We start from the raw sequence: 57671 nt of genomic DNA on the forward strand, positions 1-57671 counted from the left end.
GCAAATTGCAAAGGAATTAATTGATACAGCCATTCATTATTTTCATGGCATTTATCTCGTCACACCTTTTATGGATTATCACTTAACGGTAGAACTAACAAAGTATATTCATGATCAAACGAAAAATCAATCGATGAGAAAGGAACATGTACATTATGACGACGTTTATTAGTTCAAATATAGGTTATCCGAGAATCGGAAAAGACAGAGAATGGAAACACGCGTTAGAAAGTTATTGGCGTGGGGATCAAACCGAAGAAGGATTACGAAAAGAGTTACAAACGATACGACTGAATCACCTACAGAAGCAAAAGGAACTCGGAATTGAACACATTCCCGTTGGTGACTTTTCCTTTTATGACCATATGCTTGATACAGCATTTATGTTTAACGTGATCCCGAAGCGGTTTCAATCCCAATCCCGATCGACGTTAGATACGTATTTTGCGATGGCACGCGGGACAGAAGATGCTGTTGCTGCTGAAATGACGAAATGGTTTAACACGAATTATCATTACATCGTTCCAGAATTAGATGATATAGAACCAAGCTTACGAGCAAATACGCCACTTAATGATTACCAGGAGGCCAAACGTGAATGTGGGATCGATGGCAAACCGGTTATCGTTGGTCCCATTACGTTTCTAAAACTATCGAAAGGAAAGCATGCAGATCTTTTACAAGAGTGGTTGTCCACGTTCATTCCGCTCTATCAGCAAGTATTTTCTGAGTTAGCCGAAGCAGGTGCTCGATGGATTCAAGTTGATGAACCGATTTTGGCAACGAACCTATCAACTGCTGAGTGGGAACTAATCGAAGCATGTTATACCAAGTTGACGGAAGCTGTGCCTGAAGCCAATCTATTATTGCAAACTTATTTTAGCGATATTCCAGATTATCAACGGTTGATTCAATTACCAGTCACAGGCATCGGATTAGATTTTGTCTATGGTGATAATCTGTCATCTATAAAGAAATATGGCTTTCCAAAAGATAAAACATTGGCTGCTGGAATCATTAATGGACGCAACGTATGGCAGGCAGACTTAGAAAGTAAACTAGCCATCATCGATGAACTTTCAAGCGAGATACCTGAGGGTAACATATGGATGCAGCCATCATGCTCCCTTTTACACGTTCCCGTCACGAAAACGAGTGAATCCAAATTAGATCAAACCATTTATGAGGCGCTTTGTTTTGCAGATGAGAAATTAAGTGAAATTACAACACTCGTTCAAGCGAGCAATCACGGCAAAGAGTCAGTTGAGGATACCATTCATGATCATAAACAGGCATTGCAAAATTTTCTCGCTACGCAGCAATTTGATGAACATACATCAGTGACTGCATCCATGCCGACACGTAACTTGCCTTTCACACAACGTAGACAAGAACAAGAGACTCATCTCTCACTGCCGATTCTACCGACAACAACCATCGGTAGCTTACCTCAAACCGATGAAGTACGAAGCACAAGAAGAAAATGGCGCAGAAAAGAAATCACAGATTCCGAATACCAATCGTTTATTCGAGATGAAATCGCTAAATGGATAAACATCCAGGAAGAATTAGAACTCGATGTGCTCGTTCACGGCGAATTTGAACGAACAGATATGGTCGAATATTTCGGTGAAAAGTTAAATGGTTTCACTGTCTCCGAATATGGCTGGGTACAATCATACGGTTCTCGTTGTGTAAAGCCACCGCTGATCGTTGGCAATGTCGAATGGACAAAAGAAATGACAGTAAGAGAAGTTGTGTACGCTCAGTCTCTAACTGAAAAACCGGTAAAAGGGATGCTCACTGGACCTGTCACCATCTATAATTGGTCTTTTGCACATGAGGCACTCTCACGTGATTCCGTACAAAATCAAATTGCGTTGGCATTGGAAAAAGAAGTATTAACGTTAGAAGAGGCAGGGATTTCTATCATACAAGTCGACGAACCAGCACTGCGAGAAGGATTGCCATTAGATCGAAACCGATGGAACGCTTATTTCGATGCAGCTGTTCGCGCTTTTCGATATGCGACATCCTCTGTTCAACCAGGCACACAAATTCATACGCACATGTGCTATTCAGAGTTTAGTGACATCTATGAGACCATTGACGCACTAGATGCAGATGTTATTTCAATTGAAACGTCACGTAGCCACGGTGAATTGATTCAAACATTTGAAGAAAATGATTATCAAAAAGAAATTGGCTTAGGCGTTTATGATATTCACAGCCACGTATACCAAGTGTGGAAGAAATTAGAACAAATATTGAACGTGCGCTTAATACGATTGATGTAGAGAAGTTTTGGATTAATCCCGATTGTGGTTTAAAAACCAGACAAGAAGAAGAAACCATTGCGGCCTTAGCAAACATGGTAAAAGCTGCTCATCACATTCGGAAACGCGATATCGTTTCGCAACGATAACTGACGATAAAGTACGAACACAGTTTACCCTTAGGAAATGTCAGACGCTGTTACAACAGAAATGTAACAGCGTCTGATCGTTTTTTACATCCGTTCTCTTTTGCTCCATAAACGGAAGCTAATACCAGCAATAATCATTAGGCTACCTGCAAGTAAGATGGTGAACATATTTGTGGCCGTATCTGGCAAGTCTTGTTCACCTGTGGCTGAGTTTTGTTGCTCAGTTTGTTCGGTATCATCTTGGGTTTTGTTTGATGTGTTCGCTTCATTTTGCTCAGTTTCTTCCTCGGTGTCAGTTTCTTGACCATTGGGATCATCAACTTGATCGCTTGTTGATGCAAATACTGCAAATGTACTGAAGTGGTTCGTATCTGCTGAAATAACCCCATTTTGATAGTCACCACCCATACGTTCCCATTTATTGTCGGATTCGTTATAATGATAAATCGCTAGCAAATTTGTGTTATCTCGATCCATTTCGTCTACTGAGAATCTAAGTGTTACTGGCGTTGTAAATGTATCAACTTCTCCTCCATTTATAGAAAAATCGTAAACATCACTTATGGCTTGATTGGCATCTCTTACATCATCTCGCTTCTGAATTTGAACATTCACTTCTTCTAATGGGAATTCACTAGATGAGATATCTACCGTAACATCAGACAGTTGAAAAGAAAGCAGAACAGATTTTTCTTTTAACATTTCAACTTGCTGTTTCGTTAATATAATATCAGCTACCGAATCTTCAATATCGACAATCACTGTTCCGTTCTCAGCAATTGTTTCCATTGAACCTTCTTCTACTCTAACCTGACCATTGGCATTTGATGTAGATACTTTTAAATGTTCTTTCTTTTCTGGATTTTCTTGTTCATTTTCATTGTCACCCTGCCCGGGGGTTGGATGCTCATCTTCGGCATCTTCCTCCTCAGCACCATCTACAGCGACAATTCTACCTTCGGGTCCCGCTTGCAGTGGGTTGTCCGCTGTTGTATTTAATTGTTTCATATAATCCACCAATGCATCGATATCTAATGGGCCTAATTGCGGACGACTTCCCAATTCACCAATTGGACGATACTTTTCTCCTTGAGACGTACCCATATAGTTGTTCACAACAAGTGTATACATTGCCTCACCATCAATCGGCTCACCATTAGGGAATGTAATATCGGTTACTTTATTTTCTGATTCATCCCATTTGTAATGCAAGCCAGAAACGCTATAATCCGGCCCATATGTTGGCGAAAGTTGCGCGTTTAATATCGGATACAAATCTTTCCCTTGAATCTCCAACTTCATTAACGTATTACCAAATGGCATGATGTTATATAAATCTCCCCAAGTAATGTCTCCTTGTAACAAATCATCACGTATACCGCCACCATTCATTAGCGCGAAATCGGCATCCCCCATTGTCCATCGCATACTATCAGCAATCACGTTTCCCAGTCCATGATCACCAGTATTCGAGTAATCACCCGTTAAATCTTGTCCATTGTAACCAATCACTTGATTCATTCTTGACTCAATTTTATCCGCATATCCTGATAGTATATCGGTAACAGCAGGATCGGGATCGACGGATGACTGATCGACAAAAACGATTTCTGCTTCTTTTTCAACAATGTCTCCACTATCTCGATTGATTCGTAGATCGACATCTGAGAATGCCTTCCCATATTCACTAGCTTGTACAATTAATTTATCGTCAACTTCTCCATTTATCACTTGATGATTGTGCGCTGCAAAAATGACATCAACCTCGTCATCAATTTGTTTTGCCAAATGCGCGGAATCGCCTGTGACAACATTGCCTTCTTGACTAGCTGGAAGGTGAGCAAGTACAACAATGGCTTCTACACCTTCTGCTTTTAAATCAGCTACGGATTCGTTTACAGCTGTTACTTCATCCGTAAATTCGATATCTTCAATTCCCGCTGGCATAACCATACCTGCAGATGCTTGCGTATTGACCCCTATGAATCCAATTTTTTCACCATCAATTGTTTCGATAGCATATGGCGGTAATATCGTTTCCCCCGAATCCTTATACACACAATTGGCACATAGATTCTGAAAATCCATACCATCATAGTGATCCGTTCCTAATTCTTCAGGGTGTTCTCCCCCATTCACCATGCGCAACAATTCGTCTGTCCCCTCATCAAACTCATGATTCCCAACTGTACCATAATCAAATCCGATTTCTTCTAAAATTTCTACCGTCGGTTCATCTTGAAATAAACCGGATACAGGTGAACTCCCTCCGATCATATCACCAGCATGAATAATTCTTGAATGAGGGTGTTGTTGGTCGCGTTCTTTCAAATATGCGGAGACATAATCCATTCTACCAAACGTCCCGTCAGTTTCTCCGTCTCCAGTGATGTCTAATTCGTATTCTTGATCAATTTTTCCATGCAAATCATTCATGCCTAATAGTTGCACATCGAGATAAGATTCATCAGATTCATTTTCTTCTAATGGTTGATACCCTGCCGATTCCGCTTCTTCTGCACTAGCAAAAAAGATTCGTTTAGCAACAGGAACATCTTCCCAATCTAATGGTTCTACATATGTCTTCGTTTCTGAATGACCAACATAGCGATGGAAATCTCCACCTTCAGTCATTGCTCGATATTCAAACGGTAATTGCTTTAGTCCATGAGTAGGGTTCCATATGCCTTTCTCAGACTCATATGCTTGTTGAACGGCAGATTGATATTGATCATACGTTTTTTCATCAGCAAATGGCCAAATAAAGTATGTGACGGCATACCCCTCTTCCACCATTTCTATATTCGTATTTACACCTTCTTCATTTATCACTTCAGCTAGTAACCGTCCATATTCATCAGTCGGTTGTTCTCCTAGTTTTAGCTTCACTTGTTCGCCTTCTTCTAATAATGACTGTAAATATTCCGTCGCTTTGTCACCATGTTGTTTTTGATTTTCCTCATCAACACCCTCACTACCACTAACGCTAGTTTCTGGAGTGTCAATATTGACAAAACGGACGCGGTCTGAGCCTAAAACTGGTTCTTCTAAACGAATCGTATCCCCATCGGTTACAGAAGCAACTGTTGCTGTATGTTCTTTACTTGGTGTGGGCGCTTCCGATTGTTCACTTGCTTTCTTTATATCCGCTTGATCCCTTGGAAGAAGCTGATAACGATCATATTGCCCCAGCACTGCTGTAACGTCATACCAAGCACCCTCCTGCAATGATTCGATATCGATTGTATCTTCCATAACTCTTAACGTTGTACTATGAAACTCGTCATCTATGAAAGTTATGTTATAACCCCCACCAGCAGGACTAGTTGGAATATTATCAATATAACCAGTCACTGATACGAGTTGACCTTCTAACGGTTCTGAACGTGCTTCATTTTGTAAACGCTTGATTGTTATTTGTTTTGGATTAGGTATCGGTTGATTAGAAGCGATCACCGTCACAGAATCCTTATGATTGGGTATAATTTCAGTTAGGCCATTATACACTTCGATTTTGCCTGTGATACGCACTTTATCTCCAGGTTGAAATGCCAAATCATTGGATAGATCATAGTGAAACACATTAATGCCAGCACCGTCATCCTGAATATATGTCGACAGCTGTGTACTATCAGGAGCTGCTAAATTGTCTGTCGTCACCACCCCTTCTATTGTAACGGTTTCACCAATCTTGCTCTTTGCATCTTGAATGCTAATCGAGTTTGTCGTGTCGATGTCAGCATCGCTTTCTGTCGTTTCTAGTGTCCCTTCGCTTGTCACCTGCTTATCTTCCATCTGATTCGTTTCTGCACTTAATGGAACAACTGGCACAAAACCATAACTGAAGGCAGAAAACAGTAAAACGATGGTTAAAGCGACACGAAAAAATCTGTTTTTGACAAAAGGTTTCATTAATTCCCCTCCTTAAAATATTTGTACGTAATAGATTCTACCATCTAAAATATGTAATTTTATTAATTATTTGTTAATATATTGTTGATTTTTGTTAATTCATTGTTTTTATTGATATATGGTTGTATTTTTACATCACATTTATTATACTATAGTTAATAAATTAAATTAATTAAGTTTAAAAGGAGACATAAATGTGGATAAACTTAAGTTGATCGATCATTTTAAAGAAACATTTCAAACCGATGTACATCCGCGCATTTTTTTTGCACCAGGGCGAATCAATTTAATTGGCGAACATACGGATTATAATGGTGGTCACGTCTTCCCTGCTGCGATATCTTTTGGCACATATGCTTGTGTGAAGCCTAGAAAAGATCGACACATACGATTTTATTCCGTTAACTTCCCAGAACACGGAATGACTGAATCTTCCTTAGACTCGTTAGCAGATCATCCAACCGATCATTGGACGAATTATCCAAAAGGAATGTTTTACTATTTACTTCAAAAAGGCTATTCGATCGATCATGGACTCGATATTCTTTTTTATGGCAATATCCCTAATGGAGCGGGATTATCGTCATCGGCATCGATCGAATTAGTCACTGGTGTCATCATTGAGGAAATGTTTTCGCTAAATATTGACCGAATGGAACTCGTGCGCATCGGTCAACAAGTGGAAAATGATTATATCGGTGTAAACACTGGCATTATGGACCAATTTGCTATTGGTATGGGGAAAAAAGATCACGCCATGTTGCTAGATTGTGATACGCTAGATTATGAGTATGCCCCCATTCAATTAGAAAAACATGATATCATTATTATTAATACGAATAAACGTCGCGAATTAGCTGATTCCAAATATAATGAGCGCCGACAACAGTGCGAAGAAGCTGTCTGCGATTTACAACAAGAATTAAACATCAAGCAACTTGGTGAACTCACACCGAAGCGATTCGAAGCATACCGTCATCTCATTCAAAATGAAATCAATCAACAACGCGCCAAACATGCGGTGTATGAAAATGCCCGTACGATTGATGCACTAAAGAAATTACGAGCAGGTGAACTGCAGGTATTTGGCGAACTGGTAAACCAATCACATATTTCATTAAGAGATGATTATGAAGTGACAGGACTTGAGCTCGATACAATCACCGAAGCTGCTTGGGCACAACCAGGTGTCATTGGTGCTCGAATGACTGGCGCGGGTTTCGGCGGTTGTGCGATTGCAATTGTGGCCAAAGAAAACACAGCACACGTCAAACAAGAAATCAAGCAACATTATCAAAAGACAATAGGTTACGAACCTAGCTTTTATGTCGCCGCTATTAGTGACGGTGCTAAAGAAATAAAATAAGAGGAGGATGTATATGCGTGTATTAGTATTAGGGGGAGCTGGATACATTGGGTCCCACGCTGTTTACCAGCTCATCGATCAAGGGTATGAAGTTGTCGTCATAGACAATTTAAAAACCGGTCATCAAGAGGCTATTCACCCACAAGCTCATTTTTATCAAGGTGATATTCGCGATCGGTCGTTTTTACGAGAAATATTTTCACAAGAATCAATTGATGGCGTTCTGCATTTTGCAGCCCATTCGCTCGTCGGTGAATCGATGGAAAAACCATTACAGTATTTTGACAACAATGTCTACGGCACACAAGCTTTATTACAAGTGATGACAGAGTTTGATATCAAGCATATTGTCTTCTCTTCAACTGCTGCTACTTATGGGGAACCAGAGCAAGTACCTATTACAGAAACAATGCCGACACACCCTACAAACACATACGGTGAAACCAAACTGACAATGGAAAAAATGATGAAATGGACACAAGCTGCACATGATATTGGTTATGTTTCACTGCGTTATTTTAATGTTGCTGGAGCTAGAAGTAACGGAGAAATTGGAGAAGATCACCGACCAGAAACCCATTTAATTCCGATCATCTTACAAGTTGCTCTTGGCCAACGCGATCATATCTCCATTTTTGGTGATGATTACGATACAGCAGATGGCACTTGTATTCGTGACTATATTCATGTTGAAGATTTAATTGACGCTCATATTTTGGCATTAAAGTACCTAAAAGAAGGTGGTAATAGTGACATTTTCAACCTCGGTAGTAATCAAGGATTTTCAGTCAAACAAATCATTGATGCCGCACGTGATGTGACGGGTCACGACATTTCTGCTAAAGTCGCCGAACGCCGCCCAGGGGACCCGAGCACCTTAATTGCTGCTTCCAATAAAGCCAAACGCATTCTCGGTTGGAATCCACATCGCACGGATATCCACCGCATTATTCGTGATGCGTGGGCATGGCATCAAGTACATCCTAAGGGTTATGACAATAAATGAGGAGGCATTACGATGACCAATCTGTCACAAACGGTTGAAGTGCTAGTTCAGCGTGCCATCGACAAGTCTATGATAACGAGGCAAGATGCTATTTATGCACGAAACCAAATCCTCAGTTACCTTCACGTGAATGAATTTATTGAGGAACAGTCGCTTGCACACGTCAATGACGATATCCCAGACCTACTTGAATCGTTAACGGACTATGCCGCTCGTCACAATATTATCGAGGACCTTCTTGACGAGAGGGAAAAATTATCAGCGCAAATGATGAATGTCTTCGTATCGAAACCTTCTGAAATTAATCGAACCTTCTATCAAAAATACGAGGAATCACCTGTATTGGCAACTGATTTCTTTTATCAATTCAGTAAGGATACGAACTATATTCAAACGAAACGCATTGCTAAAAATATTGAATTTGTCACACCTTCTGCTTATGGTGATTTAGACATTACCATTAATTTATCAAAACCAGAGAAAGACCCTGAACAAATCAAACGAGAACGCGAACTGAAACAAGAAATCGCCTATCCTCAATGTCTATTATGCAAAGAAAACGAGGGGTACGCTGGTCGAATTGGACACCCTGCTCGATCCAATCACCGCATTATTGAAATTCCATTAGAGGGCGAAACATGGTTTTTCCAATATTCGCCTTATGTTTACTACAATGAGCACAGTATCGTGTTTTCCAGTGAGCACCGCCCAATGACAATTACACGAGATACATTTTCCCGTTTAACGGCATTTGTTGAGCAATTTCCTCATTATTTTATCGGTTCCAACGCAGATTTACCAATCGTTGGCGGTAGCATCTTGTCACATGACCATTATCAGGCAGGACGTTATACATTTGCGATGACGAATGCTGAAGATGAGTTTCGTTTTTCAATCGATCCATTTCCGTCGATTGAAGCCTCTGTTGTCAAATGGCCGTTATCTGTCATTCGCCTGCGACACGAAGATCGCCATTATCTTGTCAATGCTGCTCATCACATCCTTACAAAATGGCGCGATTATAGCGATCCAGATGCTAATATTGTGGCGTACACTGAAAAAACACCACATAACACCATTACGCCGATCGCTCGAAAACGTGGCAATCAATTCGAACTAGATCTTGTTTTGCGTAACAATCGAACGACCAAGCAACATCCAGCGGGGCTATTCCACCCACATGAAGATGTCCATCATATTAAGAAAGAAAATATCGGTCTTATTGAAGTGATGGGGCTTGCGGTACTTCCGCCACGGTTAAAGGATGAGTTAGAAACGATAAAACAGGCTTTACTCGGTGAAAACGTAACCGTTGCAGACTACCACCAAAATTGGGTACAATCAATAAAGAAAAGGCATTCATTAATCACCGAAGAAACAGTCACCCAAATCGTTGAACAAGAACTTGGGGAAAAGTTTGCGCGTGTACTAGAAGACGCTGGTGTATATAAGAGAGACCGAGCGGGGCGACAAGCGTTTCAACGTTTTATTGACACAGTGAATGAAACATAAGTAGGAGGAGACGCAAATGGAAATACAAACAAATAACATCCACGTGAGGGACCAAGAATGGCAAGAATTCACCTTAACCAACGACAACGGCATGTCCGTTTCCATTTTAAATTTTGGCGGGATTATTACGAGAATTTTCGCACCAGACCGTGATGGAAATATTGAAAATTGTGTGATCGGTTTCAAAAATTATGAAGACTATCTCGATAATCCTGCCTTCTTTGGCGCATTAATCGGTCGTGTAGCGGGGCGAATTGAAAACGCTCAATTTGAATTAGACGGTAAAAGCTTCTCTTTACCTACGAACGAGGGAAATCATCATCTGCATGGTGGTGAACCAGGTTTCCACAAGTCCATTTGGGATGTCAAACCATTTGAGAATCAAGAATCAATCGGTTTAACACTGACATTGCACAGTCCAGACGGTGAAAATGGTTATCCGGGCAACCTAGATATGACCGTCACCTATACATTATCCAATGACAATGACTTTACGATTTCGTATGAAGGAACCGCTGATCAAAACACTGTACTTACAACTACGAATCATTCGTATTTCAATTTAAGCGGAGATTTAACGTCAGATATTAAAGACCACAACATTACGTTAGACAGTAGTCAATTTGTCGAGCTTGATGAAGAGTTGATTCCAACAGGTAAAAAACTTGCTGTGGATCAAACCGCTTATGATTTCCGTCAAGGCCGAAAAATGAAAGATGGCGTGACGTCAGATTTCCATCAAAACCTAGTCGCCAATCACGGCTATGACCACTACTTTATTTTTGACCAATCGAAAGAGGAACGTGCGATTGTGCGTGATGATAAAAGCGGTCGTGAACTTCGGGTAACGACAAATCAACCGGGTGTGGTTATGTATACGTCTAACAACCTCCCAGAAGGGCTACATTTACGCGAACGTGATTCTGTCAGATATTTAGGATTATGCTTGGAAACACAAGCTTCTCCTGCATCCATTCATCATGACGGATTTCCTTCCGTTTGGCTTGAAAAAGGAGAAACCTATTCGAAAGAAACAACTTTTCATTTTCGAACGTATGCATAATGGATGAAGACAGTTTTCGCTATGTTCAAATCGTTTTTTGGTTCTCATAATGCTTATGAGGACCATTTTTTGTGTTCTCTAACCATTTTTTTGTCTTCATCACGCTTATGATGACACTTTTTTCTGATTTCTTTTTCGATTTCTGTCATCATTGCACAAATGAAAACACATTTTTCAATTATCGGACCCATTTTTTGCCTTCATATCTTCAAGCTTTTAAGCTACGCGCTCACTAGGGCGTTCTGATCGGCAATAATTGTGACATTCGAATGATGGCGTAAAACAGAGGCAGGCATATGTTCATCCACTTCCTCATGAATCAATTTGCGTATGGCTTCTGCTTTATCTTCGCCAGAAGCTAACAATAAAATTTGTTTACTTTTCATAATCGTAGCAATTCCCATCGTAATCGCATGCGTTGGTACGTCATCCAAATGGTTAAAAAAACGTGCATTTGCTTTTCGAGTCGAATGCGCCAGTTCTACAACATGTGTCGTTGATTCAAACGCAGTTCCTGGTTCATTAAACCCGATGTGACCATTCTTTCCAATCCCTAATATTTGTAGATCGATACCATTCGTATCATCAATTTGCTTCTCATAACGCGCGCACTCTCTTGGTAAATCTTCAGCCATCCCATTGGGTATATGAATATTTTGTTCAGGTATATCCACTTCATCAAAAAAGTATTGATCCATATAATAGCGATAACTATTTGGATCTGTCGGTCGCATGCCAACATATTCATCCAAGTTAAATGTTGTGACGTGTTGATAAGACGTCTGGTTGAGTTGATGATCCTTCACTAATTGTTGATAGGTCCCCTTGGGCGTGCCACCTGTTGCAAGGCCAAGCGTTACATAGTCGTTATTTCTAACCGTATCAATGATCAGTTCTGCCGTTTGATTGCTCATATCTTGGTAGTTTGTTGCTTGGATGATGTTCATTTACGATCCTCCCTGTTGATAAGCTAGCTTTCCTCGACAAAATGTCATTTCTACTTCTAACGTGTCATCTAATAGTACAAGATCAGCATCTTTTCCAACAGCAATGCTTCCTTTCCGATCATCGACTCCTAGCTGTTTGGCAGGATTGGAGGCAGTCATTTGAATCATATCTTCCATCGAGCAGTCCGTAAAGGTGAACATATTGTGCATAGCGTCTTTCATTTTCAATATACTGCCTGCCAGTGTCCCATCTGATAATGTAGCCCTCGTCTCCCCTACTTGTACGTCTTGTCCGCCTAAATCATAGCTACCTTGTTTTAAGCATTTGGCCCGAATCGCATCCGAAATCAATAACACACGATCACTTGTTTTTTGTCTGTAAGCGATCTTTACGATTTCAGGTCGAATATGAATACCATCGGCGATCATTTCTACGAACAATTCATCGTGTAACAGCGCGGCTCCTGCAACGCCTGGCTCACGATGATGCAATCCCCGCATACCATTAAAAAGGTGTGTCACATGTGTCGCGCCTGCTTTTACTGCTTGTTCCACTTCTTCATACGTAGCATCCGAATGACCAACTGAGGCAACAACGCCCGAATCGTTCAAATGTTGGATCAAATGCATTCCGTTTTGTTCTTCTGGCGCTAACGTCACAAGGCGAATGTTATAATTGGCTAATTGTTGCCATCTTTGAAACATTTCAATATCTGGTTGTTTCATATGCTCTACAGGTTGAGCGCCAGCTCGTTTTTTAGAAAGAAATGGCCCTTCCAAATGAATGCCTAACACTTCTGCCGTTCCATTTGAAGATGCATCGCGCATATACGTGGACACATTAACTAGCGCCTCTTCAATGGCTGCTTCTTCTTGTGTCATGGTTGTTGCTAAAAAGCTCGTTGTTCCTTCTTTTGGTAGATGAGTGGCCATCGTTTGAATTGCTTCTTGTGTGGCATCCATTGTATCGGCTCCTGCCACCCCATGTATATGTACATCAATCATTCCCGGAATCAAGACACTTTTATACGACGGTTGAATCACTTGTAATGTGCGGCTTTTTTCTTGATCAAGTTGATTCACATCACCAATTGCCGTAATAATGCCATCCTCGACTTGAATATAGCCATGTTGATATATACCTGTCTCACTATAAATTGTTACATCTTTTATGATAAAGCCATACATATATCTCGCTCCTTTATGAATAGGGTGATACAAAACGGGAAAGTTATTCTCATCTAACACTGAAACAAACATTCTCAATCCAAATATGTTTGCTACTAAGGAGTATGATATCATGTTAAATTTTTTGCAACGAATTGGGAAGTCTTTAATGCTTCCAATTGCCGTACTTCCTGCGGCTGCTTTATTATTACGGTTAGGACAAGATGACCTCTTAAACATTCCGTTTATCGCGGAATCTGGTAATGCGATTTTTGATAATTTGGCACTTATCTTTGCCATTGGTGTCGCAATAGGTTTTTCAAAAGATAACAATGGGGCAGCTGGATTAGCGGGTGTGATTGGTTTCTTAGTGCTAACGAATGGTACACAAGCGATTAATGAAGATATTGATATGGGCGTCCTTGGTGGTATTCTTTCCGGTATTATTGCAGGGCTTCTCTATAATCGCTATCAAGGGATTCAATTGCCACAATGGCTTGGTTTCTTTAGCGGGAAACGATTTGTCCCGATTGTCACTGCTGCTGTCATGGTCATCGTCGCCTTTCTTTTTGGCTATATCTGGCCACCGGTTCAATCAGGAATCAATGGTATTGGGCAATGGATCATTGATGCTGGTGCACTCGGCGTTGGTGTATACGGATTTCTCAACCGTTTACTCATTCCAGTTGGCTTACACCATGTATTAAACAGTTTAGTTTGGTTTGTTTTCGGTGAATATAACGGGGCGACTGGAGACCTTGACCGATTCTTTGCCGGTGACCCAGAAGCTGGGATATTTATGGCTGGCTTCTTCCCTATCATGATGTTTGGTCTGCCCGCTGCGGCATTAGCATGATTCTTACAGCAAAAGAAAACCGGCGAAAAGAAGTGACAGGATTGCTCTTTGGGATTGCTTTTACTTCTTTCTTAACCGGGATTACCGAACCGATCGAATTTTCATTTATGTTCTTGTCACCTGTACTCTATTTCGTCCATGCGATCCTTACAGCCAGTTCATTCATTGTCGTCTACCTTATGGATATCCATCATGGGTTTGGTTTTTCTGCTGGTGCGATTGACTATGTTCTCAATTTCGGTATCGCTCAGCGGCCGCTATTTCTACTCGTGATCGGGCTGATTTACGGTGTCGTTTATTTCGCTGTCTTTTACTTCTTAATTAAGGGGCTTAACCTCAGCACACCAGGACGAGAGGATGAAGAAGACCTAGAAGAAGAAATCGACGAAGGGAACGATACGGTAACTGGCGACAAATATGATCACTTAGCCAATCAATACATCAAAGCACTCGGAGGCAAGGAAAATATTACGTCGCTAGATAATTGTGCGACAAGGTTGAGAATGCAGCTCGATCAACCATCCCAAGTTGACGAAAAAACATTAAAGCGTCATGGCGCAAAAGGGGTCATGAAAACAGGTAATAAGAATGTACAAGTCATTGTCGGTACCGATGTCGAATTTGTTGCATCCGCTATGCGTGAACGAATGAATCAGTCTACGCATGAGTCAGTTGCATCAAATGATAAGCAAGAAACAAAAGAAGCAGATTCGGAAAAGCCATCGCCAAAAGAACCTTTACAAGAAAAAGATTTTGTTGCGCCGATAACTGGTACGATTCTTGATTTAACGCAAGTACCCGATGACGTCTTCTCTCAAAAAATGATGGGAGATGGATTTGCGATCGAGCCTACGGACGGTTCTGTGGTATCGCCTGTTGATGGCGAAATCGTCAATGTCTTTCCAACGAAACACGCTATCGGTATTCGATCGAACAAAGGATATGAAATCTTGATTCATGTTGGTGTTGATACCGTTGAATTAAATGGAGAAGGATTTGAAACATTTGTGAAAGAAGGCGATACGGTACAAAAAGGCCAAGAAATCATGAAAGCTGATATCGATCAAATCAAAGAAAATGTACCATCACTTATTTCACCTATCGTATTGACAAATATGGCAGACGATGCGGAAATCACCATTAAAAAAGACGGCCAAATCGAACAAGGTGAAGCAGATCTCATCACCGTGCAACCGAATTAACGATTCGACGAGGCTTGGAGCAACATTATATCGTAATAAATTCAGTGAAATATCAAAAAGGATTAAAAATAGAGCAAATCATCTAGACTCCTGTTTAGATGATTTGCTCTTTTGAAACATGGCTTTCAAAAGCTGTTTAAGCATAGTAGATGCAAAATTGTTGAGTCTAATTAGCAGTTACATCAGAAGTGACTATAACGAAAATTGGTTTAATGTTTTAGTTGAGTTAGGCGCGGAGTATAGTAATGCGTGCTTTTATTGCTCTACAATTAGTTTCTTTAAATCCTTATGTTTATAGTCTACTACTTCGACAAAGGGTTTAAAACTATTTTCCGTAAAGTCTCCTGTAGTAAAGTCTGTGTTAAACGTTATTGTTTCTAATCCATATGGAGGATTGTGAGGTCCTGTGAATGTTTGAATTGAAATGGTTAAATGATAAGAGTCATCCTCTTTTTTTAGTTCTAAAATTTCCCCTCCATAATAATTCTTGTTTTTAAATGACTTCTTATAAAAGTTCTTAACTGCATTATCAATGTATGGGAACATAATCTGTAGAACGAATTCATCAATTACTGATTTGCTTTGTTCTTGCAACTTCTCTTCATATTTTTCCACTACCAGTAAACTCTTTTTTTGTAGTTTACATATTAGAGGTAAATAATGGACATACTGAATTCAGCCAGTTTTTTTGGGGGGAGTTTGGATGTCTATAGAACATATTATTATAATAATGGTGTGGATAGTATCTTTCTCTGTCCTTTTTATATTTATTCCGAAAGATAAAATCCTTCATGCCTTAGTAGCATCTCATATTAAGCAGGCTATAACATGGGTGTTTGGTCTTATTGTATCTAATTATAGGTTAATTGAATATCCTGTTAGGTTGTTTCCTTATACAAGCAAGGCAAGTTTTACTTTTGAATTTTTTGCTTATCCTGCAATCTGTGCCATCTTTAATGTTCATTATCCAGAGGGAAGAAGTAGAGTAGCTAAATTTGGTTACTATGCTCTATATTCCTCAATCATTACAATCATTGAAATAATACTTGAAAGAAATACTGATGTAATTAATTATATTCATTGGTCTTGGTATTGGACTTGGATAACGTTATTTATATCATTCTTTTTGTCACGTTCATATTATAAATGGTTCTTTAATAGAATATACTCACATTGTGGACATACAAAATAATCTGAGGGAAATTGTATTTCTTGATCAGATGTTGAATTTATACAGGGAAAATTCATTAAAGAAAGTTGTTGCATGATCTGAACTAACAAGATTTACATGAAACCCAGAAAACAATCCAAAAACTTTAATTTGTATTTTTGTGTTTAACATACAAACCTTCAACAAAGTTTCCACAAATTGCACCAATGAAACCAGTTAAAACGCCACTTAACACGGGACTAATTAAAAAATTGATACTTAAGCCTAAGACCATACCAATTACTAGCCCTAAAAATAACCCTGTGTAGTAAGTTCTTTCTTTAGACATAGTTGAATTGCCATTCTCTATATCATGGATATGATTAATGTCCTTTGCTCTATTGAAGGCATCCCACATTGAAAAGGCATATATAGAAGGGTAAAAAAGCCCCCATTCAATGTTAGCTACTGTTAATGCTTTATGTATCTCCAAATTAATAGTATAAATAAGAGACATGTTTATGTTAGACATGACATTAAAGTAAATTTCTAGTCCCATTAAAACTAGTCCTTTTATATATTCTTTATTATACAACTGCCCCAGACCTGGGAAAGCCATGGACCAAAATAATGCTGATATTGGGGATTTTTTCATGTTGCCACTCCATTCTTTTTACAATTATTGGCTTTATTGCAGTTTTTCACACTGATCTTTTCTAATACTCTTCCATATTTAGTTGAAATAGACACTCATTTCAGCTCTGTATATAAAAGCTATCTGTATTTAAAGAGTTTCTTTAGTTGGTTAGTTTCAGAAGAATATATTAAAAGTGAACTACGAAATAAAAGCTCCAAAAGATGGATATCTACTTCCAAAATTCTTATCAATCAAAGAATTGGAGATGTTAAGAAAACGTGCCTTTCTTGAAGTATTATATGCAACTAGTTGTCGTTTATCTAAGGTTCATGATTAAATAAAGCTGATAACAATCAACAGATCAAAAAGGGCAATCAAAGGGAAATAAAAATAATCTCTAAAATGGTGGCTTGCAGGCAAAGTTCGTCCCCATGTTTTAAGACATATTTTCGCAACATTAAATAATGGAGCTGAACTCGTAGCTATTCAAGAATTGTTAGGTCATGATTCACCAGATACCACACTTAGGTATGCAAAAATAACTCACGCAAGAAAGCGTGAGCAACATAAGAGATATCTAATTAAATAAAAGTGATTGTCATTAGACTACATACACAAATTTCTGTTTTAGATGACTTTGTGAAAACATGTACTTAAGCTAAAAAAGGTAAATTATTTTTCAATAAGAGGAACAATAGTATAAATCCTCCATCACTTACACAACCTAAAATTAATCATTTTTAGGGAAGGTTAATTATGCCAGAAAAAGAAATGGGTGTCGTATTGGGGCCAGTAATTTTACCTATACTAACATTAGTACCAGGTCTAACGATAGGATTTATCATTTATCACATTGTTCTAACAATTAAATAACAGAAGTCACTAAGTTACTTCTGTTATTTAAACTAATAGAGCTTTATTTGAAGAAGGAATGATTTTAAATGGCTTCCTTTGCTGCGCAGTACAACGATACCACGCATAGCTTTATTCACTAACTGTAAGGTTGTACTTAAATAATAGATATAATTGTTGAACACAACAATTTAAGTTTGCATTAAAATGCAATTTAATCATAGACCAGCACTAAATAGCAACCTCACATATCATGTGATGAACCATGTTTTTGCCGGGAATGGTTTTTATTTTTTACTTTATGTGATCCTGCTAATGGTTCACCATAAGGCTCTTGTACGCTTTTGGGTAGATTCGGTTGTTTCTGCTGTTTCGGTCCTTTACGATTTTTGGTCATCTTGATTCATCCTCCATGATTTAGTTATATTTTGGTTTGGCGCTGTTCACTTTTAGATTTGTATGTGTCATGTGACAAAACTTGATGATACGTATCCTTTATTTTCTCAGATTCCTGCTAAATTATACGAAGGCTTTAACCTGTTCGATAAAAGGTTTAGAGCTTGTTTATATGAACCAAAAAAAATGAGTATCTGACCTTTGATACTCATTTTACGTACACTCCAATACTGAACCATTGAAGTGGCTCTATTTATTTTTCAGTTGGTCGATTTTTTCTTCTAGTTGTTCTACTCTTTGTTCTAGCTCGGTAGTTGATTGGTTGCTACGCTTACTCCAGGATTGAACCATAGCGATAATAAACACGACAAACACAATCATAGCTAAAACAAACCAAATCATAATATCGATAGGAATCACCCTTTCCAGAAATCAGCGATTAACGTATCAATGACAGTTGATCATCAATGATTTATGTTACATCTGGCTCGAATAGTTCACTCAAAATTAAAGCAACTGCTCCTAGGGATGAGCCGTAATCAGCTAATTCAGATCTCATCACAGGTGTTTGCTGTGCCTTTGAAGAAATGACACGCTGTCGAATCGTTTTTCGTATCTGTGGCAAAAGATAGTCCTCTGCTTTACTCACACCACCACCGATAATAATTTTACTCGGATTACAGATGTGGATTAAATTCGTCAGTGCAATACCAAGATAGACACCAGCATCGTCTAATACTTGTTCCGCTAGTGCATCACCTTTTTTAGCTGCTCGGTGAACCATCTCAGCCGTCATATCTTGAGGACGGTGTAAGGTCCAATCTGCTAAGACACTCTTTCTTCCCTTTCGCAACAATTCTTGCGTTCTCTCCGCAATCGCTGGACCAGAAGCAACAGTTTGTAAACAGCCTACATTCCCACAAGAACACGCTTTGCCATTTAAGTCAATCGTCATATGGCCGATTTCTCCAGCTATCCCTGCTTCGCCATTATAAAGCTTACCATTGATCACAAGTCCAGCACCAATCCCTTGTCCCACATTGACTGCTATCATGCTGCATGCGCCACTTGATCTTGAAACCAAGCTTCACCAAGCGCCAAGGCTTTCGCATCATTTTCAACCCGAACATCAAGCGAAAAAGCTTCCTCCAAGCGCTTCTTAATCGGCATATTTCGTAATTGTAGATTCGGAGCAAATAAAGAAACTCCATCTCTGGCCTCAACTATGCCATGCATGGCTACACCAATCCCAATAAAACGTAACGCTTGATTACGACGTTGCAAGTCACCAATTGCATGTATTAACACATGCAAAAATTGTTCTTCATCTAACTTTTCAGGTAATGTGATGGTCAATTCATCACGAATGTCTCCCGCTAAATCTGACGCAATCAAACGAATATCAACGGGCCCTACATCAATGCCAATAATATGGAAGCCAGACGTATTAACCTCTAACATCGTCGGTTTTCTCCCGCCTTGCGATACACCGAGCTTACTTTCTTTAATCAATTCTTGCTCAATTAATTCTTTAACAATCGAGCCAACTGTCGGCGGTGTTAGTTGGGTCTCTTTCGCAATTTGAGCTCGCGAAATCGAACCAGACGTGCGAATTTTATTTAGTATCATTGATTTATTTAACGATTTCATCCATTGAAAACTACCACGTTGCATTGCCTTCGCCCCAAACTTCCTTAAGTTACTTCATTAAGTATAACATGAATCAACTGACGGTTCGAAGCAAAAGCTAATGCTGATTTGTCATTAAATGATTATCATAAATCACGTCATACAAATCTTTATACGCTACGTGCGCTTCCGTTAACTCTGTCGGGGATTCTAAGCCTGCAGCGGCCGCAATATTAAACAAACCCTCACGAATCGAAATAACATAGTTCGTCACACGATATGATTTTTCATCAATATCTAACGCTTTCTGTAGTTTGTCATCCGTTGTGGCTACACCAACTGGACATTGATTCGTATGGCAAACTTGCGCCATAATACAGCCAGTCGTCACCATGAACGCACGCGCTGCCTGAATCAAGTCAGCTCCTAAAGCAAGAGCAAAAGCCATCCGATCTGGTGTGAACAACTTACCTGATGCGATAATTTTCACTTGATCTCTCACGCCTACTTCTACAAGCGCACGATGTAAAATCGGAATCGCTGATTTAATCGGAAGGCCAACGCTATCGGTTAATTCCTGATAGGTCGCACCTGTACCACCTTCACCACCATCAATCGAAATAAAATCAGGCATCTTCCCGGTCTCTTTCATCGCCTGAGCGAGTGACCGTACATCTTGCTCTTGGCCAACAACTAATTTGATCCCGACCGGTATCCCACCTACATCACGAATGTGATCAACAAATTCTAACATCGAATAGACGTCATTAAACTCTCGAAAACGGTTTGGACTATCATTCGATTGATAAGCTGGAATATTGCGAATACGAGCAATTTCTTCGTTCACTTTTTCTGCTTCAAGGTGCCCACCTCGAGTTTTTGCACCTTGAGCTAGTTTTAATTCGAAAGCCTTCACTTGATCAATCGAGGCCTTATGCTTTACTTCTTCCCAAGACAACTCTCCAGATTCCGTGCGTACACCATATAAACCTGGACCTATTTGCATAATGATATCGACATTTCCTTTTAAATGATAATCAGAAACGCCACCTTCGCCCGTATTCATCCAAGTACCTTGCGCCCGTCCCAAGCCAACTGACAATGCCGTTATCGCACGGTCACCTAAAGCGCCATAACTCATGCCAGACATGCCGATTAATCCTTTTACGCGAAATGGATGCCGGGCTTTTAGACCGATGATTACTTCATGTGTTTGATCCAATAAATACGGTGATACAGACTGATCATTTCGATGTTCTTGGCGAGAAAATAGGTGCTCCTTATCAATTTGATATATTTTAGTCGAAATCTTTGGCGTTTGATCAACAGACAATTCTTCAGCTAGCTTCGGAAACATCGTATTTTTAATATAATAACCGGGCTGATCAAAGTCTTTTTTGGAGCCAAATCCGACTAGGCGGTTTTTATATTTAGCAGGAATCACAATGTCTTGATAATCTTTTCGGGAAAACGGCTTTCCTGTATCATCTTCCGTGAATAAATATTGACGTAACTCTGGACCTATATTTTCTAAAAAATACCGGACACGTCCGATTAATGGATAGTTCTTTAATACCGCATGCCGAGCTTGCTTCCGATCAACAAAAAAACCGTATAGCATGAATGCGCCTGGAATAATGAGCAAAATAAAAATAATGACTAATAACACGATTGATGCCACTTCAACGACCAATGTTTACCCCCCTCAACAAATGAGAGAGAAGCATCAATTCAAATGCTTCTCACTGTGATTTCTATTTTTTATTAATATGCACCGCGGATATGTTGATGAACTTCTTCTTGATAAAATGTACGTAATGTTTCTAATTCTTGTTCAGTAAAAGATGGGACGTCGAGTGCCGCCAAATTATCCTCTACTTGTTTTACCGATTTAAAACCTGGAATTACCGAAGATATCGCATCATAACTTAGAATCCATTGTAAAGCCGCTCGCGTCATATTCCCTCGGTTTTCTGCTATCCATTCGAGTTCGTTTGCTAATGCAACCCCTTTTTCGAACGGCAGCCCAGCAAATGTTTCACCAACATTAAATGCTTCACCATTACGATTAAACTTGCGATGATCATCTTGTTCAAATTGATGATTCGTAGAAAACTTACCTGTTAATAGCCCGCTCGCTAACGGCACGCGAGCAAGGATACCAACATTCTTTTCTTGGGCGACTGGGAACAACTCTGTAATTGGCTTTTGCCGGAATACATTAAAGATAACTTGTAATACATCAACATTTGGATTTTCCATCGACAGCAAACCTTCTTCTACTGTTTCAACACTAACACCGTAATGACGGATTTTCCCTTCCTGTTTGAGTTGATCGAGCACAGCAAATACAGATCCGTCACGCAAAATATCAATCGGTGGACAGTGAATTTGAATTAAGTCCAATTGATCTCGTTGTAAACGACGCAAACTGTTATCCACATAACGGGTGACAGAATCCTTTGAATAAGTAGCAGGATCATGGATATCACCAGCACGACAAAATTTTGTCGCAATATAAATTTGATCTTCTTTTCCTTTCGTTGCTTTCGCTAATAATTCCTCACTATGGCCATCCCCGTACACGTCTGCTGTGTCAAAGAAATTCACGCCAGCATCCATTGCCCGTTCTAAGCCTTTTAATGCTTCTTTATCATTGGTCTGGCCCCAAGCACCGCCAATTGCCCATGTACCAAAACTTAATTCGCTAATTTTCATATCGGTTTTTCCTAGCTTGCGATATTTCATGTTTCATAACACCTTCCTTTTTTTATACGTCTACATAGTCTCGCCAGTTATGAACAGGTTGCCATCCTAACACTTCTTTCGCCTTTTTATTACTTAACAGCGTTTCATAACCTTCTAATGGTTCACGAAAATCTACTACATTCGGAAAACAAGTTTCCATTAATGCTTTACTTTTGATATCCATACTCGAGTTATCCGCTGCTAAGTTTAACGCAACCGTTTCTAATCCATCTTCTTCAATAGCCAAGCGATATGCCACACCTGCATCACGAGCATCAATATAACTCCATAAAATAGGCTTACGGAGCTCTGGTTGATGAATGAAGTCAGGGAAATTTTTGTACATATCTGGTGTAATCACATTCCCCACTCGCATGGATACGACTTGCATGCCCGTACGATTATGTATCATTTCCGCAGTTTGTTCATTCACGATTTTCGATAACCCGTAGCTATCTTCTGGAAAACGCGGATGTTCTTCATCAACGGGTACATAAAGCGGTTGCAAATTTTGTTTAGAGAAAACAAAACCATAAGAAGACTCACTTGATGTAATCGCAGCCTTTTTGATTCCTAGTCGGCCTGCTGCTTCTAATATATTATACGTTGACATAACATTATTTTGAAACGTCACTTCATTCGGATGAGAATAGGCGACTGGAATAGCTGCTAAATGAACAACAGCATCTGCTCCTTTTAGCACACCATACACTTCACCCAAATTGGTTAAATCAGCAATCACTGTTTGACATAATGGGTTTTTTGGATGTTTTTGATCGACATTTAATACTTCATAACCATGATCTAGAAACTCTTGAATGACAGATGGACCTAATAGGCCGCTGCCACCGGTAATGACGACTTTACTCATGTTGCTCCCTCCTTTGTTTGCGTTTTCATAGACTATTATACGTGAATGATAAGTAGAAGGAAAAGAATTCGCTTGATCATTTTATTATTGTTTGAATCATAGTCGTGTTGATTTTATGATTCACTATTCATTTTTGAGCTACGGGAAGGAAAAAAATGAGGCCTTCCTAGTCAGCTATAAAAGCGCCTCATTTAATAAACGGTCACTCGTTGAACTTGTTGGTGAAGTATGTTCATATTGATTTTGACTTTTGAGGTTGAACCATGAGAGCTTCGATTGTCTCCGCTTGTTCACCCGATAGTTGATAGGTAATGTCATCAAATAATACATCCATTTCTTCGAGTATCGCCATCGCTGCACGGTTGTATAGGTAGGCATCATGAAATGAATGACCTTCAAAAATCGCATTTTCTATATACGGGCGAAACTCTCGTAACAGTTCAGGGAAGTGGTTACTTAACCGGTTCAGCGCTATACGCACACCTTCCACACGGTCTCCTAAGGTGTCAAGGGGAGAGAGGGTTTGCTGCACGCGTTCACGGATCATTTCATCATAATTGCTGAACATCCCCACAAGTCTTCCTGGTATATTCGATGTGAATAACGCCGAGGTACTTTGTTTAATTGTCGCTGAAGTTGTCTCAATCGCATGCTCTATGACGTAAATAATTCCAACTAAGGAACGAAGCAAAGGCTGGATAAAAGCATAACTAATGTTGGTCATACGTGTATAAGCTTGATCAAGTTGTTTTTCACGTATTTTTAATTGTTCTTCTACATAAGGTGATGTTTCCATCGTATAATGGGAATCATAACGAAGAATATCAAGTAGTGGAAAATCCAAATGTTGATGACGAATGCCATCAGCTAACTGGAGATCTTTTTCGTAAAACGTGTCTCCGGTCAATGCCACTTGTTGCTTTAATGTTTCTAACTGACGAAACAACTGCTTTTGGTTGCGAGCAATCACTTGATAATGAGCCGCAAGCTCTTCTACAACGGCATCTTCCCAGGAATGAATTCCACCATAGAGCAATGAGGGAAGTGTATCACGTAATAATAAACGAAATTGTTTCGCCAATTGATCCACTTCTTCCTGTAAATCTTCTAGTGGCTGCCGTACCTGTCGAAAAATGCTTTCTACATCAATGTTTTTCCGAAAAATAAATTCCGCTAGTTCTACAGGCGGTGCATTCAATAGATGATTGAGTGACTGACATCGTTCTTCCGCTCTATTGACATAGCTGATCCATTCATCTATCTCATTTTGTAAATTCGATGCATAACCGGTAATACCTTGGAATAACCAACTATCCGCTGCTTTTTCCACCGCATTCGTCCATGTTTCTTGCATCGTTGTGATACGCTGTGGTTTCTTTTGGTGTTCATCATCAACAATTTCTTTGGCATGTAACAAGTACCGATCGGCTAATTCAAGACGTTCAATGACCCTTTGTCCCAACCCTGTTGCCAATTGATCTAACGTATCGGGATTAATATCAATACGAAATGCTTTTCGCATCCCATATAAAGGAACGTCTGTCCAAATGCTTGTGACAATATGTTCATCCGCATCTATACGTATCTTGCCCGCCCCGGGTTGTCCCGCTTCACGAACTTGGTAATATTGTCCCCCATCATCACGTCGGACATAGCCTGTATGATTGCTTCCAATAACAGTTGCCATGGTTTCTTGACCAAATCCGATACCATTCATGGTACCATTATGGATGTCAATTTGTTTGCCAGGGATTCGTTCGTCATAACCAAGCGCCGTTAGCGTTCCCGTTAACACATCATATTTACTAAAATAGTTAGTCACATTATGATAGTCCTCATCTGTGTCCATCATTCCTTTAGGTAGTAACGCAGGATTTAGCGTTACCGACCGAACGTCCGTATGCGTTACACCAACAGCATTTGCTAGAGCGCCACCTAGCGAATTTCCCGCTACCGAAGAAACCTTATATTTCTCATCCATCTGTTCATAATAATCAATCGCCGCTTCGACTTGAGGCACTTCTCGATCTGTCAGCAAATCAAAATCGGTGACAAGGTCTTCTGTTTGATCAGCATTCGTGCCGACGTAGATGACTGTGAACTTTTCTGTTTTTATATTATAAACAGTATAAGCATCTAAACCACTGTCATTATCTTTCTTAGAATGAACAACTCTATACTCATCTTCATTTATATTAATTAAATCTCCAACTTCTAATTCTGAATATGCATGATATCCTCCCAATTCCACAAGATCTTTGTCTGAGCTGAGATTTACATACGATGCCATTCGTCTCCCCCCTCTTTACTTAAAGATTATTTTTTTATTAATTCATTAGGAAAAGCCCATTCAATTGAATTCTCCTTGTCTCCTGTAGCAGTTATTTTATCAATTAAATTGTCGTGTATATAAATGTTATATGCGCCCGTCGGTATATTATCATTATCTTTCAATGTTTCTTTCAATTCTTTAAGTGCATTAGGACTAGGATCTATTTGTTTTTGTCTCATAAATAATTTTATAGAAATTGCAACATTTTGAGGATCTATTTCTTCCTTCTTGACCAGTTGAGTCCATTCTTCATAATTTTTATTAGACTCATCGAGATACTCTTTGATAACTCGCTGAAAAACATCCGAAGTGTCAGAATTAAAGATTGTGACTGAATAATATTCATTGCTAAACCTGTTAGCTCCTAGCGACATTATTTCTGAATTTTTACCAACTAATTTATGCTTTGAGGCAACTTCTTGAATTAAGTTGGTTAAATTATTAAATTCTTCTTCAAATACCATCCCATACACACCAGCCATAATCGCGTTTTCCACTTGTCCTTCTTGCGTAAAAACCCCTTCGGTTACAATTTCTTTTGTTGCTTGGTTGATAGGAATAACGGCATAGGTGTAAAAATGCGGTTCGCCTACAGATTCGACAAATACGGTTGCTCCATCCTTATTACCAACTATTTGATGAACGCTGACTTCTGTCTTGTATTCTTCTTGGAAAAAGTCTTTCACTGCCTCTTCGATAACTTCACGATTGTCGTTGGCAATGCGGTCATTTTCCTTACCATTTGCGAGTGTATAGCCTTCTCCGGTATATTCCTGCACCGAAACATACCTATCACTATTTTCATAGGATGAGTCATCTGTTTGTTCGTTTTGATCGTCACCATTTTCATCATTCATTGATAAACAACCTCCTAGTAAAGTCATTCCAATTATTACTAATACCATAAGTACAGTCCGTTTCATGAGGAAAACCTCCTTCTAGTGGTCGCGCGAATCCATTGTAAAGGATATACAGGAAAAATCAAGCATTTGTGTTGTAAATTGTGGAAAATAAGCAAAAGGAAGGATGATATATAGGGATATGAGTTATACATAGATTAATGATAGGACAATCTACTTATTGTTTTTGTTTATGAACATCGATCGACAAATATGTTTCAAGCCTGTCAACAAATCAAAATCAGTGACAAGGTCTTCTGTTTGATCAGCATTCGTGCCGACGTAGATGACAGTATACTCTTTTGTAGATATATTTTGTACCGTAAGTGCATCTAAACCATGAAAAGAATCATAGTTAACATTTACTTCAGTGTAAGTTTCCCCACTTACTACAATTTCATCTGTTATCTGATAGTCCAAATAAGCATGGTACCCTGCTAACTCAACTAAATGTTCGTCCGGTGTTATTTTATATGCATTCATAATGTTTAAAAGACTTAACTCCCATTCACTTCTTTTCTATATAGTTAGGATTTGATCGTTCTAGCGAATTATTAATTTTATATCCAGTAGCTCTTTTTTTATTAATGTAATTATTATGAAGAAAAACGCTATATAACCCTTTAGGAATTTCTTTAGAATGTTCTATAGTTTTTATTACTGCTTGAAAAGCTTCATTACTTGGTTTTTCACCTTTTTCCATATATAGATTAATTGCAATACTAATAGAATCAATATTTATATTGTTTCCATCTAAGATATTTCTCCAATACTCTTTGCTCCGATTTGGATTATCTAGATATGATTCTAATAATTTCTTATAAGGTTTTTCATCAAAAATAGACACAAAGTAATATTGATTGCTAAAGCGATTTGCTCCTACTGGTATAGCTTTTTTATTTAATCCCGTTAAATTATAATTCTCACTTAATTTTTCAATTTTCTGAGTCAAATTTTGAAACTGTTCCTCAAACACTAGCCCATAAATACTGGCGATAATAGCATCTTCAATTTGTCTTTCTTGTGACCAAACACCACTTGTCTCTATTTCTTTTGTTGCTTGGTTGATAGGAATAACGGCATAGGTGTAAAAATGCGGTTCGCCTACAGATTCGACAAATACGGTTGCTCCATCCTTATTACCAACTATTTGATGAACGCTGACTTCTGTCTTGTATTCTTCTTGGAAAAAGTCTTTTACTGCCTCTTCGATAACTTCACGATTGTCGTTGGCAATGCGATCATTTTCCTTACCATTTGCGAGTGTATAGCCTTCTCCGGTATATTCCTGCACCGAGACATACCTATCATTATTTTCATATGAAGGACTATTTGTTTGATTCGTTTCATTATCGTTTTTTCTATCACTATTTTCATCATTCATTGATAAACAACCTCCTAGTAAAGTCATTCCAATTATCACTAATAATATAAGTACAGTCCGTTTCATGAGGAAAACCTCCTTCTAGTGGTCGCGCGAATCTATTGTAAGGGATATACAGGGTAAATCAAGTATTTATATTGTAAATTGTGGAAAATAAGCAAAAGGAAGGATGATATATAAGGAGATGAGTTATACATAGATTAATGATAGGACAATATACTTATTGCTTTTGTTTCTGAATAACGATCGACAAATATGTTTCAAGCTTGCCAGCAAATCAAAATCGGTGACAAGGTCTTCTGTTTGATCAGCATTCGTGCCGACGTAGATGACAGTATACTCTTTTGTAGATATATTTGTGCGTCGAGACCAGATTTACGTTTGTAATTCGTATCAAGGACCTCATACTCAGATTGATTAACTTTTATTCTATCACCAAACCTATATTCTGAATATGCATGATAACCTGCTAATTCTACTAAATCAGCATCTGTATTTGTTATTGAATAATTTTTTTCATATTCATTGTTCACCTCTATTATTCTTTAACAATATCGTTAGGATAAGCTCTCTCCAATGAATTATCTTTATATCCATCTGCTGTTGTTTTATTAATATAATTGTCATGCAAGAATACTCCATATATACCTTTTGGAATATTATCTGCATTTTCAATTGTTTTAACTAACTCATCAAATGCTTTGCTATTGGGCTCCTTGCTTTTATGCGACATATAAAGGTTAATAGCAAAACCAATATTCTTCGGTTCTATTTGTTCCATATCTATCATATTTCGCCATTCTTCTGTCGTCCGATCGGGATTCTGCAAATAGTTTTCTAAAACTTCCTTGAAAGGCTCCTCCATGCGAATCGTTACAAAATAATACTCATTACTAAAACGATCAGCGCCTATGGCTATGGCTTCTTTACGGATGCCCGTCAAATTATATTTTTCATTTAAATGCTTAATTTTTTGCGTCAGGTTTTGAAATTCTTCTTCAAATACCATCCCATACACACCAGCCATAATCGCGTTTTCTACTTGCCCTTCTTGCGTAAAAACCCCTTCGGTTACAATTTCTTTTGTTGCTTGGTTGATAGGAATAACGGCATAGGTGTAAAAATGCGGCTCGCCTACAGATTCGACAAATACGGTTGCTCCATCCTTATTACCAACTATTTGATGAACGCTGACTTCTGTCTTGTATTCTTCTTGGAAAAAGTCTTTCACTGCCTCTTCGATAACTTCACGATTGTCGTTGGCAATGCGGTCATTTTCCTTGCCATTTGCAAGTGTATAGCCTTCTCCGGTATATTCCTGCACCGAGACATACCTATCACTATTTTCATAGGATGAATCATCTGTTTGTTCGTTTTGATCATCACTATTTTCATTTTGACTATCATTCATCGATAAACAACCTCCTAGTAAAACCATTCCAATTATTACTAATAATATAAGTACAGTCCGTTTCATGAGGAAAACCTCCTTCTAGTGGTCGCGCGAATCTATTGTAAAGGATACACAGGAAAAATCAAGAATTTATATTGTAAATTGTGGAAAAAAGGAAAGGGGATTATTAAAATATAAAACTTTTGATCGATAAATCTTTATAATAATCATTTTCAATCATTGTATAATAACGTATTAAAAGAGAGGGTTTTGCCATTTCAAACGGCAAAACCCTCTCTTCAGCTTCTTAATTTCTAATAACATCGATCAATTCAAACTTCGTCACATCGACTAATCCTCGATTGGAAATGCGGATATCTGGTATCACTGGTAAGGCAATCAATGAAAAGGTCATAAACGGTGCATGGATGGGGCAACCTAACTGTTTCCATGCATCCTCTAATTGTCTCACTTGTTCTACCACTACATCAAGTGGCTCATCAGACATAAGCCCTGCAATTGGCATCGGAACATGTGCCAATACCTTCCCTTGATCAACAACAATCATGCCACCGCCTGATTTTGCGAGCTCATTAGCGGCTAGTTGCATATCTTCTGGGTTGATTCCCATCACCAATAAATTATGACTGTCATGTCCAACCGTTGAAGCTACCGCACCCGTTTTCAGTTGAAAGCCTTGCGCAAACCCAAGAGATATATCACCTGACTGATGATGACGATCAATACAAGCAAGGTGCACAATATCTTGATCGAGATCCGGTTGTACGACACCATTCTTTACATCCAGCGTCGCAGTAAATTGTTCTGTGCGAGCATTATTTTCAATGACTCGAATACCGTTGATCTCGACGTTTTGCTTTTGATTCGTTTGCAATAAAAAATCCTCTGCTGTTAAAGGTCGTGGCAGTTTGACTGTATCTTTGGCTTCAGCTGGATAATGATATGCCGGCATGTCAAAAATGAGTTGGCCATTCGCTACAACCACTTGACCCTTTGTGATAACAGTATCCGGCTCAATCGTCGCCAGGTCATCAAAGATGATGATGTCTGCAATTTTGCCTGGCGTAACGCTTCCTCTTTCTTTGTCCATATGATAATAACGCGCTACATTGATCGTTGCCATTTGAATGGCTTCGACTGGATCAACGCCTTCTTCCATTGCTCGACGAACCACATGGTTGAGCTGTCCTTTTTCAACTAATGTCTGTGGATAAACATCGTCAGTCACAAGGGACACATTGGTTGAATCTACGCCGTCTTCGGTAACAATTTTGATCACTTCTTCAACATCATGCCAAGCAGAACCCTCACGAACCATGACATGCATCCCTAACCGGGCTTTTTCTAATGCCTGTTGTCTCGCAACGGTTTCATGACAAGAGTCTACACCAGAAGCAATGTAAGCTTGTAACATTTCGTTTGTCCCGTCTGGGAAATGGCCTGTGACGGTTTGATTCGCAGCCATTGTCGCTTCAATCTCACCGATCATTTTCGGATCATTGTAAACAACGCCTGGAAAATTCATCACTTCACCTAAACCGACGACACCTTCCCAACGAAGGCCTTCTTCAATATCTTTCACATGTAACTCTGCACCAGCGTCCTCTAAATCAGAAGTTGCTGGCACACAAGATGGAAATGTCGTAAATACGTGTAACGGTAAGTTCTGACCTTCTTCATGCATCAGCCTTACCCCTTGTGCACCCAACACGTTCGCAATTTCATGCGGATCCATAAAAATAGAGGTCGTGCCTTTTTCCAGTGCTACCTTCGCAAATTCGGTCACTGATAACATCGTACTTTCCACATGCATATGACCATCCATCAGTCCTGGAGATACATATTTTCCTTGTGCATTGATTACTTCAGTCGTTGGCCCAATACATTGATCGACCGAACCAACATAAGCGATTCGACTTCCTTTTATGGCGATACTTTGATTATCAATGAACTCTTTTGTCATGACATTAACGAGTGTTGCGTTTTTGATGACTATATCAGCGTATTCTTCACCTAACGCTACTTTTCGTAAACTTGCTCGTTCTTCTCTTGCTGATTGATTCATGTTCATTCTCCTCTCGCTCGTAGTACAAAAACATGCTACATGGAGGAGATGTTTCATCCTCACAAGTAGTTTAGTGATTTACGGTCACTAAGTAGAAACGCTCAAACCATATTATCGAGCTTATACATGTTTTTTCTATGGTACGCTTGTTTCTAGTATAACGTCAATCATTTTTTTGTTAAAATAAAAGCAGAAAGCGACTACATATTAGGAGAATGAATCATGCGCCAATCATTATTTGCAGCAACAGAATGGATTTATCGTTTCGCTTATGTAAACATACTTTGGATGGCATTTACCATCGTTGGTCTCGGTATTTTTGGTTTATTTCCTGCAACCGTTACCATGTTTACCTTCATACGCAAATGGTTGATGGGAGAATCGGATGTTCCGATATTCCGTCAATTTTGGAGCACATATAAGAATGAGTTTTTGAGAAGTAATATGATCGGATTGGTCTTTTATTTTTTCGGATTAACGATACTACTTAATTTACAATTTATGCGAATGAATGAAGGCTCTTACTCAATATTGATACAACTCCCATTATATATGTTCATATTCATTGTTATCATGACATTGATATACGTCATTCCGTGCTATGTTCATTACGATGTTAGATTTCGCGATATTTGGAAAAACGCTTTTTTTATCATGTTGATTCATCCATTGCACAATGCAGCCATGATCATCGGATGTGCAACGCTACTTTATGTTATGTGGTTGATTCCAGGTAGCTTGTTTTTCTTTGCAGGAAGTGCAGTGGCATATATTATCATGGGAACTTGTTATCATGCGTTTCAAAAAGTGCAGGAAAAAAAACGTCAAATGGAAACGTAAAAACAGGCTATCTATTTGGCTCAGCCAATCTCCTTATTCTTGCGACATTTAAAATAATTTTGCGAGATTGGCTATCATTTTGCGAAAATATCTCTTTTTTTGCGAACTCTGCTAAAATTTTGCGAAAAGCCCTCTTAATTTTGCAAAAATCTCATAAACGACAAAGGTTGCCCCATTGATTTGGGACAACCTTTATCTTAATGTAATTCTGGTCGTTCTGAGATTTCTTCTAATGCTTCTCCAGCTGCAGAATCACTCATCTTATCAAGCGACAGATCACCAAGTGAAACCATTCCTACCAATTTGTTTTGTTCAACAATAGGAAGACGACGCACTTGATGCTCTGCCATTATTTGACTTGCCTCCTGCAGTGATGCGCTTTGCTCGACATGATATACATGATCGCTCATCACTTCTTCAATAGCAGCAGAGCCTGATTTATCCGCTGCATATCCACGAATCACAAGGTCACGGTCTGTTACCATACCTAGTAATTCACGATCACTTCCACAAACAGGAATCGCACCAACATTCTTTTCCTTCATTTTCTTAGCAGCATCGATTAACTGGTCCTCTTTGCTACAGTAAGATACATCTTCTGTCATGACGTCCTGTACCGTTTTCATCATATCTCCTCCTTCACATGATTTCATACGCCAAGTAGTTTACCCATTTTGGCATAAACCTTGCATAGAAAGAGAATTTTTTCTAACGGTACGACTATCCTTTGACAGAACCTGCTGCAATTCCTTCAACAATGCGATTACTTAAGAATAAAAATGCAATCAATATGGGCACAATACTGATCACTAATGTCGCACCAATTGCTCCCCAATCGGTTAAATACTGTCCTACAAAATTTTGAATACCGACCGTGAGCGTTTTATATTTATCTGAACTAATAAACGTGTTTACGAAAATAAATTCGTTCCAGTTATAAATCATATTAATAATAACCGTCGTTGCCATCACTGGCGTCGTCATAGGTAGTGTGATTTGAAAGAAAATCCGGTGTATAGAACAACCGTCCATCACCGCTGCTTCTTCAATTTCAGTCGGTAAGGTAAGATAGAAACCGTATAAAATCATAATCGTCAATGGTAAGTTAAATGCTGTATAAGACAGAATTAACGATAATGGATGATCAATTAGATTTAATGTCATAAAAAAATCAAATAATGGGATCAAAGCAGCGTGAATCGGCACCATGAGTCCGATCATAAATAGACCAAGAACGAGTTTATTTAATCGCCAATACATCCTCGTAATCGCAAATGTCGCTAAACTCGCTAATAATACCGTTAAGGCAACGGATGCTACAGTAATCCAAACACTGTTAAAAAAATACGTGCTAATATTTCCGTCAGTCCAGGCTTTGACATAATTCATCCATTGTGGATCCTCAGGTAATGCAAAAGGGGACTTCCCAAAAACTTCAGCATTTGTTTTTAACGAAAATTGAAGTAACCAGATTAACGGATAAATCTGAAAGACCGCTACAATTCCGAGCGCAATATATAACAACGTCATACCTATTGTTCTTTTAGATGATTGCTCCTTCTCTGCAGACTTTACTTCTTGACTCGCAACCGCCATTTGTCGCACCTTCCTTTCTCAATTAATATTGTACGTCATCATTTGATGCAGTAAGTTTTCGAGTAAGCCACGTTACAATTAATGTAATTAATAATAAGAAAAAGGCCACCGCACTGCCATAACCAAAATTGTTGTTATTAAATGCATGTTGATACATATATGAAGCGATCACTTCACTTGCACCATTCGGCCCCCCGCCTGTCATCACATAAATTAAATCAAAATATTTCAACGAACCTACAATGGCTAACACGATTGTCACTTTAATGACACTTGCTATTAGTGGCACTTTAATTTTATAGGCAATTTGTATAGGATTGGCACCATCAATTTTAGCGGCTTCTACCAGTTCCTCTGGGACCCCTTTTAATGCCGCATAATAAATAATGATATAAAAACCAGCATACTGCCATAAAATCGCTACAAAAATTGCGTATAAAACTAAATCGCTATCGGCTAGCCATGCAGGAGGATTCTCAATACCAACAGCCTGTAAGAGACTGTTCAACATCCCGTTATTGGATTATAAATTTTGATCCACAATTGAGCGATAGCTACAGAGGACATTAACATGGGAATTAAGTAAATTTTTCGTAATGTATCAGTGCCCTTGATTTTCCCTGATAGAATTAACGAGATCACCAAGTATCCTGCTAAACTTAGCGTAGAAAAAAAGGCTAATAAAAAGGAATGCCATGCACTATCCCTAAATTTCAAATCTGTAAGTAACGACATGTAATTGTCCAATCCGATAAATTCTGGGAGACTGATTCCATTCCAATCTAGCATGCCGTAATAGCCACTAAGGATCATCGGACCATAACCGAGCCCTAAAATAATGAATAATGCTGGAAATATATATAAAGCAATGACGAGTTTGTTAGACATTACTTTCTTCATCACACATACTCCTTTATCATGATAGGATGAAGAAAAGGACATCCCTAAAGGAATATGTCCTTTTCTTTGACTTTATATGACTTATTCTTCTTCTGCTATAGCTGTATCTTGTTCTTCGGCAAATTCTTGAGGCGAGGCTTCCCCACCGAAAAGGGCTTGAATCATATTTAAATGTACTTCAGCTGTACTCGGGCTCATTTGTACATCTGCATATAAAGTCAGATTGGAAGCTTCGTTTAAATCATTTAGAATATCAATATACATTTGCGGAAGATCCATACCTTCTGTGTTTACTTTAGTGGCTGGAATGACACCTGCATCAGTGACCGATCGTTTACCCCATTCTTGAACGAAGAAGGAAACAAAATCCTTCGCTTCCTGTTTAACTTCTGAATTCTCGGCTACAAATAGTCCGACACCTGGTCCACCGACGAAACTATTTCGATCACTATTACCACCTGCAACTGTAGGGAATTTCATATACTCAACCGAATCTCTAAATTCTTTCGGGTTATCTTCATTTGTTGTCCATTCTGGTAAATCCCATGTCGCCATTAGATACATCGCTGCCTGCTCATTGATAAAGTAACCTTTCGCCTCATCATTTCCTAAACCATTAAATCCATTGACAAAAGCACCCATATCAACAAGATTTTGAATTTCTTCAGCTGCTTTGATTAACCCATCATCGCTAAAACTTCCTGTACCATTAATTGCCTCATTTAATGCATCTGGACCTGCGATACGATCAGCTAAATACATATACCACATTGATCCCGTCCAACGATCTTTATTACCTAATGTTACTGGTGTTACACCTTCATCGGCTAATGTTTGTATCGCCGTTTGTAATTCCTCAAATGTTTCTGGTTTCTCAACACCATGTTCATCAAAGATTGCTTTGTTATAATAAATAGGTGTAATGTTTAATTCTAGTGGTAAGCTATATGTGCTACCGTCTACTTGATAAGCCTCAGCCGTGCCTGCAACAAATTGATCTTTAAGCGGACCTTCTAAAAGATCATCCAATGGTGCGAACATATCACCTTCAACATATGGTTCTAAGAAACCGGCTGGCCAAGCCATTCCGACATCTGGTAATTCATTCGATGTCGACAATACTTGTAGCTTTTCCTTATATTGTTCGTTGCCCAAAATCTCTGGATCTACTTTAATCCCTGGATTGTTTGACTCAAATTCAGCAATAATATCGTTGACAATTTTATGATGCTGTTTTGAACTTCCTTCAGGCCATAAGTGCATGAAATCGATAACCTTCTCTTCATCGTTTGAACCGCTTTCATTTTCCTCATTAGCATTATCGCCAGAGGTATTTTGACTAGAACCACTACATGCTGCTAACAAAACTAATACAATGACTCCAAACACCATCAATACTTTTTGCCATTTCCCTTGCATGATACAAAAACCCCCTTAATCATTTGAATGATGATGACAGTTTTAAGTCTAGCACCTTCTTTTATCTTCCGTAAGGTAACAACCATTAGGTAAAATACCACAAATTTTAGAAATCGCTTTCATTTATGTTTGCGGTAAACGTTAGGAGTCATTTGTTCATACTGTTTGAAGATTTTAATAAAATACTTGGACGTATGATAACCAATTTGTTCAGCGATTTCGGTGATTGTGAGATCCGATGATAGTAATAATTTCTTTGCTTGTTGCACCCTTTTTCTCGTGATATATTCACTAAACGTGAGTTGGAGTTCTTCTTTGAATAATGCACTTAAGTAGCTGGCATTTAAATGGACTTCGTCAGCTACTGTTTTTAATGTTAATTCTTCTGCAAAATGTTCATCAATAAAAGCTAACGCTTGTTGAATCGCGGGATTATGATAAGGTTGTTCTTGTGTTTCTAATAGCTCTTCATCAACAATTTTGTCAATGATACTTGATTTTGCCTTTTCTTTTTCCAATTCAACGGCTTTATACACGGTTTCCATCAACTTCTGTTTTGAAATCGGCTTTAACAGGTAGTTCATTACACCTAATTCTAATGCTTCATGAGCGTAATCGAATTCAGAGTAAGCGGAAATAATAATAACAACTGGGTCCTTTGCCTTTGCCTTCAACTTTTTCAGTAAGTCTAAACCAGAAATTTCAGGCATGCGAATATCAGTAATTAATACATGTACTTTCTTTTCCCCGATCAGTTTCATTGCTTCTGTAGCGTTAGCAGCTGTAAGGACATCGAATTGATCAATGCCTGATTTCTCAATCGTTTTTTTAATGCCTTGACGACTCCGTGGCTCATCATCTACGACAACAATCACTTTCTTTTCCATCATTTCTCCCCCTCCTCGATCGGTATAGCAAAGCTTACTACCGTTCCTTCTCCTCGTTTGCTTTTAATGCGTAAGCCTAGATGATTTCTTTCACCATAGAACAGTTGCAGACGTTTCTCGATATTGTGTAATGCCATTCCGCCTGCTTTCTTGGACGAATGACCTGTGTCTATCTGATTCAATACTTTGTCGGTCGTCTCTTCTGTCATTCCTGCTCCGTTATCAATTACTCGAATTTGTAGCAAATGTCTCTCTTCATCCGCTTCCACTTGCACCGTCACGTGGCACATGCCCGAAACATTACTAGCACCATGCAGGATGGCGTTTTCTACTAATGGTTGAATCATTAATTTCGGTATACGAACTGAATACCATTTCGTATGGATGTCTTTCGTCCAACTTAGACGCTCTCCAAAACGCATGCGCATAATTTGCATATAACGATCAATATGGTCTAATTCGTCTTCCATTGTTACCCATTCGTCTTGATTTTCTCGCGTAATCGTATAGCGAAATAACGCCGACATCGCCAATACGATATTCGCCAAGTCCTCTTGATCACGGTCATCCAGCGACCAATATAACGCATCTAACGTATTAAACAAAAAATGAGGATGAATTTGTGCTTGCAAGGCTTTTAGTTCAGTCCGATGTTTCATCAACTCTTTTTCATACACCATTTGCACAAGGTAATTCGTTTCTGAAGCAAGCTGATTATACGTTTGGTTTAATTCGTTAATCTCAACGGTTGAGTGTGTCATCGGATTCTGCGCTAGTACTCCTTCGCTTGCCTGGCGCATCGTTTCTGTTAATTTTGCAATCGGTTTCGAAATATAAGTCGATAGAAAAAATGAAGAAATCAAAAATATGAATAGCCCGATCATCCCAGCAATAATAATCCAGGCTTGTACCGCTGTCATACCACCTGTCAGTTGATTTACGGGTGTTAACATATATAGGGACCATCCCGTTATGGTAGAACGATTTTCAACAAGCATGTATTCTTTTTCGTCTATCGTAATCGTTTGACTATTTGTGTTAAGGATCTTCTTCATTTGATCACCTTGATAATTACTGGCGATCACTCGATTCTCGTTATCCATTAAGATCGTATATTCATTCATTTGCTGACGCTGTTGATTCGGATTTAATTGAAAATAATTGCGGTTGATTCTTGTCACGATATAACCACCAAGCTGAAAATGACGATCCATTAAATTAATCCGACGCCCAATCAGAAAAAAGTTAGGATCTAGCGGATCTTCCCCCATCCAAACTAATTGTCCTTTCGCTTGATTTGCTTTTTGCACCCAACTTGGATCAATACGTGTATTTAGATTTGTTGAATCAATGGGAATGAGTCGCTGATAATCTGCTGTATAGATTTCCACAGAATAAATCCCATCTGCATTGGCCTGAATGCGGTTAACAGTACTCATTAATGATTGTCTTTGCTCAAACGTTGCTGGATGTTCCTTTTTTTCTTGGAGTAAGATATTTTGTAGTTCCTCACTTGTAATCACTTGCTTTGTCATCATGTTTAACTGTTCGAATAACGAGTCATAGCGAGCACTTGACTCCATAGCTGTTTGTCTCATCTGTTCTTCTGCATTGTCCTGCAACATATCGGAGACTAGAATATACGTAATCGTGCTTACAACGGTGAGGACGATAAGCATGACAACAAAATACACAAACAATAGCTGATTTCGTAAAGTATTTCTTTTTTGTAACCAATGCTTCACAGAATGCTACCTCCAGTAATGGTTCGCTCACTTTGTTTATCGGATAACTTAAGTTGATTCTATTATACTATGGAAATGAATGAAAAAAAAGCATAGCTTTGATCACTAGTAGTTCAGCTTTGGAGTACAATGTTGCAATTTGCACCCCTTAATTGAACTACTTTTTTATGTGAAAATGTAGTCGAAATTGTAGGATAAACTACATGTTAATTTGCATCACTAATTATGTGATTTAGAGGATTTTTGGTAATAATATGGTAAAATGAATTAAAGAGCGTTATTCAACTAACGGACAGAAGAGTTTATGAGAGGTGTGATACCATTTATATTATTGTTGTCATTGGGATGGCTGTGTTGCTTTATTTAATGACTTCAACCATAGATGAAGCGACATTGGCAATGGAGAGAGCCGATAATCCACATATCCCATTGTTGAAAATGAGTTTATGGGCATTTTTATTTGGTATCTTAACCGAATGGAAGGCTTTAAAGAACATCATTCTAAAAGGTAATATTAAAATAAATTGGATTTTAGTTCCTTCAATTTTATTGGCAATCATAAGTTTCATTCCTCGGATGTATTGGATTAAGTGGTCTGGTATCTAAATCTCGTTTTTTATAGAAATGTTTCTATTTGCAGAAACTCAAATTCTTCTTACTGCTTTTTCAGGTATTCTGTTCGCTCGGTCGTTTAACGGAAATCAAGATTAAAGTTATTGAAGTAACGGTGGCTTTAGCCTTTAGCTGAACGAGGAGTTGTCGATTTGGCAGTTCCTATTGCTTATTAAAGTAAAGGGCAGGTTAATTCAATAGTGAAACTTTGCTTCTCCCACTTCGTATGTAAGGTATAGTGACAAAATAATAGTAAGTGATTATTATCGTCTTAGTATCTAAAAAGAGAGTTGTATTTATATGTCTGAACATAATGATGATTCATTTCGTGAAAAGAATTTGAAACAAAAAATAGGAACAGTAGTCGGAGTAACACTTTTCATAGCCGTGGTATTAGGTTTTATTATAGGGGTTTACCTGTTTGGGATGGCGGGTATTTTTGAATTACTAGGTATTCAATACACTTCTGTTTGGTCATTGATTATTTTTGTTGTCAGTTTTTTTGTTCTCGCTTCTATTGTCGAACTGTTTTCTAAACCAATTTCTGAACTAATTACAGGAAAATTTGAAACTTTGCTTATCCAGTTTAGTATTCAAAGTCTATCAAATTGGTTATGCCTTTTTATAGTGGATGTATTTATGGGTGGTATTGCACTCACCTTGAAAACAGGGCTGATAGTTGCGATATTACTGACTTCACTTGAAATGGTATTTGAAGATAAAGAAAATAAGAGTAAATCTTAAACAATCGGATGGATAAAGTTGAAGAATGAGGTTAGGTAGGGGGGGACAGTATTTGAATATAGATACTGATTCATTGGTTACTTTCCTTATTATGTGGGGAATACCAACTTTTATGGTTGTTAGAACTTATTTGAAAATGGATACAGATGATAGGAACTCTGCAAAGAAAGATTTTAAATCGCCACATTTTGTTTTCACTTTCGGCTTACTTTTAGTAGGTTATTTTTTCGCTTCTTTTGGTAATCTACTGACACTAAATATCATTAAGTTACTTGGAATTTTCTTAATGATTATAGCAGGGATTACAATTACGGTGGATATGTGGAGGAAAAATAAAATTAAAAGTATGTTAACACCAATGCTTATTGCAGTCGCAATTTTCTTCTTGATTAAGTCATAGAAACACAGAATTCATTATTGTGCTAAAGGGTGCTGGAATAGAAATTAACGCCAATCAGACAATAATGCAATTTAACTATATATCATTTTTTTGTGGGAGTGGTTAAGTGAGTAGAAAAAACTTTAACATAATTGGGTGGATTCTGCTTTTGGGAATGGGTGCTTCGTGGATAGGATTTGGCTATTCAAATTGGTACTTATTATTAACACCAATGGCATACTTTTCTTTTTCAATTAACGATGGCAGCGTTAAAAAATTAGGAAAGATTAAACAGATGTCCTTACTACAAATATTTCTAATATTGTTTGCATTTATTGTATCAGTGGGTATTGTATTTGGTCTTATTCAATTAGCAAATTACCTGATAAATGATATATTTCATTTAACTGGGGTGTTAAAGACACTTAGCGTGATTATTGCTGTGGTGTTTGCATTATACCCTGTTAAGTTTACTTTTGGCAGTGTTATTTATAAGGTAATAAACGCTACAAGATAAAGTTTTGATTTGTCCTACACATTAAGGGAATAGATTTATACAGATAAAACATTGTGACTTTATCACTTAAAGTAACGGGTGCGTTAGTTGAAGAAAAAGGAGCATTTTCCGATAAGGAAGTTGCTCTTGTTTTGTAGGCGAAATTGCATTCGTCTTTGCATTTGGGTCTCCAATAATTATTGGAGGCAAGCATTTTGGTTTACATTTCATTGTGCAAATAGCGACTCAAAACACTTATAAACATTGCTATAGCAACATAAAATGAGCATCAAATTGCCATGAATTCAACGCTCATTTTATAATACATTTTCGCTTTTTGTGCTCCAAAACTGAACTAGAACTACTTACTTCAATCACTATGCTTTCGACATTCATTATGCAAAATAATCATGTAAAAAGTGGTATACACCTTCCTCATCATTTGTAAAAGACGTCTGTTGTTTCGTCATGTCTTTCATTTCATCTGTTGCATTTTTCATAGCTACTGGATATCCAACGTATGCCATCATTGGTAGGTCATTGTTGCTATCGCCAATAGCCATCACTTCTTCTGGATTGATTTGATAGTATTTTAATAGCGCAGCAACACCGGTTGCTTTGTTCACGCCATTTACCATGACCTCAACATTGTGATGAGAGGATGACGATGTTGTAAAAGCTTCTTGCTGTTTCAGTTCTTCTAATTGTTCGATCCATGCCTTCATTTTTTGCTGATGATGACTAAAACAATACATTTTAGCATACGGTTGATCAGGAAGCTCTCCACCCATTGAATATCTCCATTTATCGCTGATTGACGCTCTAACCATTCGTTCATTAACACTTCTTCTGGTTTCTCACCTCTGATCATGTTACCCATATAATCACGGTCTTGTTGGAGTGATATTCTCGAACCATCATTCGGATGCACTTCATAATAGATTTGATGTTCTCTCGCTGAAGCTATTACTCGATCAATTACATGAACAGATAACGAATGTTCATCGATTTTACGACCATGAATATGTGTAATCATCCCATTCGCCGTAACAACACCGTCTAACTGAATATCTTCAGGTGCAGAATCATAGACTTCTAACAAAGAACGGCCGGTCACAATAAACACGAGAATCCCTTTTGCTCGCACATGTTGAATAACTTCTAACGTTCGGTCACTGATTTGATTATGATGATTTAATAACGTTCCATCCATATCTAAACAAAGTGCTTTTATATCGTTTTCCATCCTCTCTTCCCCCTTCGCATCGTGGCTATTATAACATGGAAAGAGGAAATACGCGCGAAAAAATCAGTATGAGAAACTATTGCCATAAGAAGACCTAAAAGCCGCAAAGCCTTTAGGTCATTTTCGTCAAAATGATTTATGGTTTATACTGAATCGGTTTAAGATTAGCTTCAATTTCATCTCGTTTCTCTTCAAGAAAAGGTGGCAAGGCAAGCTGTTCACCCAAATGTTTTTCATCTTCATCTGTTGCAAACCCTGGACCATCTGTCGCTAATTCAATCAATATACCGTTTGGTTCGCGAAAATATAGTGATTGAAAATAATGTCGCTCCACTACACCAGAATTCGGTAAACGTTCTTGTCGAATCCGATCACGCCATTTTTCCAATGCTGCACGATCTTCGACACGAAAAGCAACATGATGGACACTACCTCTTCCTGGCTTTTCTTTTTGTTTAAGATCTTGTCTTTCTTCTACATGCACTTCTGCTCCTGTGCCACCTTCTCCTGTATCAAACACTTCAACTTCAGATTGCCCTTGTTCAAACGGCTGATACGAACCAACGCGGCGAAAACCCAGCACTTCCGTGAGTATTCGTTTGGTCGGTTGGCTATCAGGGACCGTGAACCTTACAGGACCTAGACCAGTCATTCCATATCGCTGTGGAACTAAACTATGCTCCCACGGTGTTCCTCCAAGGACTCCTTGATTCGTTTGATCTGATACAAGGACAAGACGTTGATTTTCATGATCTCTAAAATGAATCACTTTTCGACCAAACAACTCACCGATGCGTCATGATCTACCCCGTATTCTTCAAACCGTTCAAGCCAGTATTGCAATGCTTCATCATCAGCTACTCGTAGTGAAGTAAATGAAATACTATTATTCCCTGGGTAGGTATGTCCAGCTCCAAGGATTTCAAAAAAAGTGAGATCGGTACCCGGACGACCGATTTCATCCGCATAAAATAAATGATACATACTTGGGTCATCTTGATTGACTGTTTTTTTCACCAAGCGCATACCCAATGTCTTGGTATAAAAGTCAACATTTCGTTGGGCCTTAGCAGTAATCGCTGATACGTGGTGTATACCTTTTATTTGCAAGCCTGTATCCTCCTTTGGTGTCAATGGTCTATATAGTATACAAGAAAATTATCTTGAATTCAAAATTTTATAGGATGGTGAACTTATTTGTCCGTTTGTGAAGGGTAAAAGGAATTTCCATCTTACTGTATCCGTGAATCATTTCCGTTATAAGATTATATTTTTCTGTAAAATCAATTGGTATTATTATAATTTTCTAATTATTGCATATTATTGGAAATTAAGTTAAAATATATTTGTGGTATATATTTACATTTTTACAACTGCGTAATTGGTATTTATTAAAAGGTGATACTATTGAAATATTCTTTATTTAGATTTATCGACGTTTTTGAGGCGTTTGCTATCTATCTAATCTGTTTTGCTTCAAACTTAATATTTATTTATGTACAAACTTTGAATTTAGAAGAAGTCTCTTATATTTTAGAGTCTTTCATTAAAAGTATTATAGATTATCAAGTTACTATAAATTTTTTTCTTACATTTATTATAATCGTATTTCATTATCAATTTTTAAATCGTAAGAAAACAGAAATATCCTGCCGAATACTTGTAGGAGATACAATGGTACATATTATCATCCGATATATCTTGCATAGTCTAGCTATATTAGTGTTTAGCTTTTTACTATCACTCTCATTAAACTTCTATTTAGAGCTGAAGGTAACCAGCAATCTCTACTTAGTTGTTATTTTTATTATATATATATTAATAAGTGCAGGTCAGGTGAAAAGAGAATGAGAATATTACGTTTTTTTATAACTAGAATATTTTTAAAAAGATGGATACTTGTTTTGGGTATGATCATATTACTTTTTTTAGCTAATTATCTTTCTTTTACTACTGCTCGTTCAGTTATTTCAACTTTTCAAGGTTATCAAGAAATAGAAACTCTGAATCAAGAAGGAACTTTTATTTCTAATCTAGACCCAAATAGTGAAGCTGATTTTGGTAATATTAAAATAGATGATACACAAAAAGTATATGAATATTTGAACAACAATTATACTTATGCTCTGCAAGCCAATGGTTTTGTCACTTCATTAGATAATAAACATAAGATGGATGTTATTTTCAATTATATCAATGAAGAGTCTTATAAAATAAATCAATTTAGATTATCTCAAGGAAAACACTTAAACTTCAATTATAAATTTAATAAAGAAAAAATGCCTGTTTTAGTAGGTGCAGGTCTGGCCAAAACATATCCTGTAGGATCAAATATTGAGATTACAGATCCTGTCACCCAACAACTAGTCAATTTAAAAGTTCAAGGAGTCTTGAAGAAGAATTCTCATCGTTCTAATTTTTATGCTCCCAACTCAAAGACTTATTTTAATTTTTCAATTTTTCTACCTGTTAATGAAGGATTTATTCAAAGTGCAGGTCGCGACCTCCACGTTGGTGGTTTAATGGACATTGCGCTTCTTGATTCGACAAAAGAGAAAGCAATGAATGTAAAAGAACATCTTCAGGAAAATCTAGGTTTAGATTTCAACTTTTTTAATCAACAAGAAAACTTTAATTACTTTGAAGATTATTATGTTGATTCATTAAAAATCATATGTACTATCACCTTGATTTTACTCATAATTATTGTTTGTCTAGCTGTATGGAATAATTTGGTATGTATTCGATTAATGATAAAAGATTTTACAATCAATTTATTAGTTGGATTAAGTTATTCAAAACTAAGAGCCATTTTTTATAGTTATTTTGGAATATTGTTTTCTATTATTATAGCCATATTAATTGTGATAACTGCTATCAATAGATACGGCTTTTGGTTAAGCAAAGACTCAACTTTTGCTACTTACGGAATATTTGGCTTAATAAGTATGGATTGGATGGCTTTACTTATTGTTCTTTTTATAGATTTTATTATTGGGTTTACGATTGTTGAACTTACGATAAGAAAAATTAAAAGTATTCCAATCTCCGTGGGGGTGTTACAATGAATCGTATAATGAAACTAGAAATCCAGGAAAAAACGTTCAAGAAGAAAGGTTTTTCTATCTTAAATGATTTTGATTTGGAAGTTGAACCTGGGGAAAGACTTTCTATTATAGGAGAGTCTGGCGTTGGAAAAACTTCTTTGCTTAATATTATTGGTCTACTGGATACACAATATCAAGGGAGCTATACGCTTTTTGATTCATCTGTTAAGGATTTATCACGAAATAAACTAGCTGAGTGGCGTAATCAAAAAATTGGTTTTGTTCTTCAAGAGTCTGCATTAATTCATTCTTTGACCATAGAGGATAATATTAAATTGCCACTTATGTATGCTAACATTGAAAAAGACCTAACTGCCCAAGATCACTTTAAACAAATTATTAATAAAATTGGGATTGAGTCCATTTTGAAAAAAAAACCGCTTGAGTGTTCTGGTGGCCAACGATCTAGAGCTGTTTTTGCTAGGGCTGTAATGATGAATCCCCAAATAATTTTATCAGATGAACCAACTGCGTCTTTGGACTTAGAAAATAAAGAAAAAATTATCAATCTACTTTTTGATATGAATAAAGAATTCAATACTACTGTTATTACAGTGACTCATGATTTAGATTTAGCCAATCGTCATGAACGAATCATTACTCTCGAAGGGAATGAATAAAATGGGATTCTATATAATGATCATGTCATTCATACTTGGTATATTCTTTACCATTATTGGTGTTTCTCGTAGGAAATGGAATGTTTTATATAAGCTTTTCATAGTGCTAGGAATCATTCTCATTCTTTTTGCTGTTTATTTAGCAAGGCCTCATTAAGAATCATAGTTATATATAGATCATAAATGAGTTATATTTGGTATCTGAGCCTAATAATCAAGAAAGAGTCCGGGGCATAAAAATTCCAATATTAAAAAAAGTGATCAACAATGTTGAAAAAACAATCTGATTGGGAAATGTTTTTATTAGTGAAAAGGATTTCCTGGTAATTTTTCAACTACTGGGAAATCTGTAGTTGTGGATCAAGAGATTTCCTGGTAAATGAAGAATTACTGGGAAAACTACATCTCATTCTAATTAGATTTCCGTGTAAATGACACATTACCGGGAAAACCGTAGTTGATTGTTTAACGATTTCCTGGTAATCTGCGTATTTCATGCAAATAGCGTCGTCATGATCACCTGTTTGATGCATATACCAATTTTCGATGCAAACAGCTATCCTTCCATCCTCTGTTTGACGCATATACCAATTTTCGATGCAAACAGCTATCCTTCCATCCTCTGTTTGACGCATATACCCTTTTTCGATGCAAACGGCTATCCTTCCATCCCCTGTTTGACGCATATACCCATTTTCGATGCAAACAGCTATCCTTCCATCCCCTGTTTGACGCATATACCCATTTTTGATGCAAACAACCCTTTCTATACCTTCTGTTTGACCTATATATCAATAAAAAAAGAGCAAACAACTCTTGTAGCTGCTTGCTCCATTGCCATACTATGATTCTTCTGCGAAAAACGCTTCTGCTTTCTCTAAAAATACTTCTTGATCTGGCGTAAGATCATATTCTTCCTCGATCGCATCCACTGGGCACACTGCTTTACAGGCACCGCAGTCAATACAAATATCTGGTTCTATATAAAATTGATCAGGTCCTTCCACAATACAGTCCACTGGGCATACGGTGGTGCACTCACCAGCTTTTTCTGTTTGGCAAGGTTCAGTGATCACAAAAGCCATGTCGATAGCCTCCTAGATGTAGAAATCTAAGTTAACGATATAATAAATCCATGATCAAATGCAAGTATGATTTTACTAGATTCGAAACAAAAGACGAGGAGCTCCCCCCGTCTCATTTTACGTAATGTTCATTTCGTCTGGGTCTGGCCCAACTCGCTCGTCTTTATTGAGTTGATTCAACTGATCCACTTCTTGTTGGCTAAGCTCAAAATCAAACACATCGGCATTTTCATGAATGCGATGCTGTTTAACGGATTTTGGTATTGTTACAACTTCATTTTGTAAGTCCCAACGCAAAATAACTTGAGCAGGTGACTTACCATGACGTTCAGCAATCTCTTTCAGAACGGGTTCCGATAGAATCTCACCTTGTTTGAGTGGTGACCATGCTTCCAGTTGAATCTGATGTTTTTTACAATAATCGTGCAAGCTTTTCTGTGTTAAATGGGGATGATATTCTACTTGGTTCACCATAGGAACAACATCCGCTTCTTGTAACAAGTCATCTAAGTGATGTTCCTTGAAGTTGCTGACACCAATCGCGCGGATTTTCCCGTCATGATAGAGTTTTTCCATCGCTTTCCACGATTCTTTGTATTTATTTTGTTCTGGAACTGGCCAGTGAATTAAATAAAGATCTAAATAATCCATACCTAACTGTTGTAATGTCGTTTCAAATGCTGCGATTGTTTCATCATATCCTTGATTACCATTCCATAGCTTAGATGTAACAAACAATTCTTCACGTGGAATGCCTGATTCCTTAATCGCTTCACCTACACCTTGTTCATTTTTATAAGCTGCTGCTGTATCAATATGCTTATAGCCATGTTCTAAAGCCCATTTGACTGAATTTTTCACTTCTTCGCCTTCTTGTACTTTAAACACACCTAATCCAAACCATGGCATCTTTACACCATTATGTAGTGTTGTTGTTGATTGCAAGTTCAGTGTCATCGCTACATCCTCCTTTACTATGATTCTCCACCATTTTCCCACATCTCACGGCAAGATCAAAATAAAATGCTTGAACCGTTTTCATTTAAATCATCCTTCTACATAAAAAAAGAGTAGTGCTATTATTCACTACTCTTAACTGGAATCTCATGCATTTTGTAATGTCTGTATAAATCATTTGGTATATCATCGACAAAATGTGACGGCGTACCGATTGAGAATAGTGCCAAATCATGCATCGCTCGCGTACATGCTGTATAAAATAAATTCCGCTCTAACTCATGTTGGTAATTCTCTCTTGATGCATTAAATAAAATGACAGCATCAAATTCAATACCTTTTGCTAAATAAACTGGAATCACCACAACGCCTTTTCCAAAGGTATGAGCACTCTCAGACATCAATTCTACGTTAACTGAGTCCGATAAATATTGATGAATTAATCGGCATTCTTTTATTGTTTTTCCGATAATAGCAATGGTTTCATGCCCTTGTTCTTGATAATGATTGATTTGTTCAATCACCTTTTCCTTCGCCATTTCTGGTTGTTCAACTTCCATCACAATCGGCAAATTGCCCTCTCTTTCAAACGGCTGAATCAAGTCTCCATCTGGCATCATCGATTTTGTGAATTCGACAATCGGACGGGTCGAGCGATAACTTCTTGTTAACACAATCCGTTCATGCTCATCTGGTAACTGATCAGATAAAATCGTTTCTTCTGCTACCGAGTGAGCATAAATGCCTTGATTGATATCTCCTAGCATGGTAAAACGACTAACTGGATACATCTTCTTCATCAGTTCAAATTGCATAGGTGTATAATCTTGCGCTTCATCTATAAATACATGTTGGATGGTTCGTTGTGCATCAAACCCTAACAAACTTTTCTCAAAATAAATGTAGGCTGGGGCATCTTCCCATGTGAGATATTTTTGCGCTAAATATTCATCCGTCATTTGACTGATCTCTTGCCAACGGTCTGGCATTTCAACTGCCAGGTCTTGATGAATGCGTTGCGAAAATAATTGACGGTACGTTTTTAATACATCAACAAATGCCAATTGTTTCACTTTTGCTCGCAATGGACGCAAACGCCAATTCACAACCCGTTTTCGCAATAACGCTTCTTCACGTTCATAGTCATGGAAAGTATCTTCAGAAAAGTCATGTTCTTCTTGTAATGTATGATAAACATCCATATAATCTGCTTTATCTAACAGTTCGGTTTCTTCTAATACCCAATCCTTCTCTCGTTCCACTTTCTCTAATTTCTTTAATTGATATAAAATCCAATTCGAGACTTGTTCTAAGCGGTCAGGAATCGATAATGTCCGTTCCGTTTTATAAAAATATTGAGCAATCGCTTTTTTCGGTATAATCATTTGCCCTCGAAATGTGATGCCACGGAAGGAAATGCCGCTTTCTGCTAATTGATCAAGATACTGATCAATCATCTGCTGAAACGAAAAGCTTGCTTTATAATGCATCGCTTGTTCTCGTAAGCTGTCCTTTTCTGAACGATTTTGCTGTAAGTAGAATTCCATTTGTTCAAAAGGAGTTTCAAGCTGAAATTGTTCACTCAGCTGACTATCAAGAAACTGATAAAATGTCATTTGTTGCATATTGTCTTCCCCAAGATCAGGTAAAACGGTTGAGACATAACTATTAAACAACGGATTCGGTGAAAATAAAACCATTTGTTCTGATGTCAGTGTCTCACGATAGCGATACAGCAAATAAGCGACACGTTGTAATGCCGCTGATGTTTTTCCACTACCAGCAACCCCTTGTACCATCAGCACTTTATGCTTTTCATTACGAATGATCCGGTTTTGCTCACGTTGAATCGTTGCGACAATACTTTTCATCTTCGTGCTCGCTTGATTACCTAGCACGGACTGCAATAAGTGATCACCTATCGTTAAACCGGTGTCGAACATTCCTTTCAATTCTCCATCACGAATCAAATATTGTCGTTTCACGTTTATTTCCCCGGAAATATTTCCTTGTACGGTGTCATAATTTGCTGGTCCAGGTGGAAAATCATAGTACATACTCGCAATGGGGGCTCTCCAGTCGTATACTAAGAAATGTTCATCATTTTCATCCATGACAGAGGCTAACCCGATATAAATTTGTTGCTCAGTATCTTCTCCATCCTGCTGAAAATCAATTCGTCCAAAATACGGCGAATGTTTTAGCTTATCAAGCGTTTCGAGTTGCTCACTTGCTTTTCCGTGGCTCCGCTCTCTTTCTGACAAAAACTCTTGTTGTTGTTTAATACTCGCTTCTGTCTCGATCCGATCATCTAATTCTTCTATATTAACCGTGACATCATCCCAAAATTCGCGCCGAATATCAAGTACATTGTCCTTTAATTGGGACACGCGGGATCGTAGTATGTTTATTTTGCGTTTAATCTCATCAACAACAAGATGAACACGATTCTTTTCCTCCTGCCATTCTCTATCTTGATTTTCTTCTGTCACGGTAACCACCTCCATACTGTTGTTTCAGTCAGCTGTTTTCTGCAAAATTGTTATTACGTTTACGAAAACAGTGTTCCATTATTATATTCCATTGTATAAACATTATCGACCCGTTGTAAAAGTTTTTACTCAAACATCATTTGTTGCGTCGTGAGCAAATGTCGATAATAGCCATTTCTTTGTACGAGTTCAGTATGTGTGCCTTGTTCGATGATCTCACCATTACGTAACATGAGGATTTGATCAGCATTTTGAATAGTATGTAGACGGTGGGCTATAACAAAACTCGTACGCCCTTTCATCAATCGACCGAGCGCTTCATTAATCTTCATCTCAGTGATCGTATCTATACTGCTTGTTGCTTCATCCAAAATCAAAATCGCTGGATCAGCCAACACGGCTCGTGCTATAGCAAGTAATTGTCTTTGCCCCTGACTAATGCCCTGACCATTGCCTTCTAATAATGTATCATATTGATGCGGCAACTGCTCAATAAATGCATGTGCGTTGGCCAGTTGTGCAGCTTCTTCAACTTGCTGATCGCTCGCATCTATATTGCCGTAACGAATATTTTCTCGTATCGTCGTTTCAAACAAATAGGCATCTTGCAACACCATGCCTAATTGTTTGCGAATCGTTTGTTTTTGAATCGTAGATGTATCAACACCGTCAATGAAAATCTCACCTTGGTCTGCTTCATAAAACTGTGCAAGCAAAGAAACAATCGTTGTTTTTCCAGCTCCGGTTGGGCCAACAATAGCGACCATCTCTCCAGATTGTACGTGAAATGATACTCGATTGAGCACCTTTTCTTCTTCAGTATATGAAAAAGATACTTCTTGGAAACGGACATCGCCCTTCATTTCACCTAGCCATTCTTTTCGCTGATCGATGACTTCTTCCTTCTCTTGATCCATTATTTGAAATACTCTTTCAGCGCCAGCTATTGCTGAGAGTATCGTATTAAATTGATTGGCAATATCATTTAATGGTCGAGTGAACTGCCTAGCATAAGTCGTAAAAGTGACAATCACACCAATCGATACTGTACTAGCATTCGTCGCAATCGCCAGCCATCCGCCAATTCCCACAATAATCGCAAAGCTGAAATTATTTAGCGTATTCATCACCTTAGGAATAAACCCTGAATATACTTGCGCCCAGTATCCTACTTTTTGTAGCCTACGATTATGCTGGGCAAATGTATCGATCATTCGCTGTTCTTGATGAAACAATTTAACCATAGCGTGACCAGACAAGCTTTCTTCTATAAACCCGTTCATCTCTCCCAGTTCTTTTTGTTGCTCTTTAAAGTAGACTCTTGTCCGCTTCGTAATCCATTTCATCCCAAAATACATTAAAGGGACAATGGTGAGCGTCATCCATGTTAATAACGGACTTAACCAAAACATGACACATAACGTTCCTATGAGTGTTAACAAACTGGTAGACAACTGAATCACCGCTGTATTTAACGTGCGGCTAACATTTTCAATATCGTTCGTTAATCGACTCATGACATCACCGCTTTGGGTGCGTTCAAATTGGATGACGGGAAGATCGAGTACGTGAGAAAATGAGTCTTTTCGCATCCGATATACGGTTTGTTGGGCGATACCAATCATCCAATAATTTTGCAACGCAAGCGTTATCGAATGAAATAGAAAGACGAATGCTAACATCCATAGAATCGTTGTGAAATGGATGGATGACACTTCACCTGTTATCGTATCGACCGCTATCCCGATTAAGTAGGGACCAAGCAACGCAAGTATGGAGCTAAGGAACACGAAGAAAAGAACGAGAAGGAATCGTTTTTGATTCGATTCCATATATCCCCAAATTCGACGTAACGTTCCAGTAACATTTTTCACTTTTGGCGATTTTTCCATCGGCGGATGATGACGCGATGTTTGAATCGAAGGTCGTTGTTTTTTGGAGTCCACCATTACTTGCCACCTTCTTTCTGTTGGGAGCGCCATATGGCTTGATATAATGGATTCGACTGTAATAATTCGGTATGGTTACCTTTTCCAACTAACTTACCGTTCTCAATCAAAAGAATCATATCTGCGTCCATGATCGAACTTACCTTTTGCGATACAATAAATGTTGTGCACGCGCGTTGACGAATCGCTTGTAACACGTTCTTCTCTGTATCGGCATCTAATGCACTCGTACTATCATCTAAAAGTAAAATACTGGGGTGACCTGCTAATGCACGAGCGATAGACAAACGCTGCTTTTGCCCACCTGATAAGTTCACCCCGCGTTGACCGACAAATGTGTCATATTGATCCGATAAAGACTCGATAAAATCATGTAATTGCGCTTCTTTGGCAACTTGAATCATTTGTTCTTCAGATAAATGTTCATTTCCCCAAGCAATATTTTCACGGATTGTCCCCGAAAACAAAAACCCTTCTTGCGGAACTAAAGTGACATGGCGCCGAATATCGTTTCCCCAATCTTCAATGGACGTACCATCGATTTGAATCGTTCCATTCGTCGGAGAATATAAATAAGGCACTAAATGTAATAAAGACGTTTTTCCAGCCCCTGTTTCTCCTAAAATACCAACCTTTTGACCAGGGCGAACGTCAAAGGATACCTTCTCAAGAGCAAATGAATTCGCATGGGGATATTGAACATCAACTTCAGAAAATGTAACAGCCCCTTGTAAACGTCCCTGAATCGACTTAAATGTCGCATCATCATCGGGGTGAGCAGAAATAACTTCGTCGATGCGACCCGCTGATGCCCGACCTCTAGACAGATTCATTATTAAAAAGGAAAAAACACCAAACGAAGCAAGGATTCTCGTTGCATAATTCAGAATAGCAACCAACTCACCTGCTTGATGGGCGCCTGTTTCTAATTGGATCGCACCAAACCACAGCAATCCAATAATGGCCCCGTTCATCACCAAATGCACAATAGGCATCACAATTTCCATGACCCATAGTGCTTTCTTGTTCACATTCATGACATCTGTGTTCACTTGAATAAAACGTTTCTTTTCAAATCCGATTCGATGAAATACCTTTACAAGTTTTATCGCTAAAAGATTTTCCCGAATGATATGATTCAATCGATCCATTTTTTCTTGCACAAAGCGAAAAAGCCGCATTCCTTTTAGCATAAAAAAAATCATAATGATAAATAAAACCGGAACCGTAGACAATAAAATGAACGCTAGCGGTATATTAATTGTAAAAGAAATAACAATCCCAAATATGATAAATAAGGGCGCACGAAGCATAATTCGCATAAAGGCAAATAATAGTCCCTGCACTTGTGTTACATCATTCGTCAGTCGCGTTAACAAGGTGGATGTGGCAAATTGCTGAATTTTCATCACAGAAAACATTTGAATATTACGAAACATATCTTGCCGCATATCATGTCCGACGCCTTGACTAACCTGAGCCGCAAAAAATGAACTAGCGATCCCCGCTGCAAAAGCAAAGAGCGTCATACCGAGTAAAATAGCGCCATATCCATAGATCACTGACATATCTTCTGCAACAATACCTTCATCAACGATTTTTGACATGATCACAGGTTGAACCAATTCTACGATTAATTCAATCACCATTAAAGAAATCGCGATTACCATCGACTTTTGATATATATTTGCATATCGAAAAACATTTCGCATTACGTTTCCTCCATGATCGGTCCTTCTCTCATTATACCGAATGTAAGAAGCCTACTCCATAAAAAATCAATGATTCTTCAATACAATGTAAAAAAGTTTAATAGAATGATAAAATTGTTATCTTTTGGTAAATTGTCTAGCTTTTTAACATTAATCGATAGATAATAGGCTTGTCTAAAAAAATTGTTTTTCTTAGGGGGAAATGGAAACATGAAAAAAATTGCTATCATTATGTTCACTGTTGCTACTTTTATGCTAATTGCTGGTTGTAGCAGTAGTGGGAATTCGAGTGAAAAATTAGTCATGGGATTTGTCCCATCGCAAGACTCAGACACGATTGCAGATACCGTCGAACCATTAGCAGAAAAATTATCAGAGGAGCTTGGCGTCGAAGTGCAAGGTGAAGTCATGACGAGTTATACAGCATTAGTCGAAGCCATGGGAACAAACGAAATACAAATCGGATTCATCCCAGCTTTCGCTTATGTACTCGCCAATGATAAGCATGATGTTGAAGTTATTCTAAAATCTGAACGATATGGCAGTGGTTCATACAAAGCACAATATCTTGTCCGTTCTGACTCCGGAATCGAAAGTTTAGAAGATTTAGAAGGAACAACGTGGGCTTATGGGGATCCAACTTCGACAAGTGGCTATCTATTCCCAGCTGCACAAATTATGGATGAATTTGGTGTTGAAAATCCAGAAACCGAATTTTTTGCTAATTCCATCCAAACTGGTGGTCATGATAACTCCGCTATCGAAGTATATAACGGTGAAGCTGATGTTGCCACAACATTTGATGACGTCAGAACAGAGTTGGAAGAAGAATACCCTGACATTATGGAAAAATTGGATGTTTTAACTTATACAGATGAAATACCAAATGATACGATTTCTGTCACGAGCGAACTGGACGATGAAATGGTGCAGAACATTAAAGAAACGTTTTTAAGCTTTAATGATGATGAAGAAATGATTCAAATCATGAATGATGTGTACAGCTGGGACGCATTATTGAAGCAGAAGACAGTGAATACGATGTTGTCCGCAGTACGTATGAAAAATTTGAAGACACCATTTCACTTGATGAATAACAAATAATAACAGGAGAGAGTTTATTCTCTCCTGTGTTTCCATGACACCAGAAAGGAGAAAGCACATGATTGAATTCAAAGATGTATCACTTGTTTATCCGAATGGCACCGAGGGACTCAAGCAAGTAAATGTACATATTCAAGAAGGTGAATTTGTCGTCATCGTCGGTTTATCAGGAGCTGGTAAATCCACGCTCATTCGCAGTATAAATCGCTTAGTCACACCAACTAAAGGTGAACTGATAGTGGATGGTGACGATGTATTACAACTCAATAATAAACAGTTACGCACACTACGCACAAAAGTCGGAATGATTTTTCAAAGCTATAATTTAGTCAGACGTTCTACCGTGATGAAAAATGTTATGGCCGGACGATTAGGATACACTGGCACTTGGAAAAGCATCTTTCATTTATTTTCCAATGAGGATAAACGGTTAGCCTACGAGAATTTACAACGAGTCAATATTGAAGATAAATTATACAATCGCGCCGATGAGCTCAGTGGTGGTCAGCAACAACGTGTTAGTATCGCACGAGTCTTAGCCCAACAGCCAAAAGTGATGCTAGCTGATGAACCAGTCGCCAGTTTAGATCCACCGACTTCACATCAAGTCATGAAATATTTAAAACAAATTAACGAAGAAGACAACATTACGACGATTGTCAATTTACATTTTATTGATATGGCGATGGAATATGCCGATCGTATTATTGGTATGCGCGATGGTGAAATTGTATTTGATGGACCTGTATCACAAGTTTCCGAACAAACATTTGAACAAATTTATGGACGAAGTATTCGTGATGAAGATATGCGAGGAGGAATGAAAGGTGCATAAATCAGCGTCTTTTACACCTGAAGGTTTATACCCTCGCAAAACAAAGCTGACCATTACGATTTCAATCGTTATCGTCAGTACTTTTTATTTGCTTAGCTCCATAATGACCGAATCATTTTTACTTGATCTTTTTATAAAAATGCCGAATGTCTTTGGGTTAATTGGTGAGTTTTTTCCGCCAGAGTGGAGTTATCTGGAAGAAATTTGGCCAAAGTTATTTGAAACGATACATATAGCGATTATCGCCACAACGGTTGCTGTCATCATAAGCATTCCTTTTTCACTCTTAACGGCCAATAATGTGACAACAAATCATTGGCTATACCAAGCGATGCGTTTTTTATTAAATATCATTCGTACCGTTCCCGATATTATCCTAGCTGTCGTCTTTGTCGGATTATTCGGGATTGGTGCTTTTTCGGGGATTATCGCGCTTATTGTATTTGCTGTTGGGATTTTAGTCAAATTAATGAGTGAAGTGATTGAATCGATAGACATGAATCCATCCGAGGCGATTCGTGCTTCTGGTGGTAATGGGTTACAAACCATTTATTTCGCGATCGTTCCGCAAGTATTGCCACAATTTATCTCATTTAGTCTTTATGTATTTGAATTAAATATACGTGCATCCCTTGTCTTGGGACTCGTTGGTGCTGGTGGGATTGGACAATTATTAAATAAAGAAATCAACTTTTTTAATTACCCAGCAGTTAGCACGATTGTCATCATCGTATTTGCTGTTGTCGTCATCATTGACTACATCAGCGGCAAACTGAGAGAGGGGCTTGTCTAATGACTGAAACAACCTTTACACTTCCGAAAAAACCGAATCAGAGAAAAGTACTGATCAAGCGAATGATCGTTTTGCTAGTTATTGTCATGATCTATTTTTGGACTTTTTCCAATATGACTATCAACTGGGGCGATATTTTTAGTATGCGAACCATCGAAAATATTGATCGCATTCTCCCCCAGTTTCTCCAGCCTGCATTCAGCGAAACACCTTCCATACTTGAAAAAATGGTCGAAACAGTGTTCATCGCTTACACAGGTTCTCTAGCTGCGGCTATCATTGCGGTACCCATTGCCTTTCTGGCAGCATCAAACATGGTA

45 protein-coding genes, 7 pseudogenes and 1 riboswitch (2 of these 53 cut by a window edge) are annotated in these 57671 nt (G+C 38.2%); of the genes and pseudogenes, 19 read left to right on the forward strand and 33 right to left on the reverse strand.

Translation table 11 applies throughout. The features are described from left to right. Together J416_RS03800 and metE are read left to right on the forward strand one after the other, a co-directional pair. Nucleotides 1–172 carry the 3' portion of a bifunctional homocysteine S-methyltransferase/methylenetetrahydrofolate reductase gene (locus J416_RS03800; protein ID WP_003465220.1) on the forward strand. The gene continues 1694 nt to the left of window position 1, outside the view, so the window shows 172 of its 1866 coding nt (coding positions 1695–1866); its start codon lies off the left edge, out of view; it ends in the stop codon at nt 170–172. After that, nucleotides 156–2425 (forward strand): annotated as a pseudogene (gene metE / locus J416_RS03805) (5-methyltetrahydropteroyltriglutamate--homocysteine S-methyltransferase). Before J416_RS03800 ends, metE begins: the two are co-directional and overlap by 17 nt. An 84-nt stretch (nt 2426–2509) precedes the next feature. Here metE and J416_RS03810 read toward each other — a convergent pair. Further along, nucleotides 2510–6337, reverse strand: coding sequence for a 5'-nucleotidase C-terminal domain-containing protein (locus tag J416_RS03810; protein ID WP_003465230.1), 3828 nt, complete (start codon nt 6335–6337; stop codon nt 2510–2512). A gap of 196 nt (nt 6338–6533) precedes the next feature. On the opposite strand from J416_RS03810, the gene J416_RS03815 reads away from it, so the two are divergent. The 4 genes from J416_RS03815 to J416_RS03830 are packed head-to-tail and all read left to right on the forward strand — an operon-like array spanning nt 6534 to nt 11284. Beyond that, nucleotides 6534–7703 carry a galactokinase gene (locus J416_RS03815; protein WP_003465233.1) on the forward strand — a complete coding sequence of 390 codons (1170 nt, stop codon included), beginning with the start codon at nt 6534–6536 and terminating at the stop codon, nt 7701–7703. Between the two features lie 13 nt (nt 7704–7716). After that, complete coding sequence (galE, locus tag J416_RS03820) at nt 7717–8709, forward strand: UDP-glucose 4-epimerase GalE (protein WP_003465235.1); 993 nt, start codon at nt 7717–7719, stop codon at nt 8707–8709. A 12-nt stretch (nt 8710–8721) separates the two neighbouring features. Next, nucleotides 8722–10221 (forward strand): UDP-glucose--hexose-1-phosphate uridylyltransferase, encoded by a 1500-nt coding sequence (galT, locus tag J416_RS03825; RefSeq protein WP_003465239.1) that lies wholly within the window; start codon nt 8722–8724, stop codon nt 10219–10221. Between the two features lie 16 nt (nt 10222–10237). Continuing rightward, nucleotides 10238–11284 (forward strand): aldose epimerase family protein, encoded by a 1047-nt coding sequence (locus J416_RS03830; protein WP_003465241.1) that lies wholly within the window; start codon nt 10238–10240, stop codon nt 11282–11284. 221 nt (nt 11285–11505) lie between these two features. On the opposite strand, the gene nagB is transcribed toward J416_RS03830, so the two are convergent. Next, complete coding sequence (nagB, locus tag J416_RS03835) at nt 11506–12231, reverse strand: glucosamine-6-phosphate deaminase (RefSeq protein ID WP_003465244.1); 726 nt, start codon at nt 12229–12231, stop codon at nt 11506–11508. Next, a complete protein-coding gene (gene nagA, locus J416_RS03840) occupies nt 12232–13419 on the reverse strand; it encodes an N-acetylglucosamine-6-phosphate deacetylase (protein ID WP_003465246.1) in 1188 nt (395 codons plus the stop codon). A 112-nt stretch (nt 13420–13531) separates the two neighbouring features. On the opposite strand from nagA, the pseudogene nagE reads away from it, so the two are divergent. Beyond that, nucleotides 13532–15456, forward strand: a pseudogene (gene nagE, locus J416_RS03845) (N-acetylglucosamine-specific PTS transporter subunit IIBC). A 255-nt stretch (nt 15457–15711) separates the two neighbouring features. Here nagE and J416_RS03850 read toward each other — a convergent pair. Further along, nucleotides 15712–16071: a DUF3888 domain-containing protein gene (locus tag J416_RS03850; RefSeq protein WP_003465252.1), complete on the reverse strand. Its 360-nt coding sequence runs from the start codon at nt 16069–16071 to the stop codon at nt 15712–15714. A gap of 88 nt (nt 16072–16159) precedes the next feature. On the opposite strand from J416_RS03850, the gene J416_RS03855 reads away from it, so the two are divergent. Next, nucleotides 16160–16648: a CBO0543 family protein gene (locus tag J416_RS03855; RefSeq protein WP_003465254.1), complete on the forward strand. Its 489-nt coding sequence runs from the start codon at nt 16160–16162 to the stop codon at nt 16646–16648. Between the two features lie 124 nt (nt 16649–16772). Here J416_RS03855 and J416_RS03860 read toward each other — a convergent pair whose 3' ends face one another. Next, nucleotides 16773–17261: a DUF5683 domain-containing protein gene (locus J416_RS03860; RefSeq protein ID WP_003465256.1), complete on the reverse strand. Its 489-nt coding sequence runs from the start codon at nt 17259–17261 to the stop codon at nt 16773–16775. A 412-nt stretch (nt 17262–17673) separates the two neighbouring features. Here J416_RS03860 and J416_RS16545 point away from each other — a divergent pair. Further along, nucleotides 17674–17832: pseudogene (locus J416_RS16545) on the forward strand (tyrosine-type recombinase/integrase); the annotation flags it as partial. Nucleotides 17833–18339: 507 nt separating this feature from the next. Here the strand turns inward: J416_RS16545 and J416_RS03865 are convergent. The 12 genes and pseudogenes from J416_RS03865 to ade form a co-directional block, all read right to left on the reverse strand. Beyond that, the gene (locus J416_RS03865; RefSeq protein ID WP_003465263.1) at nt 18340–18492 is read right to left on the reverse strand and encodes a small acid-soluble spore protein P; all 153 of its coding nucleotides are present in this window, start codon (nt 18490–18492) and stop codon (nt 18340–18342) included. A 248-nt stretch (nt 18493–18740) separates the two neighbouring features. After that, complete coding sequence (locus tag J416_RS15670; protein ID WP_156809503.1) at nt 18741–18893, reverse strand: coiled-coil domain-containing protein; 153 nt, start codon at nt 18891–18893, stop codon at nt 18741–18743. 70 nt (nt 18894–18963) lie between these two features. Next, a pseudogene (locus tag J416_RS16665) lies at nt 18964–20165 on the reverse strand (ROK family transcriptional regulator). Nucleotides 20166–20238: 73 nt separating this feature from the next. Then, nucleotides 20239–21813, reverse strand: a complete 1575-nt coding sequence (locus tag J416_RS03875) for an FMN-binding glutamate synthase family protein (RefSeq protein WP_003465266.1) — start codon at nt 21811–21813, stop codon at nt 20239–20241. A 71-nt stretch (nt 21814–21884) separates the two neighbouring features. Next, nucleotides 21885–22868 carry an aldo/keto reductase gene (locus J416_RS03880; RefSeq protein WP_003465268.1) on the reverse strand — a complete coding sequence of 328 codons (984 nt, stop codon included), beginning with the start codon at nt 22866–22868 and terminating at the stop codon, nt 21885–21887. Between the two features lie 22 nt (nt 22869–22890). Further along, on the reverse strand, nt 22891–23739 hold the full coding sequence (locus tag J416_RS03885) for an NAD-dependent epimerase/dehydratase family protein (protein ID WP_003465276.1): 849 nt from the start codon (nt 23737–23739) through the stop codon (nt 22891–22893). A 232-nt stretch (nt 23740–23971) separates the two neighbouring features. Further along, a complete protein-coding gene (locus J416_RS03890) occupies nt 23972–26029 on the reverse strand; it encodes an SA1320 family protein (protein ID WP_003465279.1) in 2058 nt (685 codons plus the stop codon). Nucleotides 26030–26055: 26 nt separating this feature from the next. After that, nucleotides 26056–26994 (reverse strand): DUF1672 family protein, encoded by a 939-nt coding sequence (locus J416_RS03895; protein ID WP_003465280.1) that lies wholly within the window; start codon nt 26992–26994, stop codon nt 26056–26058. 150 nt (nt 26995–27144) lie between these two features. Beyond that, the gene (locus J416_RS03900; RefSeq protein ID WP_003465282.1) at nt 27145–27453 is read right to left on the reverse strand and encodes a hypothetical protein; all 309 of its coding nucleotides are present in this window, start codon (nt 27451–27453) and stop codon (nt 27145–27147) included. Nucleotides 27454–27478: 25 nt separating this feature from the next. Then, nucleotides 27479–28420 (reverse strand): DUF1672 family protein, encoded by a 942-nt coding sequence (locus J416_RS03905; protein WP_003465284.1) that lies wholly within the window; start codon nt 28418–28420, stop codon nt 27479–27481. A gap of 472 nt (nt 28421–28892) precedes the next feature. Beyond that, the gene (locus J416_RS03915) at nt 28893–29831 is read right to left on the reverse strand and encodes a DUF1672 family protein (RefSeq protein ID WP_003465290.1); all 939 of its coding nucleotides are present in this window, start codon (nt 29829–29831) and stop codon (nt 28893–28895) included. Between the two features lie 223 nt (nt 29832–30054). Next, nucleotides 30055–31833, reverse strand: a complete 1779-nt coding sequence (ade, locus tag J416_RS03920; RefSeq protein WP_003465293.1) for an adenine deaminase — start codon at nt 31831–31833, stop codon at nt 30055–30057. Between the two features lie 46 nt (nt 31834–31879). Further along, nucleotides 31880–31981: riboswitch (purine riboswitch) on the reverse strand. A gap of 74 nt (nt 31982–32055) precedes the next feature. Between ade and J416_RS03925 the strand changes: the two genes are divergently transcribed. After that, nucleotides 32056–32673: a YesL family protein gene (locus tag J416_RS03925; RefSeq protein WP_003465295.1), complete on the forward strand. Its 618-nt coding sequence runs from the start codon at nt 32056–32058 to the stop codon at nt 32671–32673. 197 nt (nt 32674–32870) lie between these two features. Here J416_RS03925 and J416_RS03930 read toward each other — a convergent pair whose 3' ends face one another. The 7 genes and pseudogenes from J416_RS03930 to J416_RS15675 all read right to left on the reverse strand — a co-directional run bounded on the left by J416_RS03930 (nt 32871) and on the right by J416_RS15675 (nt 39780). Further along, nucleotides 32871–33299, reverse strand: coding sequence for a CBS domain-containing protein (locus tag J416_RS03930; protein WP_003465298.1), 429 nt, complete (start codon nt 33297–33299; stop codon nt 32871–32873). A gap of 94 nt (nt 33300–33393) precedes the next feature. Then, nucleotides 33394–34269 carry a carbohydrate ABC transporter permease gene (locus J416_RS03935; RefSeq protein WP_003465302.1) on the reverse strand — a complete coding sequence of 292 codons (876 nt, stop codon included), beginning with the start codon at nt 34267–34269 and terminating at the stop codon, nt 33394–33396. Between the two features lie 22 nt (nt 34270–34291). Continuing rightward, a pseudogene (locus J416_RS03940) lies at nt 34292–35169 on the reverse strand (carbohydrate ABC transporter permease). A gap of 81 nt (nt 35170–35250) precedes the next feature. After that, nucleotides 35251–36588 carry an ABC transporter substrate-binding protein gene (locus J416_RS03945; protein WP_003465305.1) on the reverse strand — a complete coding sequence of 446 codons (1338 nt, stop codon included), beginning with the start codon at nt 36586–36588 and terminating at the stop codon, nt 35251–35253. Between the two features lie 119 nt (nt 36589–36707). Further along, nucleotides 36708–37478, reverse strand: coding sequence for a response regulator transcription factor (locus J416_RS03950; RefSeq protein ID WP_003465308.1), 771 nt, complete (start codon nt 37476–37478; stop codon nt 36708–36710). Then, nucleotides 37475–39220 (reverse strand): sensor histidine kinase, encoded by a 1746-nt coding sequence (locus tag J416_RS03955; RefSeq protein ID WP_003465312.1) that lies wholly within the window; start codon nt 39218–39220, stop codon nt 37475–37477. The genes J416_RS03950 and J416_RS03955 overlap by 4 nt, the downstream gene beginning before the upstream one ends. Nucleotides 39221–39579: 359 nt before the next feature. Then, complete coding sequence (locus J416_RS15675) at nt 39580–39780, reverse strand: hypothetical protein (protein WP_156809504.1); 201 nt, start codon at nt 39778–39780, stop codon at nt 39580–39582. A gap of 352 nt (nt 39781–40132) precedes the next feature. On the opposite strand from J416_RS15675, the gene J416_RS03965 reads away from it, so the two are divergent. From J416_RS03965 to J416_RS03975, 3 genes are all read left to right on the forward strand, one after another. Next, a complete protein-coding gene (locus tag J416_RS03965) occupies nt 40133–40576 on the forward strand; it encodes a YrvL family regulatory protein (protein ID WP_003465317.1) in 444 nt (147 codons plus the stop codon). Nucleotides 40577–40628: 52 nt separating this feature from the next. Further along, a complete protein-coding gene (locus J416_RS03970; RefSeq protein WP_003465319.1) occupies nt 40629–40976 on the forward strand; it encodes a hypothetical protein in 348 nt (115 codons plus the stop codon). Nucleotides 40977–41082: 106 nt separating this feature from the next. Then, a complete protein-coding gene (locus J416_RS03975) occupies nt 41083–41472 on the forward strand; it encodes a hypothetical protein (RefSeq protein WP_003465322.1) in 390 nt (129 codons plus the stop codon). A 374-nt stretch (nt 41473–41846) separates the two neighbouring features. Here J416_RS03975 and J416_RS16400 read toward each other — a convergent pair whose 3' ends face one another. From J416_RS16400 to J416_RS03985, 3 genes and pseudogenes are all read right to left on the reverse strand, one after another. Next, nucleotides 41847–42242 carry an HAD-IIB family hydrolase gene (locus J416_RS16400; RefSeq protein WP_169331758.1) on the reverse strand — a complete coding sequence of 132 codons (396 nt, stop codon included), beginning with the start codon at nt 42240–42242 and terminating at the stop codon, nt 41847–41849. After that, nucleotides 42173–42697 (reverse strand): HAD family hydrolase, encoded by a 525-nt coding sequence (locus tag J416_RS16405; RefSeq protein ID WP_052000926.1) that lies wholly within the window; start codon nt 42695–42697, stop codon nt 42173–42175. The genes J416_RS16400 and J416_RS16405 overlap by 70 nt, the downstream gene beginning before the upstream one ends. A 136-nt stretch (nt 42698–42833) precedes the next feature. Next, a pseudogene (locus J416_RS03985) lies at nt 42834–43807 on the reverse strand (ring-cleaving dioxygenase). A 737-nt stretch (nt 43808–44544) separates the two neighbouring features. On the opposite strand from J416_RS03985, the gene J416_RS03995 reads away from it, so the two are divergent. Both J416_RS03995 and J416_RS04000 read left to right on the forward strand, forming a co-directional pair. Further along, complete coding sequence (locus J416_RS03995) at nt 44545–45765, forward strand: hypothetical protein (RefSeq protein ID WP_003465327.1); 1221 nt, start codon at nt 44545–44547, stop codon at nt 45763–45765. Continuing rightward, complete coding sequence (locus tag J416_RS04000) at nt 45762–46424, forward strand: ABC transporter ATP-binding protein (protein WP_003465331.1); 663 nt, start codon at nt 45762–45764, stop codon at nt 46422–46424. Before J416_RS03995 ends, J416_RS04000 begins: the two co-directional genes overlap by 4 nt. A gap of 335 nt (nt 46425–46759) precedes the next feature. Here J416_RS04000 and J416_RS04005 read toward each other — a convergent pair whose 3' ends face one another. The 6 genes from J416_RS04005 to J416_RS04030 form a co-directional block, all read right to left on the reverse strand. Continuing rightward, nucleotides 46760–47161 (reverse strand): hypothetical protein, encoded by a 402-nt coding sequence (locus J416_RS04005; RefSeq protein WP_003465334.1) that lies wholly within the window; start codon nt 47159–47161, stop codon nt 46760–46762. Nucleotides 47162–47266: 105 nt separating this feature from the next. Beyond that, complete coding sequence (locus J416_RS04010) at nt 47267–47509, reverse strand: indolepyruvate ferredoxin oxidoreductase subunit alpha (RefSeq protein ID WP_003465335.1); 243 nt, start codon at nt 47507–47509, stop codon at nt 47267–47269. Between the two features lie 117 nt (nt 47510–47626). Beyond that, nucleotides 47627–48466: an aldo/keto reductase gene (locus J416_RS04015; protein WP_003465338.1), complete on the reverse strand. Its 840-nt coding sequence runs from the start codon at nt 48464–48466 to the stop codon at nt 47627–47629. A 122-nt stretch (nt 48467–48588) separates the two neighbouring features. Next, nucleotides 48589–50958: an RNA polymerase recycling motor HelD gene (helD, locus tag J416_RS04020; RefSeq protein WP_003465339.1), complete on the reverse strand. Its 2370-nt coding sequence runs from the start codon at nt 50956–50958 to the stop codon at nt 48589–48591. A gap of 125 nt (nt 50959–51083) precedes the next feature. Further along, nucleotides 51084–52907, reverse strand: coding sequence for an ABC transporter ATP-binding protein (locus J416_RS04025; protein ID WP_003465340.1), 1824 nt, complete (start codon nt 52905–52907; stop codon nt 51084–51086). After that, complete coding sequence (locus tag J416_RS04030) at nt 52907–54619, reverse strand: ABC transporter ATP-binding protein (RefSeq protein WP_003465341.1); 1713 nt, start codon at nt 54617–54619, stop codon at nt 52907–52909. Before J416_RS04030 ends, J416_RS04025 begins: the two co-directional genes overlap by 1 nt. 210 nt (nt 54620–54829) lie before the next feature. Between J416_RS04030 and J416_RS04035 the strand changes: the two are divergent. From J416_RS04035 to phnE (J416_RS04050), 4 genes and pseudogenes are all read left to right on the forward strand, one after another. Beyond that, nucleotides 54830–55716, forward strand: a pseudogene (locus J416_RS04035) (phosphate/phosphite/phosphonate ABC transporter substrate-binding protein). A 65-nt stretch (nt 55717–55781) separates the two neighbouring features. After that, nucleotides 55782–56558: a phosphonate ABC transporter ATP-binding protein gene (phnC, locus tag J416_RS04040; protein WP_003465346.1), complete on the forward strand. Its 777-nt coding sequence runs from the start codon at nt 55782–55784 to the stop codon at nt 56556–56558. Further along, complete coding sequence (phnE, locus tag J416_RS04045) at nt 56551–57351, forward strand: phosphonate ABC transporter, permease protein PhnE (RefSeq protein WP_003465348.1); 801 nt, start codon at nt 56551–56553, stop codon at nt 57349–57351. Before phnC ends, phnE (J416_RS04045) begins: the two co-directional genes overlap by 8 nt. Continuing rightward, nucleotides 57351–57671 carry the start of a phosphonate ABC transporter, permease protein PhnE gene (phnE, locus tag J416_RS04050; RefSeq protein WP_003465350.1) on the forward strand. It continues 486 nt past the right edge of the window, so only the first 321 of its 807 coding nucleotides appear in the window; the start codon lies at nt 57351–57353; the stop codon falls past the right edge of the window. Before phnE (J416_RS04045) ends, phnE (J416_RS04050) begins: the two co-directional genes overlap by 1 nt.

The organism is Gracilibacillus halophilus YIM-C55.5 (assembly GCF_000359605.1).
Classification (GTDB): Bacteria; Bacillota; Bacilli; order Bacillales; family Amphibacillaceae; genus Gracilibacillus; species Gracilibacillus halophilus.

Bases quoted from the DNA above. Each gene is read 5' to 3' on its own strand.
- J416_RS03810 (WP_003465230.1), bottom strand. From the start codon at position 6,337: ATGAAACCTTTTGTCAAAAACAGATTTTTTCGTGTCGCTTTAACCATC.
- galE (WP_003465235.1), top strand. From the start codon at position 7,717: ATGCGTGTATTAGTATTAGGGGGAGCTGGATACATTGGGTCCCACGCT.
- galT (WP_003465239.1), top strand. From the start codon at position 8,722: ATGACCAATCTGTCACAAACGGTTGAAGTGCTAGTTCAGCGTGCCATC.
- J416_RS03830 (WP_003465241.1), top strand. From the start codon at position 10,238: ATGGAAATACAAACAAATAACATCCACGTGAGGGACCAAGAATGGCAA.
- nagB (WP_003465244.1), bottom strand. From the start codon at position 12,231: ATGAACATCATCCAAGCAACAAACTACCAAGATATGAGCAATCAAACG.
- nagA (WP_003465246.1), bottom strand. From the start codon at position 13,419: ATGTATGGCTTTATCATAAAAGATGTAACAATTTATAGTGAGACAGGT.
- J416_RS03855 (WP_003465254.1), top strand. From the start codon at position 16,160: ATGTCTATAGAACATATTATTATAATAATGGTGTGGATAGTATCTTTC.
- J416_RS03860 (WP_003465256.1), bottom strand. From the start codon at position 17,261: ATGAAAAAATCCCCAATATCAGCATTATTTTGGTCCATGGCTTTCCCA.
- J416_RS03865 (WP_003465263.1), bottom strand. From the start codon at position 18,492: ATGACCAAAAATCGTAAAGGACCGAAACAGCAGAAACAACCGAATCTA.
- J416_RS15670 (WP_156809503.1), bottom strand. From the start codon at position 18,893: ATGATTTGGTTTGTTTTAGCTATGATTGTGTTTGTCGTGTTTATTATC.
- J416_RS03880 (WP_003465268.1), bottom strand. From the start codon at position 22,868: ATGAAATATCGCAAGCTAGGAAAAACCGATATGAAAATTAGCGAATTA.
- J416_RS03885 (WP_003465276.1), bottom strand. From the start codon at position 23,739: ATGAGTAAAGTCGTCATTACCGGTGGCAGCGGCCTATTAGGTCCATCT.
- J416_RS03890 (WP_003465279.1), bottom strand. From the start codon at position 26,029: ATGGCATCGTATGTAAATCTCAGCTCAGACAAAGATCTTGTGGAATTG.
- J416_RS03895 (WP_003465280.1), bottom strand. From the start codon at position 26,994: ATGAAACGGACTGTACTTATGGTATTAGTAATAATTGGAATGACTTTA.
- J416_RS03900 (WP_003465282.1), bottom strand. From the start codon at position 27,453: ATGAATGCATATAAAATAACACCGGACGAACATTTAGTTGAGTTAGCA.
- J416_RS03905 (WP_003465284.1), bottom strand. From the start codon at position 28,420: ATGAAACGGACTGTACTTATATTATTAGTGATAATTGGAATGACTTTA.
- J416_RS03915 (WP_003465290.1), bottom strand. From the start codon at position 29,831: ATGAAACGGACTGTACTTATATTATTAGTAATAATTGGAATGGTTTTA.
- ade (WP_003465293.1), bottom strand. From the start codon at position 31,833: ATGAATCAATCAGCAAGAGAAGAACGAGCAAGTTTACGAAAAGTAGCG.
- J416_RS03925 (WP_003465295.1), top strand. From the start codon at position 32,056: ATGCGCCAATCATTATTTGCAGCAACAGAATGGATTTATCGTTTCGCT.
- J416_RS03930 (WP_003465298.1), bottom strand. From the start codon at position 33,299: ATGAAAACGGTACAGGACGTCATGACAGAAGATGTATCTTACTGTAGC.
- J416_RS03935 (WP_003465302.1), bottom strand. From the start codon at position 34,269: ATGGCGGTTGCGAGTCAAGAAGTAAAGTCTGCAGAGAAGGAGCAATCA.
- J416_RS03945 (WP_003465305.1), bottom strand. From the start codon at position 36,588: ATGCAAGGGAAATGGCAAAAAGTATTGATGGTGTTTGGAGTCATTGTA.
- J416_RS03950 (WP_003465308.1), bottom strand. From the start codon at position 37,478: ATGATGGAAAAGAAAGTGATTGTTGTCGTAGATGATGAGCCACGGAGT.
- J416_RS15675 (WP_156809504.1), bottom strand. From the start codon at position 39,780: ATGATTGCCAATAAAATTGAAGGAACTAAAATCCAATTTATTTTAATA.
- J416_RS03965 (WP_003465317.1), top strand. From the start codon at position 40,133: ATGTCTGAACATAATGATGATTCATTTCGTGAAAAGAATTTGAAACAA.
- J416_RS16400 (WP_169331758.1), bottom strand. From the start codon at position 42,242: ATGGGTGGAGAGCTTCCTGATCAACCGTATGCTAAAATGTATTGTTTT.
- J416_RS16405 (WP_052000926.1), bottom strand. From the start codon at position 42,697: ATGGAAAACGATATAAAAGCACTTTGTTTAGATATGGATGGAACGTTA.
- J416_RS03995 (WP_003465327.1), top strand. From the start codon at position 44,545: ATGAGAATATTACGTTTTTTTATAACTAGAATATTTTTAAAAAGATGG.
- J416_RS04000 (WP_003465331.1), top strand. From the start codon at position 45,762: ATGAATCGTATAATGAAACTAGAAATCCAGGAAAAAACGTTCAAGAAG.
- J416_RS04005 (WP_003465334.1), bottom strand. From the start codon at position 47,161: ATGCGTCAAACAGGGGATGGAAGGATAGCTGTTTGCATCGAAAATGGG.
- J416_RS04010 (WP_003465335.1), bottom strand. From the start codon at position 47,509: ATGGCTTTTGTGATCACTGAACCTTGCCAAACAGAAAAAGCTGGTGAG.
- J416_RS04015 (WP_003465338.1), bottom strand. From the start codon at position 48,466: ATGACACTGAACTTGCAATCAACAACAACACTACATAATGGTGTAAAG.
- J416_RS04025 (WP_003465340.1), bottom strand. From the start codon at position 52,907: ATGGTGGACTCCAAAAAACAACGACCTTCGATTCAAACATCGCGTCAT.
- J416_RS04030 (WP_003465341.1), bottom strand. From the start codon at position 54,619: ATGCGAAATGTTTTTCGATATGCAAATATATATCAAAAGTCGATGGTA.
- phnC (WP_003465346.1), top strand. From the start codon at position 55,782: ATGATTGAATTCAAAGATGTATCACTTGTTTATCCGAATGGCACCGAG.